Genomic DNA, 55919 nt, shown 5'->3' with positions numbered 1-55919 from the left:
CGAAGGCGGCCTGATGGCCATGATGGAAGCCATTTCGGCCTCCCCCGCCACCATCGCCGAAATCCTGCGCCTAGCCGCCGACATCCGTGAAGGCAAGGTCGTCATCTCCACCGTGGTGGACGGCTTCTCGAACCCCAACGAGGCCGACGACTACGTGGCCGAAGAAGACTTCGACGAGTTCGACGAGGAAGACGACGACGACGGCAAGGGCGGCTCCAAGGCCCTCACCAAGAAGCTCGAAGAACTCAAGCGCGACGCGCTCGAGCGTTTCGACCGCATTGCCGTCATGTTCGAGAAGGTCCACAAGATCTACGACAAGGAAGGCTACGGCACGCCGGCCTACCAGAAGGCCCAGCAGGCCCTGTCGGACGAGCTCATGACCATCCGCTTCACGGCCAAGACCATCGAGAAGCTGTGCGACCTGGTTCGCACGCAGGTGGACGACGTGCGCAAGAAGGAGCGCGAACTGCGCCGCATCATCGTGGACAAGTGCGGCTTTCCGCAGGACGAGTTCATTCGCGACTTCTCCGGCTACGACAAGAACGGCAACCGCGTGCCGTCGAACCTGCTCAACCTGAAGTGGGTCGAGAAGCAGGCTGCCTCCGGCAAGCCCTGGAGCGCCGTGCTCGCACGCAATATTCCGCCGGTGCAAGAGCTGCAGCAAAAGCTCGCCGACATCCAGTCGCGCGTGGTGGTGCCGCTCACCCAGCTGAAGGAAATCAACAAGCGCATGAACGAGGGCGAATCGTCCTCGCGCGACGCCAAGAAGGAAATGATCGAGGCCAACCTGCGCCTCGTGATCTCCATTGCCAAGAAGTACACCAACCGCGGCCTGCAGTTCCTCGACCTGATCCAGGAAGGCAACATCGGCCTGATGAAGGCGGTGGACAAGTTCGAATACCGCCGCGGCTACAAGTTCTCGACCTACGCCACGTGGTGGATCCGCCAGGCGATTACCCGGTCCATCGCGGATCAAGCTCGAACCATCCGCATTCCGGTGCACATGATCGAGACGATCAACAAGATGAACCGCATCTCGCGCCAGCATCTGCAGGAGTTCGGCTTCGAGCCGGACGCCAGCATCTTGGCCGCGAAGATGGAGATCCCGGAAGACAAGATCCGCAAGATCATGAAGATTGCGAAGGAGCCGATCTCGATGGAAACCCCCATCGGCGACGACGACGATTCGCACCTGGGCGACTTCATCGAGGACAGCAGCAACACGGCCCCCATCGAGGCCGCAATGCAGGCGGGCCTGCGCGACGTGGTCAAGGACATCCTGGACAGCCTCACGCCGCGCGAAGCCAAGGTGCTGCGCATGCGCTTCGGCATTGAAATGAGCACGGACCACACGCTGGAAGAAGTCGGCAAGCAGTTCGACGTAACCCGCGAGCGCATCCGCCAGATCGAAGCCAAGGCCCTGCGCAAGCTCAAGCATCCTTCGCGTTCGGACAAGCTGCGCAGCTTTATTGATACGCTCTAAGCCGGTCTCCCGGTATTTCTCTGACGAGGAGGCGCCCGCAAGGGCGCTTTCTTTTTTGGCCTTCGGATAAGAAAAATGGAGCAAACCTCATGAATCCCGATGCAGAAAAGCTCTGGCTGGCGCCGCGCTGGGCGCTCGCCGTGCTGCTGGCCGTGCTGGGCATGCTCGGTCCCTTTTCCATCGACACCTACATTCCGGCCTTCTCGGGCATTGCGCGCTCCATTGGCGCCACGCCGGCCGAAATGCAGCAGACACTTTCGGCCTACCTGTTCGGCTTTGCGTTCATGAACCTGTTCCACGGCGCGCTGTCGGACAGCTTCGGCCGCCGGCCCGTGGTGCTGTGGGGCCTTGCGGTGTTCACCATTGCCTCGCTGGGCTGCGCGCTGTCGCAGAACATTGCGCAGTTGGTGCTGTTCCGTGGGCTGCAGGGCCTGTCGACCGGTGCGGGCATCGTGGTTTCGCGCGCGGTCATCCGCGACATGTTCCCGCCGGCCGATGCGCAGCGGGTCATGAGCCAGGTGACCATCTACTTCGGCGTGGCGCCGGCCATTGCGCCTATCGTGGGCGGCTTTCTTTTCGTGCATGCCGGCTGGCATGCGATCTTCTGGTTCCTGGTGGCGGTCGGCGTGATCCTGTTCGTGGCCAACTACAAGCTGCTGCCCGAAACCCTGCACCAGAGCCAGCGCCAGCCGTTCCAGGTGCGCCACCTGATGCGCGGCTACTGGGACCTGTGCTCCGACCCGCGCTTTCTGCTGCTCGCCTTTGCAAGCGGTGTTCCGTTCAACGGCATGTTCCTGTACGTGCTGGCGGCGCCCGCCTTTCTGGGCGACCACCTCGCCCTGGCGCCGACGCAGTTCTTCTGGTTCTTCCTGCTGACCATCGGCGGCATCATGTCGGGCGCCTGGGCCAGCGGCCGCATGGCGGGCAAGGTGGCGCCCAAGCGGCAGATCCGCGACGGCTTTTTGATCATGCTGGTGACTTCGCTCGTCAACGTTGCGGCCAATTGGCTGTTCACCGCGCACGCTGCGTGGGCCCTGTGGCCGCTCGCGGTGTTCGCCTTCGGCTGGGCGCTGATGGTGCCGGTGGTCACGCTGCTGGTGCTCGACCTTCATCCGGAGCGGCGCGGCATGGCCTCGTCGCTGCAGGCGGTGATCGGCTCCACTGCCAACGGCATTGTTGCCGGCGTGGTGGCGCCGCTGGTCATGCATTCCACGCTGGCACTGGCGGTCACGTCGATGCTGATGCTCGGCATCGGCCTCGTCGCCTGGGTGTGGCTGCACGGGCAGTGGCCCGAAATCGGCCGCCGCGTGGCGGCGGAGGTCTGACGCCATGCTGCAGCTTTCCGCCCTGCTCACCCATGCGCGCGCCTGGCTGCCGGGCCGCAACACCGTCGACATTCGCGAGCGCATGCGCGCCGTGGCCGGCGCCGCAATCGGCCTGGTCATCACCGCACTGCTGTGCCGATGGATGGCCGAAGCAGCGGGCATCAGCATCTGGCTCATTGCGCCGATGGGCGCGAGCGCGGTGCTGGTGTTTGCCGTGCCCGCGAGTCCGCTCGCACAGCCCTGGTCGGTCATGGTCGGCAATACGCTGTCGACCGTGGTGGGCATTGCCTGCGTCCACTGGATACCCGACGCGGCCTGGGCTGCCGCGTTGGCCGTCGGCGCCGCCATCGGGCTGATGTTTGCCACGCGCAGCCTGCACCCGCCGGGCGGCGCCGCGGCGTTGCTCGCGGTGCTGACGCACACCACCGACTTTTCAGCGGCGTTGTTCCCCACGCTTGTGAACTCGCTGCTGCTGGTGCTGGCCGGCGTGGCCTACAACACGTTCACCGGCAGGCGCTATCCGCACGTGCAGGTGGTGCGGCCGCCATCGGCGGATGCGCGCTTCAGCCAGGCCGACATCGACGCGGTGCTGGCCCGCTACAACCAGGTGCTGGACATCAGCCGCGACGATCTCGAATCGCTCATCCAGCAGACCGAGCTCGAGTCGTACAAGCGGCGCCTCGGCACCCTGCACTGCGCCGACATCATGTCGCGCGAGCCGGTGTCGGTGGAGTTCGGCACGCCGCTGCAGGAGGCGTGGATGCTGATGAACCAGCGCCGCATCAAGGCATTGCCCGTTATCGACCGTACGCGCCGCGTGGTGGGCATCGTGACGCAGGCCGACTTCTTTCGCATGCTCGACCTGGAACATCACGAAGGGATTGCGGGGCGGCTGCGCGACCTGATCCGCGCCACGCGCACCGTGGTGTCGAACAAGCCCGAAGTGGTCGGCCAGATCATGACGCGCCAGGTGCGCGTGGCCAGCGCAGACCGCCCGGTGGTCGACCTGGTGCCGCTGTTCTCCGAAGGCGGCCACCCTGGCGCGTCATGATCTGGCCGACCACTTCGGGCTTGTTCGACACCACGGTGCGCGTGGCCAGCGCAGACCGCCCGGTGGTCGACCTGGTGCCGCTGTTCTCCGAAGGCGGCCACCACCATATCCCCATCATCGACCACGAAAGGCGGCTCACCGGCATGATCACGCAGTCGGACTTCGTGCGCGCGCTCTACAGCGCCGTACGGCCCGGGAACTGAAACCTTCTCAAGGAGCGTGCATGGCGTGGGTTGTGTTGTTGGTGGCGGGCCTGCTCGAAATGGGCTGGGCCATCGGTCTTAAATACACCGAGGGATTTACCCGGCTGTGGCCTTCGATCGGCACCGCCCTTTCGATGGTGCTGAGCGTGGTGCTGCTGGGCTGGGCCATGCGCTCGCTGCCCGTGGGCACGGCCTATGCCGTATGGACCGGCATCGGCGCGGTGGGCACGGTCATTTTGGGCATCGTGCTGTTCCATGAGCCCGCCAACGCGGCGCGGCTCATCTGCGTCGGCCTGATCGTCGCGGGCATTCTCGGGCTCAAGATCACGAGCCCGGCCTGAGCCCGCGCTTCATTCCAATACGACGTTCGCCTTCTTCACCAGCGCGGCATAGCGCGCGGCTTCGCTGCGGAAGTAGCTCGCGGCCTGCTCGGGCGATGTGGGCTTGATGACATTGCCCTGCTTGTCCATGGCGTCGCGCACCTCGGCGCTCGTAAAGGCCGCGGCCACTGCGTCGTGCACGCGCTGGATGTCGGCGGGCTGCATCTTGGGCGGGCCGATCACCGCGAACCAGCCTTCGACGGCGTAGTTGGGTAGCCCTTGCTCCGCAATGGTCGGCATGTCGGGCGTGGCCGGCGAGCGCTGCGCGCTGCACAGGCCTATGGCCCGCAGCGCACCGCTCTTGAGGTGCGGCTGCACCGCGGGCAATGCCACCACGCCCATCTCGACCTGGCCCGCGATCATGTCGGTGACCATCGGGCCGGTGCCCTTGTAGGGAATGTGCCGCGCCTTCACGCCGGCCTCTTCCATGAACATCTCGCCGGCCAGGTGGATGATTGTGCCGTTGCCCGACGAAGCGTAGTTGTAGGTGTCGGGCTTGGCGCGCAGCAGTGCCACCAGCTCCTTCACATTCTTGGCGGGGAGCTTCGGGTTGACCACCAGCACCAGCGGCGTCGCGCCCACGATGCTGATCGGCGTCACGTCCGCGATGGCGTCGAAGGGCATCTTCTTGTACACGGCCGGGTTGATGACGTGGTTGTTCGACACCATGCCGAGCGTGAGCCCGTCGGGCGCGGCCTTGACCACCACAGAAGTGCCGGTGATGCCGCCCGCACCGGGCAGGTTTTCTATCACCACCGGCTGGCCGAAGGCCTTGCCGAGCGCAACCGATGCCGCGCGCGCGATGGCGTCCACGCCCGAACCGGCACTGATCGGCAGGATGAAGCGAATGGGCTTGTCGGAGCCCTGCGCGAGTGCGGGGCACGCGGCCAGTACGGCGGCGGAAGCGCCAAAACCCAGTACGGCGCGGCGGGTCATCGGGGGAAGCATCGTGTGCATGGTCTTGTCTCTCTTTATGGTTTTCGAAGAAAAATCGCGCTCAGGCGATGGCCAATTCGGCCTGCATGGCCGCCACCTGCGCCTCGGCATAGCCGAGTTCGGCCAACAGCTCACGCGTGTGTTCACCGAGCATCGGCGGATCGAGCCGCACGCCCAGTCGCTCGCCGCCCAGCGTGATCGGGAACAGCGTGGTCTGCGCGGTTTCTCCTGCGCGCTCGCCGTCGGGCAGGCGGATGTCGGCGAGGCCGCCGGTGGCCTTCAGGTGCGGATCCTCGTAGAGGTCTTCTGGCCGCACGATGGGCGCAAAAGGCAGGCCGCGCGCCTCGAAGATCGCCGACAGCTCGGCGGCCGACCGGTCGGCCAGGCGGCCGCGCAAGTCCGCGAGCAGCGTCGGCCGCACGCGAACCCGGTCGTTGTTGGTGCGGAGCGCAGGGTCGGCCTTCAGGTCGTCGAAGCCGAGCGCATCGCAGAACACCCGCCATTGCGCGTCGCTCACCGCGGCCAGGAAGATCTGCTCGCCGTCCTTCACGGTGAACACGTCGTACAGCGCCCAGGCCGAGATGCGCTCGGGCATCGGCGCCGCGGCTTGGCCGGTGATGGCGTACTGCAGCATGTGCTGGCCGACCAGGAACACGTTGTTCTCGAACAGCGCGGACTGCACCTCCTGGCCCTTGCCGGTCTGTATGCGCTGCATCAGCGCGGCCATGGCGCCGATGGCGCCGAACATGCCGCCCATGATGTCGTTCACGCTGGTGCCTGCGCGCAGCGGGTCGCCGGGCCGGCCCGTCATGTAGGCCAAGCCGCCCATCATCTGCACCACCTCGTCGAGCGCGGTGCGGTGCTCGTAGGGCCCGGGTAGAAAGCCGGTGTGGTTCACATACACCAGCCGCGGGTTGAGCTTGCCGAGCGCAGCGTAGCCAAGGCCGTACTTGTCCATGGTGCCGGGCCTGAAGTTCTGCGCCACCACGTCGGCCGTGGCGCACAGGCGCAGTGCCGCCTCGAGCCCTTGCGGGTGGCGCAAGTCGAGCGCAATGCTCTTCTTGTTGCGGTTGAACATCGGGAAGAAGCCAGCGCCCGCGCCCAGCAGCTGCCGCGTGCGGTCGCCCTCGATGGGCTCGACCTTGATGACTTCCGCGCCCAGGTCGGCCAGCACCATGCCGCAGGTCGGGCCCATGACCATGTGCGTGAACTCGACCACGCGAATGCCGGTGAGCGGCAGGCGCTTTTCCTCGGGCTTCGTCGTGGTGTCGTTCATGCCGCGACTCCCGCGCCCGCCGCAAAGGTCTTCGGAAAGCCGGCGCGCCACACCGTGCCCTGCAGCGTTTCGCCTTCGAGCCAGCCGGCCACGCGCTCGCGCAGGTCGAGCAGCTTCGGCAGATCGACGCCGGTGCGCACGCCCATGCTTTCGAGCATGAACACGAGGTCTTCGGTGTCGACGTTGCCGCTGGCGCCCGGCGCATGCGGGCAGCCGCCGATGCCGGCCAGGCAGGCGTCGAAGCGGGAAATGCCGACTTCCAGCGTGGCATACACGTTGGCAAGCCCGAGGCCGCGCGTGTCGTGAAAGTGGCCGCACCAGAGGCGGTCGCCCGCAATGCGTTTCGCGCGCTCGAACAGGCTGCGAACCATGGCGGGATCGGCATAGCCGACGGTGTCCGCCAGGCTTACCCGGTCGGCGCCCGCGTCGAGCAGCGCCTGCATCAGGCGCAGCACCTCTTCAGTATCCACGTGGCCCTGGATGGTGCAGCCGAAGGCGGTGCCCACGCCGCCCTCGATCATCGTCTTGGAGCCTGCGGCGTCGCGCGCGGCGCGGATGCGTGCGACCTCGGCCACCACTTCGTCGGGCGTCTTGCGCAGGTTGGCCAGGCTGTGGGCATGGCTGGCCGACAGCGGCACCATCATGAGATCAGCTTCGCCCGCTATGGCGAGTTCCGCGCCCCGCAGGTTGGGCACCAGCACCGAAGTGAAAAGCCCCGGCAGCGTCTTCGCGTAGGCCAGCAGTTCGGCCGTGTCCGCCAGTTGCGGCAGCAGGCGAGCGGGCACGAAGGAGCCGACTTCGATCTCGCGCTGCCCGGCGGCATGCGCGTTGCGAATCCACTCGAGCTTCTGCGCCGTGGGCAGCGTTCTCGCGATGCTCTGCAGGCCGTCGCGCAGCCCCACTTCGCGGACGACCGCGCTGGGCGGCAAAAAGGCGTGAGCGGCGGGCGCTACTACCGATACATCGTTCAAAGGTATCTCCTTCGTGGTCTGGCGCCGATGTTAGGAGTTCCTATTCGAATCAGAAAATAGATTTTGGAAGCCGATTCGTTCCAAAATGGAACACCACATCTTCCAGGCCGGCAACCACATGCGAGACCTCGACCTCACCACCCTCCGCCTCTTCGTGTCCGTTTGCGAAACCCGCAGCATCGCGCGCGCCGGCGAGCAGGCCAGCATCGTCGGTTCGGCCATCAGCAAACGCCTGGCGCAGCTCGAAGATGCCGTCGGCACGCCCCTGCTGCTGCGCAAGCGCCGCGGCGTGGTGCCCACGCCGGCCGGCGAAACACTGCTGGAGCATGCGCGCGCGATGCTCGGCAGCGCGCAGCGCATCGAGCGCGACATGGCCGCATATGCAAGCGGAGCGCGGGGGCACGTGCGCATCCTCGCCTCGGCCTCGGTCATGGCCGAATCGCTGGCCGAAGACGTGGCCAACTTTCTGCAGAACCCGGCGCACCGGGACATCCGGGTCGACATGGAAGAGCGCGTGAGCCCCGAGATCGTGCGCGGCATTCGCGAGGGCAGCGCCTCGATCGGCCTGTGCTGGGACGCGGCCGACTTGGAAGGCCTGCAGCGGCGCAGCTACCGCACCGACCACCTGGCGGTGGTCGCGCACCCTTCGCACCCGGCGGCGCGCCGCGGCAAGGTGCGCTTCGAGGACGTGCTCGAGCACGAGTTCGTCGGCATGCCGGCGCTGAGCGCCGTGCAATTGATGCTCGCGCGCGAAGCCGCCGTGGCCGGCAAGCCGCTGGCCTATCGCGTGCTGGTGAGCAACTTCGACGCCGCGCTGCGCGTGGTGCGCGCGGGGTTGGCGATCAGCGTGGTGCCTACGGAAGTGGCGCAGCCCTTTGCCGACGCCTACGGCCTCAGGCTCATGCCGCTGACCGACGCCTGGGCGCGCCGCCGCTTTGCCATCTGCTTTCGCGGCGAAGAGACGCTGTCGCTGGCGGCGCAGTTGCTGGTGGCACACCTCGAGAAATGCGCGACGGACTGAACGTCAGGCATCCAATTCGTCCGAAAACAGAAACTATTCATTGGCCGAACCGGGATTTTTGTTTCTTTTATAGAAACCTACCATCGGGCCTGTCACGTTGTCACCCATCAAGAATCCTTCAACCGAAAGACCCGACATGTTCCGCAGAACCCTTCTTTCCACCGCAGCCCTTTCCGCCACGCTGTCCCTCGCCTCGCTCGCAGCCCATGCGGCCGAGCCGCTGAAGCTGGACGTGTACAACCCCGGCGCCAAGTCGATGTTCCCGGTGTCTTCCGAACTGGTCATGGGCCAGGCCGACGCCGTGCTGATCGACGCGCAGTTCCAGCGCAACGACGCCGAGGCGCTGGTGCAGAAAATCAAGGCCAGCGGCAAGAAGCTGACCACGGTCTACATCAGCCACAGCGATCCCGACTACTACTTCGGCCTCGACGTGATCCAGGCCGCCTTCCCCGACGCGAAGATCGTCGCCACGCCGCAGACCGTGGCTGCCATCCAGGCGTCGAAGGACGGCAAGCTCGCGCACTGGGGCCCGATCCTGAAGGAGAACGCGCCCAAGGCGCTGGTCGTGCCCGAACCGCTGGCCGGCGACAGCATCGAGCTCGAAGGCCGCAAGATCCAGGTGGTGGGCCTCGACGGCCCGACGCCGGCGCGCACCTTCGCGTGGATTCCCTCCATTAAGGCCGTGGTCGGCGGCGTGCCCGTGTCGGCCAACATCCACCTGTGGGTGGCCGACACGCAAACGCCCGAATCGCGCCGCGACTGGCTCAAGACGCTCGGCCGCATCGAGGCACTGCGTCCCAAGACGGTGGTGCCCGGCCACTTCGAACCCAACGCCGATGGATCGATGCCCTACTCGGTGGCTTCGGTGAAGTTCACGCGCAGCTACCTGCAGGCCTTCGAAACCGAAGCTGCCAAGGCCAAGGACTCGGCCGCGCTCGTCGCCGCCATGAAGAAGCGCTACCCCAAGCTGCAGCACGCTTCGTCGCTCGAACTGAGCGCCAAGGTGATCAAGGGAGAAATGAAGTGGCCGCAGTGAACGACAGCAACACCACGCCGGCCAGCACCACGCTGCACTACATCTTCGATCCGATGTGTGGCTGGTGCTACGCGGCCGCACCGCTGGTCGATGCGGCGCGCAGCGTGCCGGGGCTGAAGGTCGAGTTCCACGGCGGCGGCATGATGACCGGCCCCAACCGGCGCCCCATCACCGCGCAGTGGCGCGACTATGTGATGCCGCACGACCGGCGCATTGCCGAACTCACAGGCCAGCCCTTCGGCGAAGGCTACTTCGAAGGGCTGCTGCGCGACACGGGCGCGGTCATGGATTCCGAGCCGCCGACCACCGCGGTGCTCGCGGCCGAAGAGTTGCGCACGGGCGGCGGCCTGGACATGATCCATCGGCTGCAGCGCGCGCACTATGTCGAAGGCCGGCGCATTGCCGACGTGGACGTGCTCGACGCCGTGGCCGCGGAGCTTGGCTTCGATGCCGAGGCCTTTGCATCGGCCTACGCGCGCCTGTCCGGCGAGGCGACTGCGCAGCACATTGCCGCCAGCCGGCAACTGCTTCAGCGCGCCGGCGGCCAGGGCTTTCCGACCTTCGTGCTGGCACAGGCCGACGGCTCTGCGAGCCGCATCGACATCGGTCCGTGGCTCGGGCGCGCCGATGAGTGGAAGGATCAACTGGCCGCGCTTGCGGCACCTTCCGGCACTGCAGCGGGCGCTGGCGCCGGCCAGGCAGCGTGCGGCCCTGACGGCTGCGCAATCTAGGCCATCACAGCCTTCGCACTGCTACCTGCTGCACTGGAAGCTGCCCGCCTGCGACGCGTCGCCACCCGTGTAGCGAGGCCACAGCGGCCATTCGCACAGCGGGCGGGAACGAACCACCCTGAACGGCGGCTGCACTTCCTGCTCGGCCAACTGCAGGCCGCCGGGCGCGCGGCCGCGTTCGACCCAGTCGGCCAGCGCGCCGAGCATGTCGACATTGGCGGGCGCGCCGGCGCCCACGTGGTCCACGCCCGGCGCGGTGTAAAGGCGCATGAAGCGATCGACGTTGTCGCGCCCCATGCGGGCCACCACCGATTCGTAATAGCGGATGCCGGCGAACGGGCTCTGGGCATAGTCGGCCATGTGCTCGAGCATCAGCAGCTTGCCGCCGCGAGCCTGGAACGCGCCGAGATCGGGGTTGGTCGAATCCATCAGCTGCGACACCGTGGCGATGCGCCCGGCGAAATCTTCCGCGCGGTAGTTGCGCACGTCGAGCGACGGATTGCGCGCATAGAAATACTGCAGCGCCCCGCTGCCGTAGAACCATGCAATGCCGTTGCTCTGTTGCGGCGGCACGGTGGGCGCGGCGGTACCCGTCCACCACGCGTTCCAGCCGCCCGTGGCTGCAAAGGCCGGCGTGCCTTCGCCGCCGATGCCCCAGCCCGGGTACTCGGTGACGCCATGCGCGAGCGGCACGGGTGAGCGCCATGGCGAGCGCAGCGTGCGCACCGCCTGCACCTGCGCATCGTTCAGGCAGTTGTCGCCGCTGGTGCCGGCGGCGCAGCGCAGGCCGGCGGGATCGAAGCGCTGCAGGCAGGCCACCGGGTTCGACACAATGCCGTCCGCAGCGCCGTCGGTGGCGTCGCATGACGCGAGCACCGCGCTGTGCACCAGCTGCACCTGCGCGGGCCGCAGCCATCCTTCGCCCATGGTGGCGATGCCGTTGCGCGTGCCCGCATGCTGCAGCCCCGTCCAGTTGATGACCGGCACGCGGCTGAAGATGCCGTCGAAATCCTGCGGATGGCGCTGTGCCATGGTGAGCCCCTCGCGGCCGCCTTCGGAACTGCCCACGAAGTACAGCTTCTGCGGCGCCTGTCCGTAGGCGCGCTGCATCAGCGCCACCGCCACGTCGCGCACCTTCTTGTACGAGGCGTGCGCAAAATTGACCAGCGCCTCGTCGTTGAGCGCAAAGGCCTGCGGCGGTTGGCCCTGCACATTCTGGTGGCCGGAGTCGGTGCCATAGGTCACATAGCCTTGCGCGAGCGGCGTGGGCTGCTCGAACCGCGCGCCCGGCACCAGCGCGAGGCCGGTGATCAGCACGCCGTTGAAACCGCCGCCGCCGTACTGCACGCTGCGCCCGTTCCAGGCCAGCGGCAGGTTGACTTGAAACAGGATGGGCGGCGCGGCTGCATCGAGCGGCGCGATGCGTCCGAGCACCCTGCAGTGCGCAGGTGTAGGCGGCGTGATGCGCGACGCGGGGGTGCCCGCGCGTTCGGCCACGGCAAGTGCGGCGGCCGGAACAAGCGTGGCCGAGTCGATTGTTGCCGCACCGCTCGGCAGGCCGATGGCCGCGGGCGCGACCGGCGCAAGCAGCGCCGCACAAGACGCCGCAGGATTGGCGCCGAGCGTGAGGTTCTGCGGCGCTGTGGTGGTGCTGCAAGCACCCAGCAATACGGCGGACGCCAGCATGGCGCCCCCGTAAAACACTGTTTTCGGGATCGCCATGCTGTGTGTCTCCTTCTTGTTTGCCAGGACAGTTACCGGGCCACGCCCAGCAATCTTTCAAGCACCTGCGGCTGGCTGCGCAATGCCGCTGCGCTGTCGGTGTGCACGATGGTGCCGTGGTCGAGCACCACCGCGTGGTCGGAAATCGCGAGGATCGCCTGTGGGTGCTGTTCCACGATGATGGCCGCCAGCCCTTCGTCCTGCGTGATGCGGCGGATGGCGCGCAACAGTTCTTCCACGATGATCGGCGCGAGGCCTTCGAGCGGTTCGTCGAGCAGCAGCAGCCGGGGGTTCAGCACCAGCGCGCGGCCCACCGCCAGCATCTGCTGCTCGCCGCCCGAAAGCTGCGTGCCGAGGTTGGTCTTGCGCTCGGCCAAGCGCGGGAACATCTCGTAGACGCGCTGCGGGTTCCACTTTCCGGGGCGCTCCACCGCGGTGAGGTTTTCATGCACCGTGAGCGACTTGAAGATGTTGCGCTCTTGCGGCACCCAGCCGATGCCGGCCGCCGCGCGCTGATGCGGCGCCAGCTTGTGCAGGGCTTGCCCGCCGAGCGTGATGGTTCCGCCATGCTGCCGGGTGGCGCCCGCCAGCGTGTTGATGAGCGTGGTCTTTCCTGTGCCGTTGCGCCCCAGCAGCGCCAGCGTCTGGCCTTCGCCGAGCGAAAAGGCCACGTCGTGCAGCACCACGGCCTCGCCGTAGCCGGCGCTCAGGTTCTCGATGCGGAGCAGTTCAGACATGAGCCGTCTCTCCATGGCCGAGATAGACCTCTTTCACCTTTGGATCGTTGGCGATGGTTTCAGGGTCGCCCTCCGTCAGCAGCGCGCCGTTCACCAGCACCGTCATGCGGTCGGCAAAGCTGAACACCAAGTCCATGTCGTGCTCGATCAGCAGCACCGACACATCGGCCGGCAATGCGGCAACGGTTTCAAGCAACTCTTCGCGCTCGCCGGCGGGCACGCCCGCCACGGGCTCGTCGAGCAGCAGCACGCGCGGCTCGCAGGCCAGCGCAATCGCAATCTCGAGCAGGCGGCGCTTGCCGTAGGCCATGAACTTCGTCTGTTGCCGGGCCACGTCGCCAAGATGAAACTGCTCGAGCAGTTGCGCTGCCCGTTCGGTCACAGCCTTGCTGGCACCCAGCGGACGCCACCATTGCGCACCGGCACCCTGATGCTGCGACACCACGAGCGCCAGCGTTTCGAGCGGCGTCATCGAATCGAACAGCTGGTTGATCTGGAAGGTGCGCACCAGCCCGCGCGCCACGCGCTTGTGCGGGGCCAGCGTGGTGATGTCTTCGCCGAGCAGCGAGATGCGGCCCTCGGTCGGCACGAGCACGCCGGTCAGCAGGTTGATGAGCGTGGTTTTGCCGGCGCCGTTGGGGCCGATCAGCGCATGGCGCGCGCCGCGCTTGAGTTCCATGGTGACGTTGTTGGTGGCCGTGATGCCGCCGAAGCGCATCACCAGCCCCTGGGTCGAAAGCACGGTGTCGGTGGTCATGCGCCGCTCCCCTTTCTCTTGCCGAGCCATGTCCAGGGCTTGAGCACGCGGTCGCGCCCGACCAGCACCAGCAGCACCAGCAGCAATCCGATCCAGAACATCCAGTACTGCGGCGTCACGGCCGAGAGCCAGTTCTGCAGCAGCTTGAAGACGATGGCACCCGCCACGCCGCCGTAGAGCCAACCCACGCCGCCGATCACCAGCATGAGCAGCACGTCGGCCGAGCGGTCGAAGGCCAGCACGTCGAGCGAGGCAAAGCCGGTGGTCTGCGCCAGCAACGCGCCCGCGGCACCGGCAATGCCGGCCGCCACGGTGTAGATGACCACCACCCGCGACACCACCGGAATGCCGATGGCCATGGCACGCAGGCGGTTGTCGCGAATCGCCTTGAGCGTGGCGCCGAAGGGCGAATGCACGATGCGGCGCATCACCAGGAACAGCAGAAGCATCACAGCCAGCGAATACCAGGCCGCCGTGCGGCCGTACAGGTCGAACTCGAACAGCCCGAGCACCGGCCCCATCACCACGCCCTGCAGCCCGTCGGCCCCGCCGGTGAGCCAGTCGAGCTTGTTGGCAAGCTCGAGCAGCAGCAGAGCTGTGCCCAGCGTGACCATCAACCGCGTGAGGTCGCTGCCGCGCAGGATGGTGACGCTCGCGACGAGGCCGAGCACGGCCGAGAGCACAGTCGCCACCAACAAGCCCACGGTCGGATCCGGCATCACAAGCTTGGCGAACAGCGCCGCCGTATACGCGCCAAAGCCGAAGAAGGCCGCGTGGCCGAGCGACACGATGCCGGTGTAGCCGAGGATCAAATCAAGCGACATCGCGAACAGGGCGACGATGGCAATCTCGTTGACCAGCAGCGAGTGCGAAGGCATGAGAAACGGCAGCGCAAACGCCACGGCCCACACCACGAATTCGAGTGGGCGCCAGCGCGCCTTGTGCAGCAGGGCCGACTGGTAGGTCGAAGGCTCGTTCATTCAGCGGCCTCCCTTGCGCGTGAACAAGCCCTGGGGCCGCCACATCAATATCAGGATCATGAGCAGGTAGACGGTGAACGCGCCCATCTTGGGAATGAAATACTTGCCCGCCACGTCGGCAATGCCGAGCAACAGCGCAGCCGCGAGAGGCCCGGTGATCGACGAGGTGCCACCGACCGACACCACGATCAGAAAATAGATCATGTACTTGAGCGGAAACGTCGGATCGAGACCGAGGATTTCCGCGCCCAATGCACCACCGAGCCCCGCAAGGCCCGAGCCAACCGCAAAGGTCAGCAGGAACACGACATTGACGTTGATGCCCAGCCCCGACGCCACGCGCGGGTCATCCACGGCCGCGCGCAGGCGGCTGCCGAAGCGGGTCTTCGAGAGAATGAGCTGAAGCACCACGGTGAGCACGGCGCAGACGGCGATGATGAAAAGCCGGTAGTGCCCCATGCCAAGCAGCAGCGCGCCGTCGCCCACCTCGGTGCGGCCGCGCAGCCATTCGGGCAGCTGGATGTTCTGCTGCGACGAGCCGACGAAGTAATCGATGGCCGCCACGGCCATGAAGGCAAGGCCGATGGAGAACAGCACCTGGTCGAGGTGCGGCTTGCCGTACATGGGCCGGTAGAGCGTGCGCTCGAGCAGCGCGCCGGCCAGGGCCACGACGATGAACGCAAGCGGCAGGCAGGCCAGGAACGGCACGCCGAGTTTCTGCATCGCAAACACGGTGAGGTACCCGCCGGCCATGGCGAATGCACCGTGGGCCAGGTTGATGAAGTTCATCAACCCGAGCGTCACAGCCAAGCCTACTGCGAGCACGAAGAGCAGCATGCCGTAGGCGATACCGTCGAAAAGAATGGTCAACATGTCATTTTTTCCGCCACGTTTTTGCGCGGCTGGCTTTCTGGGCGCTGTTGTTCAGGGCCTGTGCACGCTCTGGGTGCACCGCTGATCAACCACCGCTCTGAATCACGCACCCGTCGATGGGGTGCCTTGCGCAGCGAAATAAAGGAGGAGGGGCGCAGCCCCGGGGGACATTCGCGGAGAAAGGTACCCCGTCGGCGGGTGCGCGCCCTGAAGGCAATTACTTCGCCTTGCCCGGATCCTTCACACCCTTGATCACATCGAACTCGACGTTGTAGAGCTGCCCGTCCTTCTTCTCGACCTTGCGCAGGTACACGTCCTGCACGATGTCGCGCGTCTGCGCATCGATGTACACCGGACCGCGCGGGCTCTCGAAGATCTGGCCCTTCATGGCTGCGAGCAGCGCGTCGCCGCCGCCCTGCCCCTTGGTCGCCTTCAGGGCTTCGTAGATCACGCGCATGCCGTCATAGCCGCCCACGGCCATGAAGTTGGGGCGCATTTTCGGGTTGGCCTTCTGGAAAGCCTCGACAAACTTCTTGTTGGCGGGCGAAGGATGCGCGGTCGAGTAGTGGTGCGAGGTGACCACGCCCAGCGCGCCATCGCCCATGTCGTTGAGCTGATCGTCATCGGTCACGTCGCCGGTGGCAATCATGCGGATGCCGGCCTTGTCCATGCCGCGCTCGATAAACTGCTTCATCACCGCCGCGCCCGCGCCCGAAGGCACAAAGACGAACAGCGCATCGGGCTTCAGGTCGCGCACCTTCTGCAGGAACGGCGCGAAGTCGGGGTTGCGCAGCGGCACGCGCAGCTTCTCGACCACCTTGCCGCCATTGAGCTGGAATCGCTCGGTGAAGAACTTCTCGGCATCGTTGCCCGGGCCGTAGTCGGCCACCAGCGTCACGACCGACTTCACGCCGTTCTTCGGCGCCCAGTCGCCCATGGCCACCGAAACCTGCGGCAGCGTGAAGCTGCTGCGCACGATGTAGGGCGAGGCTTCGGTGATGCTCGATGTGGCCGCGGCCATCACGACCTGCGGCGTCTTCGATTGCGTGGCCAGCGGCGCGGCGGCCAGCGCGGCCGGCGTGACGCCGAAGCCGGCGATCACGTTCACCTTGTCGTTGACGATGAGTTCCTGCGCAAGGCGCTTGGTCACGTCCGGCGTGGCCACGTCGTCCTTGACGATCAGCTCGATCTTCTTGCCCGCAACGGTGTCGCCGTTCTGCGCCATGTACAGCCGGGCGGCCGCTTCGATCTGCCGGCCGGTGGAGGCCTGCTGCCCGGTCATGGGCAGGATGAGGCCGATCTTGAACTTGTTGCTGTCTTGCGCGTTGGCAAGCGACATGGAAAGCGCAAGCGCCGTGAGGCCTGCGGTCTGGATGAGGTGGCGTCTTTGCATGAAGTTTTTTCCTTGAAGGACGAATGCGAAATACCGGGCTATTTTTCAACACTTTGCAACATGCGGCGGAGCAGGCAATCACCTACTCCGCCTCGGACGCGGGGCTTTGTTGCGCGATGAACAAATGAACTGCGCGATGATCGCGCAGCGGGTTTTCAGCTGTCGGGCCGGTACGAAGAGTCGAGCGTGAGGGTGCCCACGGCACGCGACACGCAGGCGCAAATGCGAGTGGCCGCCTGCTTCTCGTGTTCGCTCAGGAACACGTCGCGGTGGTCGACCTCTCCGTCGACGGCGAGCACGTCCATGGCGCACAAGCCGCACTCGCCGCGCTTGCAGTCCGAGAGGGTTTCCACGCCGGCGGCGTCCAGCGCTTCGAGCAAGGTGCAATCGGCCGGCACGGTAATCGCCAGGTCGTGCCGCGGAATGCGCACCGTAAAAGCCTGCGTCGCAAGGCGCCCGCTGCTGCCGAAGGTTTCGAAGCGCAGGTCCGCCGGGGCGCGGCCCGCGGCTTGCCAGGCGCGCTTGACGGCTTCGAGCATGGGCACCGGGCCGCAGGTGTAGAGCTGGCCGCCTTGCGGCAACTCGGCGATGGCCGCTGCAAAGTCGATGGGTGCGGCGCCTTCATGCGCCGCAACGCCATCGCCCAACGCTTGGCGCAACCGGTCGAGGTAAGCGAACTCTCCGGCATGGCGCGCGCCATAGAGCATCTTCACGGGCACACCGGTGCGCCGCGCATGGTCGCCCAGGCGCTCGGCCATCAGCACCAGAGGCGTAATGCCGATGCCGCCGGCCACCAGCAGGTAGCCCGGTGCGCTGGTGGCCAGGGGAAAGTGATTCTGCGGGGCGCTCACCTGCAGCCGGTCGCCCACGGCGAGGCGCCACATCGCGAGCGAGCCGCCCCGGCCGTCGTCGAGCCGCTTCACGGCAATGCGCCAGCACTGGCCGTCGCCCTCGCCCACCAGCGAGTAAGAGCGTGTCTGCAGCTTGCCCTGTGCCGTCATCACCTGCACCTGCAGGTGCGAACCGGGGTCGTAGGTGGCGGCAAAGCCCGGCTCCGGCCGAAGTTCGAACTCGCGCACCGTGGGCGTGACGTCGCGCAGCGCAACGACCTGCGCCTGCATCCATTGAAGATCGCTTTTCATCGGGGGACACCAACAGGAAAAAGGAAGAGAAAGCCGCTCGCTCAGCCGCGCCGGCGGATCAACTGCACGCCGGGCAGCGCACGCCGCTCGGCGCCGGGGGTGCCGTGCAGCGCCTCGCGCAGGTTGCGGCGCGCAATGCGGCTGTGCTCGCGCATCAGCGCCTCGGCGCGCGAGCCCTCGCCGGCCTCGATGGCGTCGAGCACCTGCAAGTGCTGGTCTTGCGCAATGACGAGCATGTCGCGCGCGGCGGGCGAATTGGCCTGCACGACGACAAAGCCCGAAGGCGATGCGAAGGGCAGGTTGATCACGCGGTCGAGCTGCTGCGCAATGACCGGGCTTGCCGCCATTTCGCACAGCAGCGAATGAAACTTCTCGTTGTGCGTGACGTAGCGCGAAAACGCCGCATCGTCGAGCGCGGGTTCGCGCAGCAGTTCGTCGATGCGTGCCAGGCAGGCACGCGCCTCGCGCAGCACCACCGGCGCCGCGCCGCGCTCGGCCGCAAGCCGCGCCACCAGGCCTTCGAGCGTGCCGCGCAGCTCGATGGCATCGGCCACGTCGCGTTCGGAAAACGTACGCACCGCATAGCCGCCGTTGGGCAGCGCCTCGAGCAGGCCTTCTTGCTCCAGCCGCATGAGCGCGCTGCGCACCGGCGTGCGCGAAACGCCGAGCTGCTCGGAGATGGCCACCTCTGCAATGCGCGCACCGCCCGGCAGTTCGCCGGCCAAAATCATTTCGCGCAAGCGCAGCTGCGCCTTCACGGCCTGCGAGCTGCCGCCGTCGCCGGCTTCGATAGGCGATACAGGGGAAGTGGCCGCGGCCTTCATGCGGCCTGCTTCTCGGCGGGGCGGATCGGAATCGCGGCGCGCGCGGGCTTTTCCTTGTCGATCATCCGGTCGATCAGGCGCCGCGCCCACATCGAACCGGCGTCGATGTTGAGGTTGTAGAACTGGTGGTCCGGCCGCTCGTCCATCGCCTTCTGCTGCGCCTCGAGCACGATCTCGTCCTCGCGGAAGATGCCGGCCACGCCTTCGCGCAGCTCGTGCGTGAGCCGCTGTTCGCCCAGGCAATAGTTGCGCGCAAAGGCCCAGAAGTAGAGGCAGGTCTTGTCCGTCTCGGGCGTGATGGTGTTCAGCACATAGCCGTTCACGCCCCTGCTGCGGTCGCCGGGGTTGCCGTCCTTCGGCACCGCGCCGCTGCCCGCCTCGGCCACACCGACGTCGATGTTCACGGTGCATGGCCCTTCGAAGCGGATGATCTGCCAGCGGTCCACCTTGCCGAAGTAGCTGCGTGCATGGCGGATCTGGCCGCCCCAGAACGGCGGCGGGTCGATGTTTTCCATCCAGCGCGTCACTGTGGCCGAACGGTCGCCGTGCGTGGCAACGAAGGGGGCCTCGGCCACTTCGCGGTTGCCGATGGAAGAGCCGTGCACGAAAGTCTCATGCGTCAGGTCCATGAGGTTGTCGACCACCAGGCGGTAGTCGCACGCCACGCGAATCATCTTGCCGTCGCCGGCCCAGGCCGGGTCGTCGTTCCAGTGCATGTCGGGCACCAACGCCGGATCGGCCTTGGCCGGATCGCCGGGCCAGATCCAGACGAAGCGGTGCTTCTCCACCACCGGAAAGCTGCGCACGCAGGCCGAGGGATTGAGCGTTTCCTGGCTGGGCATGTGGGTGCAGCGGCCTTGGCTGTTGTAGACCAGGCCGTGATAGCCGCACACCACCTCGTCGCCTTCGAGCTTGCCGAGCGACAGCGGCATCAGCCGGTGCCAGCAGGCATCTTCGAGCGCGGCGACCTGGCCGTCGGTGCGGCGGAACATCACCAGTTTTTCATTGCAGATGGTGCGCGGCAGCAGCGCGTGACGCACTTCGACGTCGTAAGCGGCGGCATACCAGGCGTTCAGCGGGAAAGTGGGCTTTGGCGTCTTCATGAATACTCAATGTATACAGAAAATAGAAAAATTCCACTGAAAATCAGCAAATTCAGGGTAAACACGTAGATTGATGTATACAGGCGTCCAAGTTTCCAAGGCGATACGATGCTCGATTCGTTTACAGCCACGACGGAGATATTCAATGTCCCAGCACGCCGCCCTGCCCGCCCGCTATGACCACGTCGGCAGTTTTCTGCGTCCCAAATACCTGCTCGAAGCACGCGAGCAAAACGCCAAGGGCGAGATCACGCCCGAGCAACTGCGCAAGGTCGAAGACAAGGCCATCACCGAGATCGTCAAGTTCCAGGAAGACATCGGCCTGAAGAGCATCACCGACGGCGAGTTCCGCCGCACGTATTTCCACATCGACTTTCTCGACCAGCTCGGTGGCGTGAAGACCGACATTCCGGTCACCATCCGCAAGCCCGACGGCACCGAGGAACTCGCGCCGCCCGCAATGCGCGTGATCGACAAGGTGCGCCACGTCAAGGACATCCAGCTGGCCGACTTCCAATACCTGAAGAGCCAGGTGTCCGCGGGCCGCACGCCGAAGGTGACCATTCCCTCGCCGACGATGCTGCACTTTCGCGGCGGGCGTGCCGGCATCAGCAAGGACGCGTATCCAGAGCTCGACCCCGTGTTCTACGACGACGTGGCCAAGGCCTATGGCGACGAACTGCGCTCGCTGGCCGCTGCCGGCTGCACCTACGTGCAGATGGACGACACCAACCTGGCGTACCTGTGCGATGAGCACATGCGCGAAGCCGCACGCAAGCGCGGCGACGACCCGAACGAGCTGCCGCACCGCTACGCGGCCTTCATCAACAAGGTGGTGGCGCAGAAGCCGCCGGGCATGCTGCTGGCCATGCACCTGTGCCGCGGCAACTTCAAGAGCACGCACGCCGCGGCGGGCAACTACGAGCCCGTGGCCGAGGCGCTCTTGAAGGAGATGGACCTGGACGCCTACTTCATGGAATACGACGACGCGCGTTCGGGCGACTTCAAGCCACTGCGCTACCTGCCCAAGGGCAAGACCGTGGTGCTGGGCCTCGTGACCACCAAGTTCGGCGAGATGGAAGACAAGGACGAGCTCAAGCGCCGCATCGAGGACGCCGCCAAGTACGCGCCGCTCGAACAGCTCGCACTGTCGCCGCAGTGCGGCTTCTCGAGCACGGTGCACGGCAACAACATTGCGGTGGAAGCGCAACGCAACAAGCTGCGCCTGGTGGTCGAGACGGCGCAAGAGGTGTGGGGCTCGACCTGAAACAACGCGGCCCCCTTGGCGGGGGCCCGAGCGCCTCTTCTGGTCAAATTGGCAACATGACGACCATCTACTCAGGCCCCCTCAGCATGTTCGGCGCGAAGGTGCAGATCGCCGCGCTCGAAAAAGGCATCGAATTCGAACTGGTGATGGTGCCGTTCACCAAGGACGACGCCTACGAGCCCAAGCACCCCGAGGTGCTGCGCGTGAACCCCGTCAAGCAGCAGGTGCCGGTGCTCATCGACGACCAAGTCGAGCTGTTCGACTCGACGCAGATCTTCGAATACCTCGAAGACCGCTACCCGGGCCCCGCGCACCTCGCGCTGTGGCCCCAGGGCATTGCCGACCGGGCCCGCGCGCGGCAACTGGAGCAGAAGTCCGACGAGGTCTTCTTCCCCAACGTGATCAGGCTCTTCGGCCTGCAGCACGACATGCAGAGCGCCCCGGCCGTTGCAGCCTGCGCCGCCTGCACGCGCTTCTACGACGAGATGGAAGGCCTGCTGGCCACTCGCGAATACCTCGCCGGCCCGTATTCCTTTGCCGACATCGCCTTCTACATGGCCTGCATCTTTGCCGACCGCAAGGGTGCCCGCATGACCGGGGCCACACCGCGGCTGCTGGCCTGGCGCAGCCGCATGGGCGAGCGGCCCGCGGTGCGGACGGTGGTCGAGCCGATGATGCGCTTTCTCGCCTCGGAGGGGCGCGACGTGGCCTCGTTTTTGATGCCCCGCTGATCGCTGGCGGCGGCACCCGGTCCTCAGGCATCATTGCCGCATGCCGAACACGAGCTTCGACTGGCTGCCTTCACCGTCACAGCATTTTCTTGTCGTCACCTTCGCGCTGCTGGTCTACATACTGACCACCCGCGCGCGCCGCGAACAACGCGCGCCCACCACCGCCATTGCCTGGGTCATGGGGCTGGTGCTCATGCCCTACCTGATCCTGCCGGCCTACCTGCTGTTCGGTCAGCGCAAGCTGCGCCCGGCGGGCTCGCCGCGGCCGCCGCGCTCGGTGCCGCCGGGGCACTGGGCGGCCGACCTGATCGAGAGCTTCGGCCTTGCGCCGCCCGGGCGCTGCGCAATCCGCCTGCATGCCGACGGCGAGGCCGCGCGCGAGGCGCTCTGGCAGGTGATCGACGGTGCGCGCGAGCGGATCGATGTGTGCACCTTCATCATCGGCGACGACGCCATGGGCCGCGCTGTCATCGAGCGGTTGGCGCAGCGCGCGCGCGAAGGCATCAAGGTGCGCGTACTGCTCGACGGTTTTGGCGCGCTCACGCTGCCGCGCCGCCACTTCGAAATGCTGCGGTCGGCGGGCGGCGAGATTGCGGTGTTTCGCCCCTTCTTCAGCCTGCGCCGCATCGGCCCGCGCAACCTGCGCAACCACCGCAAGTGCACCATTGCCGACGACGGCTGGCTGTGGTCGGGCGGGCGCAACCTGGCGGGCGAATACTTCACCGGCAACGAAAGGCACCCCCAGGCCTGGCACGATCTTTCGTTCGACCTGCGCGGCAGCGTGGCTGCCGCGGCGGCCCGTCAGTTCGACCATGACTGGAGCTCGGTGCGTGGCCGCAAGGCACGCGCCATCACGGCCGAAGATGTGGAGGAAGGTCCAGGCTGCGCCATGGCGCAGTTCCTGCCGAGCGGCCCGGACCAGACCGAAGACACCGCCCATGCGCTGCTGATCGATGCGTGCTTTCGGGCCGAGCACCGCGTGCTTGCCATCACGCCCTACTTCGTGCCCGGCGACGGGCTGCGCGATGCGCTGCGGCTTGCCGCGCGGCGCGGCGTGCAGGTCACCATCGCCATGCCCGCGCAGTCGAATCACCGCCTGGCGGATTTCGTGCGCGCACGCGCCATGCGCGACCTGGCCCGCGCGGGCGTGAGCTTTCGCATGCTGCCCTTCATGGCGCATGCCAAGGCAGTGGTGGTCGACAACGAACTGGCCATGTGCGGATCGATCAACCTCGACCTGCGCAGCCTGCTGCTCAACCACGAGGCGGCCGTGGTGTTCTACGGCCCGCATGAAATCGACTGGCTGGCCGAGTGGATCGAAACCACGGCTTCCGCCGGCGAACCCTATCGCGCGCGGCGGCCGGGCCTCTTGCGCGACGTGGCCGAGGGGCTGCTGCTTACCGTCGCTTTCCAGCTGTAGCAGCGGCGGGCGTTGCGGCCTTCGCTTCCTTCGCGACGGCATCGAGGCCGGCGAAAACGTATCGCATCAGGTCGTCCGCCAGGCCTTCGGCGTTCTTCAGCGCCGGCAGCACTTCGTTGCGCAAGTCCTTCGGGGCGACCGTCATCACGATGCAGGGCAGCACCACGAAAAGCATGGCCCGCTGCACCGAGGGATGATCGTCCGGCAGGCCCATGATGCCGCCGATCAGGCCGCGGATCAGCTTGGCCTTGGGAAGCACCGCCTGGCGCACCATCACCGGCAGCGCCGGTGAAGGCGACAGCGCCTCGCGCAGCACCACGCGGAATCCCCAGGGCGCCTTGGGCTGGCTGCCCATCTCCATCAGGTGCGTGAGAAAGGTGCGCAGCTTGAGCCGGGGGTCGGCCTGCACGCTGGCCAGGCTGACCAGCTCGTCCATGCTCACGAGCTGGCGGTGCGCCTCGATGAGCACGGCTTCGTACAACCCGTCCCTGCTGCCGAAGTGGTAGTTGACGGCGGCCATGTTGGTGCCGGCGCGGGTGCAGATCTCTTTGCTGGTGCTTTCGGCAAAGCCGCGCTCCGCGAACAGCTGGCCTGCCGTCTCGAGGATGTGCAGTCGGGTGGCGTTTCCGTCGGTGCGGGGGGTGCGCGCGGCAGTGGAGCGTGGAGCGGGAGAACGGGTGCTGGAAGAGCGGGAAGCCATAGCCCAAGGTTAAACGAAATGAAAAAATACTTCAAATTCAAATTTCAATTTGATAACATGCGGCTACTCCAAGTCTGGAACCCGGCAGGAACCGCTCATGAACAAGAAACCTCTCATCGCCGTTGCCCTCGTGGCGCTCGCTTCCGCGGCGGGCGGCTGGTGGTACGTCCATCGCTCGGCTCCGCCATCCGACACGCTCGTGCTGTACGGCAATGTCGATGTGCGCCAGGTCTCGCTGGCTTTCAACGCGAATGAGCGCGTGGCGGAACTCGCCGTACGCGAAGGCGACCGTGTGCGCGCCGGGCAGTTGCTCGGCAAGCTCGACACCCGCTCGCTCGCGCTGCGCGTGGCGCAGTCGCAGGCGCGCATCGGCGTGCAGGAGCAGGCCCTTCTGCGCCTGAAGACCGGCAGCCGCCCCGAAGAACTGGCGCAGGCCGGCGCCCAGGTGGCCGCCGCGCAGGCCGATGCCGACCTGGCGCAGCAGCAGCTCGCGCGCCTGCAGGCCATCGGCCAGACCACGGCCGGCCGCGCCGTGAGCCAGCAAGACCTCGACAGCGCTCAGGCCCGCCGCAAGGTGGCGCTGGCGCAGCTGGACAACGCCCGCAAGGCACAGCAGCTCGCGGTGGCCGGCCCGCGCAAGGAAGACATCGCGCAGGCGCAGGCGCAGCTCGAATCGGCCCGCGCCGACCTCGCGCTCATGAATCACCAGCTGGCAGAAGCCGAGCTCAAGTCGCCCATCGATGCCGTGGTGCGCGCCCGCCTGCTCGAACCCGGCGATATGGCCTCGCCGCAGCGCCCGGCCTTCACGCTGGCCATCACCGATCCCAAGTGGGTGCGCGCCTATGTGGCCGAACCCAACCTGGGCCGCGTGCGCCCCGGGCAGCAGGCAAGCGTGACCACAGACAGCCAACCCGACCAGCCGGTGGCTGGCAAGGTGGGCTACATCTCGTCGGTGGCCGAGTTCACGCCCAAGACGGTGCAGACCGAAGAGCTGCGAAGCAGCCTCGTGTATGAAATACGCGTGATGGTCGACGACAAGGAAGACCGGCTGCGGCTCGGCATGCCGGCGACCGTGCGGCTGCAGCTGACTTCGAACGGCAGGCCGTGATGACGAACCTCATCGCTCGTCGTCGCGCATTGCTCCCTCCCCTTCCGGGGGAGGGCTGGGGTGGGGGCAAGCAGCGTGTCCATCGGGCGCTCTGCCCTGCCCCCATCCCAACCTTCCCCCGAGAGGGGAAGGAGCAAGGCCGCATGCCAGGAGGGACGTTGAATGCTGCGCGCTGAGCCGGCCGTCAGCGGACGCTCGCTGCACAAGCGCTTCACGGTCAAGGCGTCGAAGACAGCCGTGCACGCGCTCGACGGCGTGTCGCTCGAAATTCCTGCCGGCACGCTCACCGCGCTGGTCGGGCCCGACGGCGCGGGCAAGACGACGCTGCTGCGGCTCATGGCCGGCCTGATGCGCGCCGACGAAGGCGAACTGCGCGTGCTGGGCATCGATGTATCCGCCGACCCGCAGGCGGTGCAGGACCGCATCAGCTACATGCCCCAGCGCTTCGGCCTCTACGAAGACCTGAGCGTGCAGGAGAACCTCGACCTCTACGCCGACTTGCACGGCGTGCCGCCTACGCAGCGGCGCGACCGCTATGCGCGGCTGATGGAAATGACCGACCTCGGCCGCTTTACCGACCGCCCCGCGGGCAAATTGTCAGGCGGCATGAAGCAGAAGCTCGGCCTGGCCTGCACGCTGGTGCGCTCGCCCGACCTGCTGCTGCTCGACGAGCCCACCGTGGGTGTTGACCCGCTCTCGCGGCGCGAGCTCTGGCAGATCGTTCAGCAGCTGGTCGACGAAGAAAAACTTTCCGTCATCGTGAGCACCGCTTACCTCGACGAGGCCGAGCGCTGCAGCCATGTGTTCGTGCTGCGCGAAGGCCAGCTGATTGCAGAAGGCACGCCGGCCGAGATCCGCGACCGCGCCGAGGGCCTGTGCTTCGTCGCCACGCCGCCGCCGGGCGAGGCACCGCGCCTGATGCAGGCCCGCCTGCTCGATGCGCAGCAAGACATCGTCGATGCCGTTCCGCACGGCGGCGAGGTGCGCTTCATCCGCCGGCCCGGCACCGGCGATGCGGCGCTTGCGGCGCTGCTGGCCGGCGCCCGTGCCGAACCGGTGCCGCCCCGGCTTGAAGACGGCTTCATGACGCTGCTGCGCACGCAGCAGGCACCCGCTGCAGTAGCGCAACCAGCGGTGGCCGATAGCCTTGCCCCGGCCGCGGGCGAGCCCGGCGAAGTGGTCATCGAAGTGAAAGACCTGGTGCGCCGCTTCGGCGACTTCGTGGCCGTGGCGAGCACCAGCTTCTCCGTGCGGCGCGGCGAAATCTTCGGCCTGCTCGGGCCCAACGGCGCGGGCAAGACCACCACCTTTCGCATGCTCTGCGGCCTGCTGCCCGCCAGCGGCGGCCAGTTGCGCGTGGCCGGCGTCGACTTGCGCCATGCGCGCGCGCAGGCCCGGCAGCGCATCGGCTACGTGTCGCAGAAATTCGCGCTCTACGGCAACCTTACCGTGCGCGAGAACCTTTCGTTCTTCGGCGGCGCCTACGGCCTGCGCGGACAGAAGCTGCAGGCGCGCATGGACACCGTGCTGCGCCAGTTCGACCTGGAGCGGGAACTCGACGCGCCCAGCGGACAGCTGCCCGGCGGCTACAAGCAGCGCCTTGCCATGGCGACGGGCCTGCTGCACGAACCCGAGATTCTCTTTCTGGACGAACCCACCAGCGGCGCCGACCCGCTCGCGCGCCGCGAGTTCTGGCGCCGCATCACGGCGCTGGCCGAAGGCGGCACCACCGTCGTCATCACGACCCACTTCATGGAAGAGGCGGAATACTGCGACCGCATCGTGATCCAGGACGCGGGCAAGGTGCTGGCCATCGGCACCCCGCTCGAAGTGCGGGCGCAGGCGCTCGACGGTGAGCGGGAAGAACAGCGCATCGACATGGAACAGGCCTTCATCGGAATCGTCGAGAAAGCGCGTCGGCAAGAGCGCCATATAAAAAGCGAGAAGGAAAGCGAGAAGGTGGCGGCATGAGCGGCTTCTGGACCCGGCTCATCTCGCTCACGCGCAAGGAGTTTCGCCAGTTGCTGCGCGACCGAAGCAACCTGGCCATCGGCATCCTGCTGCCGATGGTGCTGATCCTGATCTTCGGCTACGGTATGTCGCTCGACGTGAAGAACGCACCGGTGGGCGTGGTGCTCGAAGACTCGTCGCCCACGGCGCATGAAGCCATTGCCGGCCTGCAGCTCTCGCCCACCATCGCGCCCGTGCTGCTCGGCTCCATGCACGACGCCGAGGCGTTGATGCGCGAGCGCAAGATCGACGGCATCGTGCGCGTGCCGGCGGACTTTTCGCGCTCGCTGGCCGCGGGCAACGCGCGCGTGCAGCTCATCGTGCACGGCGCGGACGCCGGGCGCGCGACCATCATCCTGGCCTACGTAAGCGGCGCTCTCGCGCAAACGGCCGTGCGGCAGGCCGACCGCGGCGGGCGCACCACCGGCGCAGACGCCCCCGTCATCGGCCGGGTGACGGTGGAGCAGCGCATGTGGTTCAACACCGCGAACACCAGCACCTGGTACCTGGTACCCGGGCTCATCGTGCTCATCATGACGCTGGTCGGCGCGTTTCTCACCGCACTGGTCATGGCACGCGAATGGGAGCGCGGCACGCTCGAGGCGCTGTTCGTCACGCCCGTGCGCCCGGTAGAAATACTGCTGGCCAAGATCATTCCGTACTTTGCGGTGGGCATGCTGGGCCTGGCCCTGTGCCTGCTGGCCGCTCGCTTTCTGTTCGCGGTGCCCATGGTCGGCTCGCCGTTCGCGGTGGTGCTCAGTTCGATGCTCTACCTGATCGTGGCGGTGAGCCTTGGCCTCGTGATCTCGTCCGTCACGCGCAATCAGTTTCTCGCGAGCCAGGTGGCGCTGATCGCAACCTTCATGCCTTCGATGATGCTGTCGGGCTTTTTGTTCGACCTGCGCAATGTGCCTGCCGTGGTGCGCGCCATCGGCCATGTGCTGCCGGCCACCTACTTCATGGACCTGATCAAGACACTGTTTCTCGCCGGCGACGTCTGGCCTCTGATCTTGCGCAACTGCGCAATCCTCGCGGCCTATGCGGTCGGGCTGCTGCTGCTTGCCCGCGCCGTCACGCGCAAGAGCCTCGACTGACGGAAGGCGCCCCATGACCGATTTTCTGCTGCGCATCGCCAACCTCTGCCGCAAGGAGCTGCTTGCCATTCTCAAGGACCCGGCAAGCCGCGTGATCCTGTTCGTTCCGGCCATCATGCAAAGCCTCATCTTCGGGTACGGCGCCACGTACGACCTTTCGAACGTGCCCTATGCCCTGCTCGACCAGAGCCGCACGGGTGCGTCGACGGAGCTGATTGCGCACCTGGACAGCACCGGCGTCTTTCATCGGGTGGCCACGCTGCGCACGCAGGCCGATATCCGCGAGGTGATCGACACCGAGAAGGCGCTGATGGTGATACAGATTGCGCCCAACTTCGAGCAGTTGCTCAGCGCCGGCCAGCCCGCGGCCATCCAGCTGATCCTGGATGCCCGCAACTCGAACACGGCGGGCTCGGCGGCCGGCTACGTGGGCTCGGTGGTCGAACGCTACAACGCCGAACTGCGCACGCGCGCCGGGGCGCCAATGGCCCCGCTCACCATCGAATCGCGCGCTTGGTTCAACCCGAACCTCGAGACGCGGTGGAACCTGCTGCCCGGCCTGATCGCCGCGCTCAGCATGCTGCAGACGCTGCTGCTCACCGCGCTTTCGGTGGCACGCGAGCGCGAGCAAGGCACCTTCGACCAATTGCTGGTCACGCCGATGTCGCCGCTCGAAATCATGATCGGCAAGGCGCTGCCGCCGGTGCTGGTCGGCCTTGCACAGTCGACACTCATTCTGCTGGTGGCGCTGCTCTGGTTCGGCATTCCGATGGCGGGCTCGCTGGCCACGCTCTATACCGGGCTGGTCTTCTTCACCGTGGCCAGCGTGGGCATCGGCCTGTCGATCTCGGCGGTGTCGGCCAACATGCAGCAGGCCATGCTCTACACCTTCGTGCTGCTGATGCCGATGATGCTGCTGTCAGGCCTGACCACGCCGGTGCGCAACATGCCGCACGTACTGCAGGTCATCACCATGGCCAACCCGCTGCGCTTTGCGATCGACCTGGTGCAGCGTGTGTACCTGGAGGGCGTGGGGCTGGCAACGGTGTGGCACAACCTGATTCCGCTTTCTGTCATTGCCCTTGTCACGCTGCCGCTGGCGGCCTGGCTTTTTCGCCATCGCCTGACCTGAACCCGGGAGCCTCGTATGTCCGCACCACGAACCCTCCTCTTGTCCTTCTCCTGTTCCGCCCTCGCGCTACTTCTTGCGGGGTGTGCTGTGGGGCCCGACCACCGGCCCGCACAGGCGCAGGCGCCGGCGGATTGGTCCGCATGGCACGGCGGCTCGCCGGGGCTCCTGGGAGCTGAGCGAACTGCGGCGCACACGGCCGTTGCGTCCGGCGACTGGAAAGCCTTCAATGATCCGCTGCTCGACCGCCTGCAGGCGCTTGCGCTCACGGCCAACCACGAACTGCAGACCGCCGCCCTGCGCTTCGCACAAAGCCGCGTGCAACGCACGGCGACGGCCGCGCAGCAAGGCCCGCAACTCAATGCCAGCGCAGGCATCAGCCGGCAACGGCAAAGCGAGAGCGGTACAGCGACGCGAATGATCGATGCGCTGGGTTCGCCGGCGTCCAACCGCGACCAGCTGATCCGCACGCTCAGCGAACCCTACAACCTCTACCAGGCCGGCTTCGACGCATCCTGGGAAATCGACCTGTGGGGCCGCGTGCGCCGCAGCATCGAGGCCGCCGATGCAGACACGGGTGCATCGGCAGCGCTGTTGCGCCAGGTGCAGCTGAGCGTGCAGGCCGAGGTGGCGCGCAACTACTTCGAATTGCGCGGCGCACAGCGCGAGTTGCGCTTGGCGCGCGCCGACATCGAAGCCGCGGCCGAATCTCTCGAACTGGTGCAGGCGCGCGCCAATGGCGGCCTGGTCACCGATCTGGACCCGACGCGCCAGCGCACGCAACTGGCCGAACTGAAGGCACGCATTCCGGCGCTGCTGCAGCAGGAGGCGCAGGCGATGAACCAGATCACGCTGCTGACCGGCTCCACGCCCGGTACGCTGAACGCCGAGCTTGCCGGACCGCCAGCCGAACTCGCGCGCGAAGCGCCCGAGACACTGCAGGTACCGCCGCTGCCCGAGCTCGCCCTCGGCCTGCCGTCGGACGTGGCGCGCCGCCGGCCCGACATTGCCGCGGCGGAGGCGCAGCTGCATGCCGCCACTGCGCGCATCGGCGTGGCTGTGGCGGATCTCTATCCGCGCGTGACACTGGGCGCGGGCTTCGGTTTCGAATCGGTGGGCAGCGAACGTTTCGGCGAATGGGGCAGCCGGCAGTGGCATGTCGGCCCCTCCATCAGCCTGCCCATCTTCGACAATGGCCGGCGCCGGAGCACGGTCACCCTGCGCGAACTGCAGCAGCAGGAGGCCGCCGTGGCCTTTCAGCAGACCGTGCTCAAGGCGTGGCACGAAATCGATTCCGCGCTGAATGCCTATGCCGCAGAACGCCAGCGCCACGCCGAGCTGGCCGAGCGCGAACGCCACAGCCGCGACGCGCTCACGCTGGCGCATGCGCGCTATGCCAACGGGCTTACGGATTTCGGTGTCGAGCTCGACGCCCGCCGCACGCTGCTGCAGGCACGGCGCGACCAGGCGCAAAGCACGAGCCGTCTGGCGGTGGGGTTGGTGGCCGTCTACAAGGCCCTCGGCGGCAATGTTCCGCCGGCGTCCGCAGCCCCTGGCTAGAAGGTATTCGTGAAGCTCGCGTTGCCCAGGCCGGTGCCGATCGTCAGCACGCCCCAGTGGCAGACGTCGCGCATGAACGGCAACTCGCTCAATCCCTGCACCACCGCGTCGTTGTGCATGAGGATGAGCGTAGGGCCGGAGCCGATCATCGGCATTCGCCGCCACAGCGCACTGGGCAGGTGAAACGCGCGGCTTTCCCAGTCGCCGGGCAGGTTCTGCGTGCCGCGTTCTATCGAGCCGTCCTTGCGGATGAGGCCAGGGCACGCAATGCCGATGAAAGGCGCCAGGCTGATGTCCTTGCGCTCGCAGTAGCGAACCATGTCCTCGAGCATGAGCGCGATGCGCTCGACCATGTCGGTGCGGTTGGGCTCTTCGTCGGCGTGGCGCCACTTCTCCCTCCGCACGACCTTGGCCATCGACAGGTCGCGTGCCTTGTTCCGGCGCGTCTTCACGATGCCGCAGCGCACATTGGTGCCGCCAATGTCCACCGCCAGGATGGCGTCGTGCTTCTTCAGCATGGCGGGCGGCGTCAGGTGCACCCAGCCGATCAGGCCGCCGTCGTCGACGTCGTGCGACAGGCGGCCGAGCTGAACGTGCAGGCCCATGTCTTCGATGATTGCGGCCGTCTGCAGAATGGCGCGTTCGCCCACGTCGCTCTCGATGAAGCCGCCGCCCACCACGATGCGCTCCACCTTCTTCCATGAGGGCTGCCGCGTGAAGCGCTGGATCACGAAGGCCAGCTCTTCGGCAAATTCCTCGATGGCGCCGTGCATCAGGTCGCCGGCTGCCGAGGTCTTTTTCAGCACGCGGTCGAGCTGCTTCTTGCTGAGGTCACGCGAGTGTTCCTTGCCCAGCGGGTCGGTACCGGTCTTGCGGCGGCGCTTGCGCCAGCGCTCGAGCAGCTCCCTGAACGCTGTCTGGCTGGCCTGGTCGCCCACAAAGCCGTCCTTGTCGCGGAGCTGAAGGCTGTAGCCCTCCACCCGCAGCCCCGGGAGTTCGCGCAGGCCGTGAACGTCAGGGCCGGGCGGGAGATGGGTTTTCTTGTTCATGGCAAGCACTATGGATGAGTCTGCTTCTTCAACGCATCGGTAGCCCGCACCAAGGTTTGTAGGAGATTGGCGGGTGCCCCCGAAGCCCTTCGATCTCTATACACTGGCGCCCGATGCACCTGCCTCACCGCATCTTGCGCACCGCCCTGTTGTTGCTCACCCTTGCCGGGCTCGGCGCCGCTGCATCGGCGCAACCCGGCGAAGGCCCGCTGCGCGTCGGTTCCAAGCGCTTCACGGAGTCGTACATCCTGGCCGAGCTGCTGGCGCAGACGGCGGCGCCGCACAGCGCATCGCCGCCCGTGGTGCGGCAGGGCCTGGGCAACACCGCCATCGTCTACGAGGCGCTGCGCTCGGGTGCCATCGATGTGTACGCCGAATACACCGGCACCATTGCGCTCGAAATCCTCAAGGGTTCGCCGACCGAAACACGCGAGGCCATGAATGCGGCATTGGCGCCGCTGGGCCTTGGCGTGGCCGTTCCGCTGGGCTTCAACGACGGCTATGCGCTGGCGGTGCGCGCAGCCGACGCCGAACGGCTGGGCCTGCGCACACTGAGCGACCTGGCGCGCCACCCCGAGCTCAAGCTCGGCCTGTCGAACGAGTTCATCGGCCGCGCCGACGGGTGGAAGGGCCTTGCCGCACGCTACGGCTTCACGCAGACGCCGACCGGCCTCGACCATGGGCTGGCCTACGAAGCGGTGGCCGCGAAGCAGATCGACGCGATCGACATCTACACCACCGATGCCAAGATCGACCATCTCGGCCTGCGCGTGCTCGAAGACGACAAGAGCTACTTTCCGCGCTACGACGCCGTGCTGCTGTACCGGCTCGACCTGCCCACGCGGCTGCCCAAGGCGTGGGCCGCGCTGCAGGCGCTCGAAGGCCGCATCGACGAGCGCGCGATGATTGCGATGAACGCGCGCGCCGAACTGCAGAGCGTGCCCTTCGATGCGATTGCGCGCGACTTCCTGGCCGGTGCCGGCAACAGTGGCAACAGCGGCAAGGCCCAGCAGAAGGAAACCAGGCGCGGTTTCACCGCCAAGCTGTTCGGACCCGACCTCTGGCAGCTCACACGGCAGCACCTGGTGCTGGTGGCGGTGTCGGTGGGCGTCGCGATCCTGATTGGCGTGCCGCTCGCGATCCTGGTGTTCTCGCATGTGCGACTGCGGGCAGCAGTGCTCGGTGTCGCGAGCATTCTGCAGACGGTGCCCTCGCTCGCATTGCTTGCGGTGCTCATCTCGCTGCTCGGCGCCATCGGCGCGCTGCCCGCGTTGATTGCGCTCACGCTCTATTCGCTGCTGCCGATCATGCGCAACACGGTCACGGGCCTTGCCGAAGTGCCGAACGGCCTGCGCATGGCGGGCACCGCACTTGGCATGACGCCGCCGCAGAGCCTGCGGCTGGTGCTGCTGCCGCTTGCATTGCCTACCCTGCTGGCGGGCATTCGAACGGCCACGGCCATTGCCATCGGCACGGCGACCATTGCGGCGTTCATCGGCGCGGGCGGCTTCGGCGAGCGCATCGTGACCGGGCTTGCACTCAACGACCGCGAACTGCTTTTGGCGGGCGCGCTGCCGGCTGCGGCGCTGGCGCTGCTGAGCGAAGGGATCTTCGAACTCGTGGAAATGATGATGCGGCGCCGCCGCCAGGCGCCGCCGCTTTCGCCTCTGCCTTGAGGCATTCGCGCAGCAGTTCGGCACCTGCACCGAGTGTCTTGTCGGCGCGGTGGCAAAAGTGGCACTGCTGGCTTGCCGCGCCTTCAGGGCCGATGCGACTCACCGGCAGTTGCACCAGGGTTCCCGCGGCCAGGTCGCCCGCCACAAGCCATGAAGGCATCTTTCCCCATCCGAGGCCGGCGCGCAGCAGCGCGAGCTTGATGTACATGTCGGTCACGCGCCAGGTCGAAGGCGAGAGCACGTCGATGTCGTAGCCCTGGCTGAGCGTGCTCGGGTCTTCCACCACGATTTGCACGTGCTCTGCCGCCGCGGTATCCAGGCCCTTGGCGCCGCGTTGCCGCGCATGGACGGCCAGCGCGTGGGAAGGCGCCGCAACGGCCAGCGTATGCAGCGCCATCAGGAATTCGCGGCTGATTTTTTCGTCGGCATGGCCGAAGGCCGCAATGGCCAGGTCGCAGCGGCCCGAACTCAATGCATCGATGGTGCCGCCCATCGAGCTGTATTCCACGCGGATGGCAATGCTCGGGTAGACCGCATGCATGCCGCGCAGCGCGCTGGCCAGGAGATCCGGCGGAAAGAGCGTGTCTACCGCAATCGCCAGCCCGAGCTCGATGCCTTGCTCGAGCCCCTGCGCACGCGAGCGCAGCGCCTCGACCTTCGACAGGATCACCCGCACGTCGCCCAGCAGCGCCTTGCCCGTGGGCGTGAGCACCGGCTTGTGTCCGGAACGGTCGAAGAGCCGCACCTGCAGTTGCTCTTCAAGATTGGCAATGGCATGGCTCACCGCCGACTGCACGCGGTGCAGCCGCGCGGCACCGGCGCGAAAGCTCCCGGCATCCGCCACGGCGACGAACATCTGCATCTGGCCGAGCGTAAGGATGTCCAGCATGATCTTCTCAATCGATTGACTTGGCCGATATTATTCGCTTTCATTGATCATGCATCCGCCGCAAAGTGGCGGCATGCAGAAGCAATTCGAAATGGCCGGCGCACCGCCCGCCGCCCTCCCCCTCTCGTCTTCCTCAACGCACTGGCGCGGCGTGGCGCTGGTGGTGGCCGCCGGCGTGGTGGCTTCCCTTCAGGTCGGCAAGGTCGCCATTGCAGTGCCGCAGTTGCGCGCCGATTTCGGGCTCGACCTCTCGATGGTCGGCTGGCTGATGGCAATGTTCTCGCTGCTGGGCGTGGCCGGCGCGGTGCCGGTTGGCGCGTGGGTCGCGCGTGCCGGCGACCGGCGCCTGGTGCTTGCGGGGCTGATGGCCATTGCCGCGGGAAGCACGGCGGGTGCGCTGGCAGGCGGCGTTGCAGTGCTGCTGGCCGGCCGCATCGTCGAGGGCCTGGGTTTTGTGCTGATCACCATTGCCGGTCCGTCGGTGCTGCAACGCATGGTTTCGCCCGGCGGCAAAGACCTGGCCTTTGCAATCTGGAGTTGCTTCATGCCGACGGGCATTGCAATAGCGCTGTTCAGCGGGTCGCTTCTCGATGGATGGCGCGGCTTCTGGCTGGGCAATGCCGCGCTCGCGGCCCTGCTCGCGTTGTTGCTGCTGCTCGGCGTTCCGCGTAGCGCCGGCGGCAGTGCCGCGGCGGTTTCATGGCACAGCATGGCGCGCGATGCAGCCGACACCGCAAAGGCGGGTGCCCCTGCGTTGATCGCGGCCTCGTTCGTGATCTACAGCCTGCAGTTCTTCGCGCTCTTCAGCTTTCTGCCGGTGCTGCTGATCGAGCGCATGGGCGTGGGCATGGCCGCAGCCGGGTCGCTGAGCGCGATGGCCTGCTGCGTCAATGTGGCGGGCAATCTCGTGGCCGGCGTGCTGTTGAAGCGCGGCGTTGCGCGCTGGCTGCTGGCGGCCGTGGCCAGCGCATTGATGGGCCTCTCGGCCATCGGCATCTTCCTGCCGGTGCTCGGCGCGGTGCCGGCGTTCTTGCTGTGCCTGGCTTTTTCGGGTGCAGGCGGCCTGCTTCCTGCAACCCTGATCGGCACCTCTTCCATCGTGTCACCGAATGCGCGGCTGGTACCCATGTCGATGGGCCTGCTCATGCTGGGCAGCAATCTGGGCCAGATGATCGGCCCGTTGATCGTGGGCGGTGCGGTGGACTCGATGGGCTGGCCGGCGGCAGCCGTCATCGTCGCCGTGGCGGGCGCGATGGGTGTACTGCTCGCACTGGGCCTCCGGCGCTCGATGGCGCGCAGCGGCCACCCGCTTTGAAGGCGGGTGGCCGGGAGAACATCAAGCCAGCGTGTAGGCCGTCTTCACCGTGGTGAAAAACTCCTGCGCGTACTTGCCCTGCTCGCGCGGGCCGTAGCTCGAGCCCTTGCGGCCGCCGAACGGCACGTGGTAGTCCACGCCTGCCGTCGGCAGGTTCACCATCACCATGCCGGCCTGGCTGTGGCGCTTGAAGTGCGTGGCGTACTTCAGGCTCGTGGTTGCAATGCCGGCAGAAAGGCCGAACTCCGTGTCGTTGGCCGTGGCCAGCGCTTCTTCGTAGTTCTTCACGCGGATCACGCTCGCCACCGGGCCGAAGATCTCTTCCTTGTTGATGCGCATGGCGGCCGCCGTTTCGCTGAAGAGCGCCGGCGACATGTAGTAGCCGTCGGTCTCCAGCTTGAGCAGTTCGCCGCCCGCGGCCAGCGTGGCACCCTCGCCCTTGCCGATGGCCACGTATTCCATGTCCTGGTCGAGCTGCGACTTGGACGAGACGGGGCCGATGTCGGTGCCCTGCGCCAGTGCATCGCCCACCTTGATCTTGGCCATGCGGGCCTTCATCGCGTCGATGAACTTGGGGTAGATGCCTTCGGTGACGATCAGGCGGCTGGAGGCCGTGCAGCGCTGGCCGGTGGAATAGAACGCGCTTTGCACGCTCAGTTCCACGGCCTGGGCCAGGTCGGCGTCGTCCAGGATGACCTGCGGGTTCTTGCCGCCCATCTCCAACTGCACCTTCTTGTGGTTGGTCACGCACTGGACGGCGATGTTGCGGCCCACGCCCACCGAGCCGGTGAAGCTGATGGCATGGATGCCGGGGTGGTTGACCAGTGCATTGCCAATCACGCTGCCGCGGCCCATCACCAGGTTGAACACGCCGGCCGGAATGCCCGAGCGGCTGATGATTTCGGCCAGCGCCCAGGCACAGCCGGGCACCAGGTCGGCGGGCTTCAGCACCACGCAGTTGCCGAAGGCCAGCGCGGGTGCGATCTTCCAGGCCGGAATGGCAATGGGGAAGTTCCAGGGGGTGATGAGGCCGACGACGCCGACCGGCTCGCGGGTGATTTCCACGCCGATGTTGGGGCGCACCGAGGGCACGATCTCGCCCGAGAGGCGCAGGCATTCGCCGGCGAAGAACTTGAAGATGTGGCCGGCGCGGGTGGCTTCGCCGATGCCTTCGGCGCGGGTCTTGCCTTCTTCGCGCGCAAGCAGGGTACCGAGTTCTTCCTTGCGGGCGAGGATTTCGCTGCCGATCTTGTCGAGCGCATCGGAGCGTGCCTGGATGCCGCCGGTGGCCCAGGCCGGGAAGGCGGCGGTGGCAGCAGCCACGGCATCGTCGACGTGCGAGGCATCACCCTGCGTGTACTGGCCCAGCACGTCGGCCAGGTTGCTGGGGTTGAGGTTGGGGCTGTAGCTTGCGCCGGCACGCCATTCGCCGCCAATCAGGTTGTCGAAGTTTTGCATGAGTGTTCCTTGCTGCTCGATGAAAAGAAAGAAGCCGGGCACTGGGTGTCCGGCTGCGGAAATGGAAACGGGAGACTAAACCTTCAGCGGACCAGACATGGTTTTTTATTGTCGAAAGTCCACCCGGGGATCAGGTATTGCATGGCCTGCGCATCGTTGCGCGCACCCAGCCCGTGCTTCAGATAGAGCTGGTGGGCCTTCTCGACCTCGTCCATGTCGAGCTCGATGCCGAGCCCGCCGCGGGTCGGCACCTTCACGAAGCCGCCCTCGATCTGCAGCGGCGCCTTGGTCAGGTGCTGTCCATCCTGCCAGATCCAGTGCGTGTCGATGGCCGTGACCTTGCCCGGGGCGGCCGCCGCCACGTGCGTGAACATGGCAAGCGACACATCGAAGTGGTTGTTCGAATGCGAGCCCCAGGTCAGGCCCGAGGCCTGGCACAGCTGCGCCACGCGCACGGAGCCCTGCAGGGTCCAGAAATGCGGGTCGGCCAGCGGAATGTCGACCGACTGCAGCGAGAGGCTGTGCACCATCTCGCGCCAGTCGGTGGCCACCATGTTGGTGGCGGTCGGCAGGCCCGTGGCACGGCGGAACTCGGCCATGACCTCGCGGCCTGAAAACACGCCTTCGGCACCGCACGGGTCTTCGGCATAGGCCATGACGCCGTGCAGGTCGCGGCAAAGGCGAATGGCGTCTTGCAGCAGCCAGCCGCCGTTCGGGTCGAGCGTGACGCGCGCCTGCGGAAAGCGCTCGTGCAGCGCACGAATGGCTTCCACCTCTTCTTCGCCGCGCAGCACGCCGCCCTTGAGCTTGAAGTCGGTAAAGCCGTAGCGCGCATGCGTGGCTTCGGCCAGGCGCACGATGGCCTCGGGCGTCATCGCTTCTTCGTGGCGCAGGCGGAACCAGTCGTTGTCGGCGCCGGGGTCGCTCTCGTACGGCAGGTCTGTCTTGTTGCGGTCACCCACGTAGAACAGGTAGCCGAGCATCTGCACGGCGTCGCGCTGCTGGCCTTCGCCGAGCAGTGCGGCCACCGGCACTTCGAGATGCTGGCCCAGCAGGTCGAGCAGTGCCGCTTCGACGGCGGTGACCGCATGAATGGTCACGCGCAAGTCGAAGGTCTGCTGCCCTCGACCTTCGCTGTCGCGGTTGGCGAAGGCGCTGCGCATGCTGTTGAGCACGGCGTTGTACTTGCCGATGGGCTGGCCCACGATGAGGCCGCGTGCATCTTCGAGCGTCTGGCGGATCTTCTCGCCGCCGGGCACTTCGCCGACGCCGGTGTTGCCGGCGCTGTCGGTCAGGATCAGCAGGTTGCGCGTGAAGAACGGGCCGTGCGCACCGCTCAGGTTCATCAGCATGCTGTCGTGGCCCGCGACGGGCACCACGCGCATGCCGGTGACCACGGGCGCGCCAGAAACGGAAGAAGCGGAGGCTGGGATTGTCATTTGCGCGAAACCTGATGAATGCTTGCTGGAAGCTGGATGCTAGATGCGCACGGCTTGCCGGGCCAGCAACTTCCAGTCGTTGCCCTGCTTCTTCCAGATGCCGAGGATCTTCAACGCCACCTTGCCGGGCTTGCCCGAATCCAAGGTATCGGCCGCCAGTGTATGGCGCACGATGGCCGTATCGCCGCCGACCACCTTGATGGTCTGCTCGGTGATGGCGATGCTGACGAAGTCGGACTTGCCGGCGATCAGGTCGCCGATGAAGCTGTCCTTGGTGTCCACCCTGCCGCCCGAATGGCCGTAGCTCAGGTCGTCGGCCACCAGCGCGCCAAGGGCGGCCGGGGTCGGGTCGATCATTGCAACGCGCAGGCGCTCGGCGGCAGCGGCAACCGCCGGCTCCGCCGATGCGCCGCCGCCCGCGGGCATCATGGCGCAGCCGGTGAACACGACCGCCGAAGCGGCCACGAGAAAAAGCTTCTTGATGAACATGTGTCGTTGTCTCCGTTGTTGTTGTTGCTGAACTGGCTGTTTACTGCGGGCCGAGGGCGTCGATGAGCGCCTTCAGTTGCTCCATCTCCGCGGGCTTCAGGTCGGTGAGCGGTGCGCGCACCGGGCCTGCGTCGTGGCCGACGATCTTGGCGCCGGCCTTGACGATGCTCACTGCGTAGCCGGGCGTGCGGTTGCGCAGTTCCAGGTACGGCATGAAGAAGTTCTTCAGCAGGCGATGCTGGGTGGCCATGTCGTCGTCGCGCACGGCCTCATAGAACTGCACCGCGGTCTTGGGAATGAAGTTGAAGACGGCCGACGAATACACCGGCGTGCCCATGGCCTTGTAGGCCGCTGCATACACCTCGGCCGTGGGCAGGCCGCCCAGGTAGGCAAAACGGTCGCCCATCTTCTGGTAGATGGCAACCATGGCTTCGATGTCGCCGATGCCGTCCTTGAAGCCGACGAGGTTCGGGTTGCGCTCGGCCAGGCCGGCCAGGGTGTCCGGCTTGAGGCGGCTGGTGGCGCGGTTGTAGACGATCACGCCGAACTTCACGCTCTTGCAGACGGCCTCGACGTGCGCGGCCAGGCCTTCCTGGCCGGCTTCGGTCAAGTAGTGCGGCAGCAGCAAGATGCCGTGGGCGCCGGCCTTCTCGGCCTCTTGCGCGCACTGGATGGCAAAGCGCGTGGGGCCGCCGGCGCCCGCGATGATCGGCACCACGCCGCGGCAGGTGTCGACCGCGGTCTTGATGATGCCGGGGTACTCGTCGCCCGTCAGCGAGAAGAACTCACCCGTGCCGCCCGCCGCGAACAGCGCGCTTGCGCCGTAGGGAGCAAGCCACTCGAGACGCTTCTCGTAGCTGCTCTTGTTGAAGTCCCCGTTCGCGTCGAAGTCGGTCAACGGGAACGAGAGCAGGCCGGAGCCCATGATGGATTTGAGTTCTTGAGTTCGCGTCGAAGTCGGTCAACGGGAACGAGAGCAGGCCGGAGCCCATGATGGATTTGAGTTCTTGAGGATTCATCGAGACACCAATGAGAGTGAGTTAAAAAATGGATCGGGAGGGCCGGTCAGTCCAGCTTGATGCCGGCGTCGGCAACCACCTTGGCCCAACGTGCGCGTTCCTTGCCGAAGAACTGCTCTTCTTCGGCCGGGGCCATGGTCACGACCTCGGCGCCCTGCCCTGCAAGGCGCGAGCGGATGTCGGCCGCGCGAATGACGGTGATCAGTTCCTTGTTGAGACGCTGGACGATGGCGTCCGGCGTGCCCTTGGCAACCCGCACCCCTTGCCACGTGCCCGACTCGAAACCGGCCACGCCCTGCTCCGCAATGGTGGGCACTTCGCCGATGAGCGGCATGCGCGTCGACTTGGAAACGCCGAGCACCTTGAGCTTGCCGCTTTGAACATGCGGCAAGGTGGCAAGCATGCCGTTCATCAGTATCTGGGTCTGGCCTGCAACGGTGTCTTGCACCGCCTGCACGCCGCCCTTGTAGGGCACGTATTGCCAACGCGCGCCGCTGGCACGCTCGAGCGCCACGCCGGCAAGGTGCGGTGCGCTGCCGGTGGCGGTCACCGCAAAATTGACTTCCGACTTCTTCGACAGTGCGACCAGTTCCTTCAGGTTGTTGGCCTGGACCGACGGGTGCACCACCAGCAGGTGGGGCGAATAGGCCAGCATGGTCACGCCGCGCAGGTCCTTCGACGGATCGAACGACAGCTTGGTGTAGACAGAGGGGCTGATGGCGAGCGCGCCCACGTCGCACAACAGAAGCGTGTAGCCATCGGGCCTGGACTTGGCGACGTAGTCGGCGCCGAGGTTGCCGTTGGCACCGGGCTTGTTCTCGACGATGACCGGCTGGCCGAGTGCTTCCGACAGCGGCTGGCTGATGGAGCGGGCAATGATGTCGGACGAACCGCCGGGCGGGTAAGGCACCACAATACGAATCGGCTTCGATGGCCAGTTGTCGGCTGCATGCGCAGCGCCGCTGGCTGCAAGCACCCCGCCGCCGAGGGCACCGAGCACCAGATCACGTCTTTTCAAGCTCATTCAAGTCTCCAGCTGGTTTGTGTTGTCAGTCATCGTACAACCACAAACAACGATTGTCCAGCGTATTGCCGGAAATTTCGTTCAGGAAGCCGCCGGCGGCTGCGTGGCGCCCGTCTGCTGGGCCGCTTCTTGCGCAACACGCAGCCGCTCACGGCTGTTGGTGAGATGAATGCGCATGGCCGCGCGGGCCGATTCGGGATCGCGCCGCGCAATGGCCGCGTAGATCTCTTCGTGCTCGCGGTTCACGCGGCTCAGGTATTCGCCGCGCCGGTCGTAGTTGCGAATGGCGGTGATGCGCGTGCGCGGAATGATCGTGGTGCCCAGGTGGCTCATGATGTCCGCGAAATACGGATTGCCGGTGGCCTGGGCGATCTGCAGGTGAAAGCGGAAATCGGGCGCCACGGTGTCCCCTGCCACCGCCACGTTGCGCTCGAAATCGTCGAGTGCCTGGCGCATGGCAAGCAGATGCTCCTCGGTGCGGCGCGAGGCGGCCAACCCGGCAGATTCGGTCTCGAGGCTGATGCGGAGCTCAAGCACCGCCAGCACGTCCACGGAGTTGGCGATGTCGGTCGAGTCGAGCCGGAACATGCCCGCCGCGCGCGGCTGCAGCACAAAGGTGCCGACACCGTGATGCGTTTCAACCAGCCCGGCGGCCTGCAGCTTGGACAGCGCTTCGCGCACCACGGTGCGGCTCACGCCGAACGACTTCATGATGGCCGACTCGGTGGGCAGCTTGTCGCCGGGTCGCAGCGACTGATTGCGGATTTTCTCGCCCAGGTCTTCCACCAGCCCATGGGCAAGGCCGCGCGGGCGCGCGCGCCCCGCATAGGAGCCGCCGGCGGCGACTTCCGCCGCCGCGGTCGATATTGAGGGATTACCCGTAGCCGTTTGGACCATGGTCAAGATAATAATCCCCTATTAGTTGTACGACAACAGATAACTTATCACTCCAGCCCTCCGAAAGCGCCGCTCTATCCATCGGCCGGTTATTTGGACTGACCCGATATCCAGCTGAAGTTTCAGCCCAGCGGCCTCCGGATCCCTGACCGACAGAACCAACCCATTCCAAGCGCCAACAAACATGTCGACGTCCTCACAAGTTTCGAACAACAAGCTCCCCCGGATCCTGCTCACCGGCGCGGCCGGCGGCCTGGGCAAGGTACTGCGTGAACGCCTGCGCCCCTATGCCGGGATCCTGCGCCTTTCCGACATTGCCGCAGTCGCGCCCTCCGAGGGTGCGCATGAAGAACTGGTGCCCTGCGACCTTTCCGACAAAGCCGCGGTCCATGCACTGGTCGAAGGATGCGATGCCATCGTGCACCTTGGCGGCGTGTCGGTCGAGCGTCCGTTCGAAGAGATTCTCGAAGCCAACATCAAGGGCGTGTTCCACATCTATGAAGCCGCCCGCCGCCACGGCGTGAAGCGCGTGGTGTTCGCAAGCTCCAACCACGTGATCGGCTTCTACAAGCAGAGCGAGCACCTCGACGCCAACGTTGCCCGCCGGCCCGATGGCTACTACGGCCTTTCCAAGTCGTTCGGCGAAGACGTGGCGCAGTTCTACTTCGACCGGTACGGCATCGAAACCGTGAGCATCCGCATCGGCTCCTCGTTCCCCGAGCCGCTCAACCGGCGGATGATGAGCACCTGGCTCAGCTACCGCGACCTCACCACGCTGATCGAAAAGTCGCTCTTCACACCCGAGGTGAAGCACACCGTCGTCTACGGCATGTCGGCCAACCGCGATGTGTGGTGGGACAACAGCGCAGCCGCGCACCTGGGGTTCGTGCCGCAGGACACGTCCGAAGTGTTCCGCGACAAGGTCGAGGCTCAACCGCCCGTGGCGCCGACCGACCCCAACGCCATCTACCAGGGCGGCGCCTTCACGGCGCAAGGCCCGTTCGGCGACCAATGACAGCCGGCATGCAAGCAGAACTCGTTCTCGACGTGCAGTGCGCAACCGGCGAAAGCCCGGTCTGGCGCGCGGACGAACAGGCGCTCTACTGGGTCGACATACCGGCCAGGCACCTGCACCGCTGGCACGCCTCCACGGGCGAACACAGCCGCTGGACCGGCGACGAAATGCTCGCCTGCATCGCGCCGCGCGCGGGCCACCCGGGCGAATGGATCGCCGGCATGGAGAGCGGCCTGTTCGCGATTGCAACCCGCGCCGATGGCACGCTGGCCGCGAGCCCCATTGCCAGCGCGGCGCACGCCGAACACGGCATGCGCTTCAACGACGGCCGCTGCGACCGCCAGGGCCGCTTCTGGGCCGGCACCATGCAAATGGACATGGCAGCGGCCCATGAGGTCGGCCGCGTCTACCGCTACCACGCCGACGTGAACGCGGGCGCCGCATTGCGTCCGCAGTTCGAACACATGATTGTTCCGAACGGCCTCGCCTTCAGCCCCGACGGCAAGACGATGTATCTCTCGGATTCGCATCCGCTGGTTCAGACCATCTGGGCCTTCGACTACGACACCGACACCGGCACGCCGCACAGCCGCCGCGTGTTCGTCGACATGAAGCCGCTGCCCGGCCGGCCGGACGGCGCAGCCGTCGACGTCGACGGCTGCTACTGGATCTGCGGCAACGACGCGGGCCTGGTGCACCGCTTCACGCCTGACGGCAAGCTCGACCGCTCGCTCGAAGTGCCTGTGAAGAAGCCCGCGATGTGCGCATTTGGCGGCCCGCAACTCGACACGCTCTTCGTGACTTCGATCCGCCCCGGAGGCGACCTGTCCGACCAGCCGCTGGCGGGCGGCGTTTTTGCGCTGCGTCCTGGCGTCAAGGGCCTGCCGGAACCCGAATGCCGTTTCTGATTGCCTTTTAACCACCAACCCGAAGAGGAAGACAAATGAAATACAACCGCCACCTGATCGCGCTGGCCGCCGGTCTCTGCGCCATGGCTGCAAACGCCGTCGAGTTCCGCTCGGCCGACGTGCACAACAGCGATGACTACCCCACCGTCGCAGCCGTCAAGCACATGAGCGAACTGCTCGAGAAGCGCAGCAACGGCAAGTACAAGATCAAGGTGTTCAACAAGAGCGCACTCGGCAGCGAAAAGGAAACGCTCGACCAGGTCAAGATCGGCGCGCTCGAAATGAACCGCGTCAACATCAGCGCGCTGAATTCGATCTGCCCCAAGACGCTGGTGCCGACGATGCCTTTCCTGTTCGACTCGATCGCCCATATGCGCAAGTCGCTCGACGGTCCCATCGGCGACGAAATCCTGAAGGGCTGCGAGCACGAAGGCCTGGTGGGCCTGGCCTTCTATGACAGCGGCGCCCGCTCGATCTACGCCAAGAAGCCCGTCAAGACGCTGGCCGATGCCAAGGGCCTGAAGATCCGCGTGCAGCAATCCGACCTGTGGGTTGCCCTGGTAAGCGCCATGGGCGCCAACGCCACGCCAATGCCTGCCGGCGAGGTGTTCACCGCGCTCAAGACCGGCCTCATCGACGCCGCCGAAAACAACATTCCTTCGTACGACGGCTTCAAGCACTACGAAGCAGTGAAGTTCTATTCGCGCACCGAACACTCCATGGCGCCCGAAATGCTCGTGATGTCCAAGGCCATCTACGACAAGCTGCCCAAGGCCGACCAGGACCTGTTCCGCGCAACGGCCAAGGAATCGGTGGCCTTCCAGCGCAAGAAGTGGGACGAGCAGGAAGCCAAGTCGCTCGAAGTCGTGACCAAGGGCGGCGCCCAGATCGTTGCCGATGTGGACAAGGCCTCGTTCCGCTCGGCGATGACCCCGGTCTACACGAAGTTCATTTCCACGCCTGATCTGCAGCGCCTCGTCAAGGCCGTTCAAGACAACAAGTAACGTGCCCCGGCCCTCCCTCCTCCCGAGGGAGGGCCTCTTTCCATATTCAGGGAAATTCCCATGACACTTACCGTCCCCGCGGTAGACACGATGGCAACCGGCGTGCCCGTCGAGCTCGAAGACCTTGTCAATCCTGATGGACGTCCGCCGTCCAATCACGCCTATTCGCGCTTTTGCGCTTTTCTTTCCAAGGCGAGCCTGATGCTCGCCGTTGCGATGCTCATCACGATCATCGTTTGCGTTCAGTACCAGGTGGTCGGCCGCTATGTGTTCAACGACACGCCGACCTGGGCCGAAGGGCTCGCGCTTCAACTGGTGCTGTATGTCACCGCGCTCGGCGTTGCCGTCGGCGTGCGGGATGCCGGCCACATCGGGCTCGACTCGCTGGTGGTGCTGCTGCCCGAGTCGATCCGCCTGAAGATCGAAATACTGATTCATGCGCTGGTTGCGCTCTTCGGCGCAATCATGACGTGGAGCGGCTGGGTCTGGACCACGCTCAAGTGGAGCGACATCAAGCCCATGATGGGCATTCCGGTCGGTCTCGACTACCTGGCCCTGGTGATTGCGGGCCTCCTGATCGTGCTTTTTTCGATTGAACATATCGTCGCCCTCCTGCGCGACGAAGAAGTGGTGCCGGCGTGGAACTGACTGTCCTTTCCCTTGTTTTCCTGGCACTGCTGGTGCTGGGCGTGCCCGTCGCCTTCTCGATCGGCCTTGCCTCCGTTGCCACGGTGCTCTATGCGGGCCTGCCCGTTGCCGTGGTGTTCCAGAAGATGGTCGGCGGCATGCAGGTGTTTTCCTTCCTGGCCATTCCGTTCTTCGTGTTCGCCGGCGAGCTGATGCTCTACGGCGGCATCGCGCAGCGCATCGTTCGTTTCGCCAACAGCCTGGTCGGCCATGTGCGCGGCGGCCTGGGCATGAGCAACGTGATCGGCTGCACGCTGTTCGGCGGCGTGGCCGGCTCGCCGGTGGCCGACGTCTCGGCCATGGGCTCGGTGATGATTCCGCTCATGAAGAAGGAAGGCTACGACGCCGACTACGCGGTCAACGTCACGACGCACGCCGCCCTGGTGGGTGCGCTGATGCCCACCTCGCACAACCTGATCATCTTCACGCTCGCAACCACCGGCATTGCCTCTGTCAGCGTGTTGAGCCTGATTCTCGCGGGCCTGATTCCCGCGCTGATTCTCACGGTGTGCAACCTGGGCGCCGCCTACTACGTGGCCATCCGCCGCGGCTATCCGATCCGCGGCGCGTTCCCGGGCTGGGGCGAAGTGCTCTCGGCCTTCATTGGCGCACTGCCGGGGCTGATGATCGTTGCGATCATTCTTGTCGGCATTCTGTCGGGCGTTTTCACCGCCACCGAATCGGCCGCAACGGCTGTGTTGTGGGCACTGGGCGTTACGGTGTTCGTGTACCGGTCGCTCAGCCGCAAGGACTTTTTCAAGGCCTGCGCCAAGGCTTGCAAGACGACCGGCGTGGTGCTGCTGCTGATCGGCATTTCCTCGGCCTTCGGCTACTTCATGGCCCTGTACGAAGTGCCGCAGAAGACCGGCGAGCTCATGACCAGCGTCTCGAGCGATCCGTGGGTCATCTTCCTGATGATCAACGTGCTGCTGTTCGTGCTGGGCACGTTCCTGGACATGGCCGCCACCATTCTGATCTGCACGCCCATCTTCCTGCCCATTGCCATGCAGTTTGGCATGAGCCCCGTGCAGTTCGGCATTGTCATGCTGATCAATTGCGCGCTTGGGCTCAACACGCCGCCGGTGGGCACGACGCAGTTCATAGGCTGTGCGATCGGAGGGGTATCGGTCGGGCAGGTGATGCGGTCGATCTGGCCGTTCTATGGTGCTCTTCTGATCTGTCTGATGCTCGTGACCTACGTGCCGGCGTTCTCGATGTGGCTGCCCGACCTCATCAACTCGGTGAAGTAACAGAGCAAAGACCCGCAACGCGAATCCCGCTTTCACGATGGCCGACTCACCACTTCCCTCTTCCCCGGCGGCGCGTCCGCCGCACCGCATCCACATGCACGCGGCGGACAACGTCGCCATCGTTGCCAACGACGGCGGACTGAAGGCCGGCGCCACGTTCGCCGACGGCCTTGTGCTGGTGGACAACGTGCCGCAGGGCCACAAGGTCGCGCTGGTCGACTTGGCCGAAGGCGACGCGGTGTTGCGCTACAACGTGGTGATCGGCTATGCGCTCAAGGCCATTCCGCGCGGCAGCTGGGTGCACGAGCGGCTGCTCAAGATGCCCGCCGCGCGCGAGCTCGAGGGCTTGCCGATCGCGACCGTCAAGCCGCCCGCGCAACCACCGCTGGAGGGCTACACCTTCGAGGGCTACCGCAACCTCGATGGATCGGTAGGCACGCGCAACATCCTCGCGATCACGCAAACGGTGCAGTGCGTGGCCGGCGTCGTCGACTTTGCGGTGCAGCGCATCAAGGCCGAGCTGCTTCCGAAGTACCCCAACGTCGACGATGTGGTGGGTTTGTCGCACAGCTACGGCTGCGGCGTGGCCATCGACGCGCCCGATGCGGTCATCCCGATTCGCACGCTGCGCAACATCAGCCTCAACCCGAACTTCGGCGGCGAGGTGATGGTCATCAGCCTGGGCTGCGAAAAGCTGCAGCCCGAGCGGCTGCTGCCGCCCGGCAGCATTGCGCTGGTGGACGAGCGCAACGTGGCCGACATCGGTGAGACGGCCAATGCCAAGCTCGACGTGGTGTGCCTGCAGGACGACGCCCACGTGGGCTTCATGTCGATGATCGATTCGATCATGCGGCAGGCCGAAGAACACCTGGAGCGGCTGAATGCCCGCAGGCGCGAAACCGTGCCGGCCAGCGAACTGGTGGTGGGCGTGCAGTGCGGCGGCAGCGACGCCTTCTCGGGCGTCACGGCAAACCCGGCCGTGGGCTTTTGCACCGACCTGCTGGTGCGCGCCGGCGCCACGGTTATGTTCTCCGAAGTCACCGAGGTGCGCGACGGCATCGACCAGCTCACCTCGCGCGCAACCACGCCTGAGGTGGCCGAGGCCATGATCCGCGAGATGGCGTGGTACGACGCCTACCTGGATCGCGGCCGCGTCGACCGCAGCGCCAACACCACCCCGGGCAACAAGAAGGGCGGGCTCTCGAACATCGTCGAGAAGGCCATGGGCTCGATCGTGAAGAGCGGCAGCGCGCCGATCTCCGGCGTCGTGTCGCCGGGCGAGAAAGCCAGGCAGAAAGGCCTGCTCTACGCCGCGACACCCGCCAGCGACTTCATCTGCGGCACGCTGCAACTGGCCGCCGGCATGAACCTGCACGTGTTCACCACCGGCCGCGGCACGCCCTACGGCCTGGCCGAAGTGCCCGTGATCAAGGTGGCCACGCGCAGCGACCTCGCCCGCCGCTGGCACGACCTGATGGACGTGAACGCAGGCCGCATCGCCGACGGCGACGCCACCATCGAAGACGTGGGCTGGGAGATGTTCCGCCTGATGCTCGACGTGGCCAGCGGCAGGAAGAAAACCTGGGCCGAACAATGGAAGCTGCACAACGCGCTGGTGCTGTTCAACCCCGCCCCCGTGACCTGACTTCATTCGACGACCTCCAAAGGAAACATCCATGGAAGACCTCAAAGGCAAGACCGCGCTCATCACCGGCGCCAGCACCGGCATTGGTGCCGCAGTCGCCATTGCGTTCGCGGCCCGCGGCGTGCGCGTGGCAGTGCACTACAACAGCTCCGCCGATGCAGCGAACCAGGTCGTCGAGACCATTCGCAAGGCCGGAGGCGACGCCTTTGCGCTGCAGGGCGACGTGCTCGACACCGCCGCCATCCGCGAATGCGTGAAGCAGACGGCGGCGCGGTTCGGCCGCATCGACGTGCTGGTCAACAACGCGGGCAGCCTGGTAAAGCGCGTGCCCATTGCGGAATTCGACGATGCGCTGTTCGACGAGGTGATGCACATCAACGCACGCTCGGTGCTCGCGTTTGCGCGCGAGGTGGTGCCGCTCATGCGCACCCACGGCGGCGGCAACATCATCAACGTGACGTCGGTTGCGGCGCGCACCGGCGGCGGCCCCGGCGCCTACCTGTATGCGGGTTCCAAGGGCTTTGTGAGCACGGCCACGCACGGGCTCGCCAGGGAACTCGTCGGCGACAAGATCCGTGTGAACGCGGTCGCACCCGGCGTCATTCAGACGCCGTTCCAGGACCGCTTCTCCACGCCCGCCATGCTCGAGTCGTTCCGCGCCGGCATTCCGATGGGGCGCATCGGCACGCCGGACGAATGCGTGGGCGCTTTCCTCTATCTGGCCTCCGAGCAGCTTTCAGGCTACGTGACGGGCCAGGTCATCGAAGTCAACGGCGGGCAATACATGCCCTGACGGAAGCGCGCCTTTTCCAGCCTTTTTGGGCTTTGCCGAATCAAGATCAATAACGGAGACAACAACCAATGAGAAGAAGCAGATTCCTGCGCGGCCTGGCCGCCCTTTCGGCAACGGCGAGCCTCTCGCTCGGCTACACGGCACTGGCGACGGCCCAGAGCAACAGCAACAACTTTCCGAACCACGCCATCGAGCTGCTGGTTCCCTACCAGCCAGGCGGCGGCACCGACGGCCTGGCGCGCGCTTTTTCAGAAGCGAGCCGCAAGCACACGTCGCAGAGCATCGTGATCGTCAACCGCCCCGGCGCGGGCGGCGCGATCGGCTGGACCGAGGTGATCAACTCCCGGCCCGACGGCTACAAGCTCGCGGTGCTGACGGTGGAACTGCTCACGCTGCCGCACCTGGGCCTGGCCAAGTTCAACTACGACGACTTCCAGCCGATTGCGCAACTCAACGCAGACCCGGCCGCGATCACCGTCAAGGCCGACGCGCCATGGAACACGATCGAAGAATTCCTGGCAGCCGCAAAGAAGTCGCCCGAAAGCGTGCGAGTCGGCAATTCGGGCAACGGCTCCATCTGGCACCTGGCCGCGGCCGCGCTGGAAGACAAGACCGGCACCAAGTTTGGCCACATTCCTTTCCAGGGTGCGGCACCCGCGGTGCTGGCGCTCCTGGGCGGCCACATCGAGGCCGTGGCGGTGAGCCCGGCCGAGGTCACGACGCATGTGCAGTCCGGCAAGCTCAAGGTGCTGATGGTCATGGCCGACAAGCGCGTGAAAGGCTTCGACAACGTACCCACGGCCAAGGAGCGCGGCATCGACCTGTCGATCGGCACCTGGCGCGGCCTTGGCGCACCCAAGAACACACCGCCCGAAGTCATGGCAAAGCTGCGCGAGATCACGGCCAAGACGGCGGCCGAGCCGCTCATGCATGAGGTGATGGACAAGCAGAACCTCGGCTATGTCTACACCGACGGCGCGGTGTTCAAGGAAACGCTGGCCAAGGACAACGCGTACTTCAAGGCGTTGATCGCCAAACTCAACATCAAGCCATGAACCGCACGCCCATCTTTCGCGCGCTTCGCGGCGCGGTTGCATTGCTGTCGCTGGCTGCCGCGGGCCACGCCTCGGCGGGCACCTGGGTCTATGTCTCCAACGCCGACAGCCAGGAAGTCTCGGTGCTCGAGCTGGACCGCGCCCTCGGCGTGCTCAAGCCGGTGCAGGCGCTGAATGTCGGCGGCACTGTGATGCCCATGGTGGTAAGCCCCGACAAGCGCGTGCTGCATGCCGCGCTTCGCTCGCAGCCGTTCCGCGTGGTCAGCATGTCGATCGACCCGGCCACGGGCAAGCTGCAGAAAATCGGCGAGGCGCCGCTGGCCGACAGCATGGCCAACATCGATCTCGACGCGAGCGGCAAATGGCTCTTTGCGGCCTCTTACCAGGGCGGCAAGATCTCGGTCAACGCCATCGGCAAGGACGGCGCCGCGGGCGCCATCCAGCAGTTGGTGCAGACCGGGCCGAATGCGCACGCGATCCACGCGGACGCGAGCAACCGCTTCGTGCTTGCCACCAGCCTGGGCGGCGACAACGTGTCGAGCTGGCGCTTCGATGCGGACAAGGGGCTGCTCTCAGCCAACGATCCGCCGTTGACCATGGCCACCGCCAAGTCGGGGCCGCGTCACTTTGTGTGGGACAAGGCGCAGCGCCGCGTCTACCTGCTGAACGAACTCGACGCGAGCCTGAACGTGTACGCCTGGGACGCAGCGCGCGGCACGCTCAAGCTGGAACAAAGCACCACCACGCTGCCCGCCGGATTCACCGGCAAGCCCTGGGCGGCCGACCTGCACCTGACACCCGATGGGCGTTTTCTGTATGCATCGGAGCGCACGTCGAGCACGCTTTCGGCCTTCAGGGTGGACCCGTCCACCGGACAGCTGAAGCCGCTCGGCCAGACGCCGACCGAGAAAACGCCGCGCGGCTTTGCCATCGATTCGAGCGGCCGCTACCTGATTGCCGCCGGGCAGGAGTCGCACAACGTTGCGCTGTATGCCATCGACCCCACCACCGGCGCACTGGGCAAGCCTTCGCGCATCGGCGTGGGCAAGAACCCGAACTGGATCGAAATCGTCGATACGCCGTGACGACGAAAACGAACATCATCATCAAAGGAGATATCGCCATGCAACGCCGAACACTGATTCGCACCGCCCTCGCCTCTTCGCTTGCCGCGGGCCTGCCCGCTTTTGCGCAAGGCCCCGGCAACTGGCCCACCGGCAAGGCCATTACCTACCTGGTGCCATTTCCCGCTGGCGGCACCACCGACGTGCTGGCCCGCCTGATCGGACAGAAGCTCGGCACGGTGCTGGGCACGAGCGTGATCGTCGACAACAAGGGAGGTGCCGGCGGCAGCGTGGGCTCCGAAATCGGCGCACGCGCGGCACCCGACGGCTTCACGATGGTGGGCGGCACCATCAGCTCGCACGCAATCAACATCAGCCTGTATCCGAAGCTCGGCTACGACCCGCAGAAGTCTTTTGCGCCGGTCACGCTCATCGGCACCAACCCGCTGGTGCTGGTGGTGAACCAGGCGAGCCCCTACAAGACCCTGAAGGACGTGCTCGAAGCGAGCAAGACCAAGTCGGGCGGCCTGTCGTCGGCATCGGCCGGCACGGGCACCTCGCAGCACCTGTCGCTCGAACTGCTGGCATTCAAGTCGGGCGTCAAGTTCACGCACATTCCCTACAAGGGAAGCGGCCCGGCCATCCAGGACGTGATCGGCGGCCAGGTGGACATGATGTTCGACACCACCGTTGTGGCTGGCCCGCACGTGCAAAGCGGCAAGCTGCGCGCCATTGCCGTGACCTCGGCCAAGCGCCTGGCTTCGATGCCCGACGTGCCCACCGTTGCAGAGTCGGGCATTGCGGGGCTGCAAGACTTCGAGGTGCTGTCGTGGCAGGCGATCTTCGTGCCCGCGGGCACGCCGGCACCCGTCGTCGACCGGCTGCACACCGAGATCCGCAAGATTCTTGCAACGCCGGAGATGCAGGAAAAGCTCAAGGGATTCGGCATGGAGCCTGCCGACCTGACCACGGCAAAGATCGCGGCCTTCCAGAAGGCCGAGGTCGAGAAGTGGGCCCAGGTGATCAAGGCGGCCGGCATCAAGGCGGACTGATATTGCGCCGGGGGCGGCGTGCAACCGCCCCCCGATCCGCACGAGGTGGCTGGGCTCCATACAAGGGAAGCTTCCTACGTCCGGACGCCGGGGGCCTTTATAGAATGCCCCTCCGATTTGCATTCCAGGCCTGCCCGGCCATTCACACGTGTCCGACCGCTCAGCCGTACTGCACCAATACCTGTTTCCCAAGCAGGCACTGACAAATTTTGCCGGCTGGGTCGCAGGCAAGGAACGCGGCGCCGTCACCACGTGGATCATCCGGCGCTTCGTTGCCAAGTACGGCGTCGACATGGGCGAAGCGCTCGAGTCGGACATCAACCACTACAAAAGCTTCAATCAGTTTTTCACCCGCGCGCTCAAGCCCGGCGTGCGGCCCCTGGCCGACGCCGACCTGGTGTGCCCGGTCGACGGTGCAATCAGCCAGTTCGGCGCCATCGAGGGCGACCAGATCTTCCAGGCCAAGGGCCACAACTACACGACCACCGCGCTGGTGGGCGGCGACTCGACGCTGGCGGCCCGCTTCGCGCACGGCAGCTTTGCCACGCTTTACCTGAGCCCCAGGGACTACCACCGCATTCACATGCCGTGCGATGGCCGGCTGCTGCGCATGATCTACGTGCCCGGCGACCTGTTCTCGGTCAACCCCGCCACCGCGCGCGGCGTGCCCGGCCTGTTTGCGCGCAACGAGCGCGTGGTGTGCGTTTTCGAAACCGGACGCGGCCCCTTCGTGCTGGTGCTGGTGGGTGCCACCATCGTCGGCAGCATGGCCACCGTGTGGCACGGCGTGGTCAATCCGCCGCGCGGCGGCGAACTGCGCGAATGGAGCTACGCCGACCAGGACATCGTGCTCACGAAGGGCGACGAGATGGGCCGCTTTTTGCTCGGCTCCACCGTGGTCATGCTGTTCCCGGCGCCCGCGCTGGTGTTCAACCCCGATTGGTCGCCGGCCCGTGCCGTTCGCTTGGGCGAAGCCATGGCCGACTTTGTCAATTTGTGAGGCTTTGTCTCAGAGCCCGCATGCTGTATGCACCCGTAGCTATAAAACTAGTAGCATCGTGATCCTTGCGCTATAGTCGCCGAGCAACGAGCGGCCATAGCAAGCCAACAAGAACGCGAGCACCGGCCCTGCCGCCAGGATCGATGGCCCGCCCAGCCCCCGAGGAGATGATGTCGATGAGTACCAAGGAAAACGCAGCCATCAGCCAGCTGCTCGCACTGCTCGAGGCGCGCTATGCACTGCGCGTGCTCTGGGCGCTGCGCGACGGGCATGCGCAAACGTTCCGGCTGCTGCAGGACAGTGTCGGTGGCATCACTCCCAACACGCTCAATACGCGCATCAAGGAATTGCGCGAGGCGGGCCTCGTCAGCCACGGCGGCGACGGCTACAGCCTGACCGTCAGCGGGCAAGACCTGCTCAAGCGGCTGTCCGACCTGCAGGCCTTTGCGGGCAAGTGGCAGCTGGGCCAAGTCAAGAAGGCCGCAGCACCAGCGCCCACCGCGCCTGCTTCATCGCCGGCCCCTGCTGTGCCCGCAGCACCCGCTTCTTCCGGCTCCGCGGAACCTTCGAGCCCGGCACCGTCATCCCCTTCCTCATCTACCCCGCCCGCCGACCCTGCCAATTGAGCAGGTCGGCAGGGCCGGCCGGAGGCATCGGTAAACTTCCAGCCTTCGCTGGTTCATCCATTCACCATCCAAAATCGACGCAAGGAGCGTTCACATGCCTACCACTCCCTCCGGCCTGCAATACGAAGACACCACCGTGGGCGACGGCGCCGAAGCCAAGGCCGGCCAACACGTGCACGTGCACTACACCGGCTGGCTCTACAACGACGGCGTGCAAGGCGCCAAGTTCGATTCGAGCCGCGACCGCAACGACCCCTTCGCGTTCTCGCTGGGCGCCGGCCAGGTCATCAAGGGCTGGGACGAAGGCGTTGCCGGCATGAAGATCGGCGGCAAGCGCACGCTGATCATTCCCGCATCGCTGGGCTATGGCGCACGCGGCGCCGGCGGCGTGATTCCCCCGAACGCAACGCTGAAGTTCGACGTCGAGCTGCTCGACGCCCATTGATCGTTCCCGCCACACTTGGCACGAAGGCCCGATTGCGGGCCTTTTTCATGCCTCAGCGGCCCTTTTGGCCGCATTTTTTCGCTTGAAATGCCTCCGACCAGCCCCAAGTGGCTGGCTATCGTTTGTTTCCCGGCACACGCCGGTTCTTTGAAAAATGTCTGACCCGCAACAATCCGCACAGAATTCTCAAATGCTGCAAGGCGAGCCAAGCCCCGAAGAACTGGAGGCCGCACAGGCTGCCAACGAAGCCGAGGCGCAAGACGCCCTGGCTGCAGCACAGGGCGAGCTCGCCGCACTGCAGGCCAAGAATGCCGAACTGGCCGATCAGTACCTGCGCGCGCAGGCCGACGTGCAGAACGCGCGCCGCCGCGCCGACGACGAGATCACCAAGGCGCGCAAGTTTGCGGTCGAGGCCTTTGCGGAGAGCCTGCTCCCCGTGACGGACAGCCTCGAAGCCGGCCTCGCCATCAAGGACGCCACGCCCGAACAGATCCGCGAAGGTGCCGAAGCCACGCTGCGCCAGCTGAAGAGCGCGCTCGAGCGCAACAAGGTCATCGAGGTAGCTCCGGCCCCCGGCACCAAGTTCGATCCGCACCAGCACCAGGCCATTTCGGTGGTGCCCGCCCCCGAGCAGGAGCCGAACACCGTGGTGAGCGTGCTGCAGAAGGGCTACACCATCAACGAGCGCGTGCTGCGCCCGGCGCTGGTCACCGTCAGCGCGCCCAAGTAATCCGCTCTACCGATACACACGATTCCCACAGGAAATCCCCGCTTCATACCTTGAATCGCGCTGGGTTATCCACAAGTTCATAACAACATATTTTTCAGGCTTTCAGGAGTAAAGAACATGGCAAAGATCATCGGCATCGACCTCGGCACCACCAACTCGTGCGTGTCGATCATGGAAGGCAACACCACGCGTGTGATCGAAAACTCGGAAGGTGCGCGCACCACGCCGTCGATCGTGGCTTACCAGGAAGACGGCGAAGTGCTGGTCGGTGCCTCGGCCAAGCGCCAGGCGGTGACGAACCCCAAGAACACGCTCTATGCAATCAAGCGCCTGATCGGCCGCAAGTTCGAAGAAAAAGAAGTCCAGAAAGACATCGACCTGATGCCCTACACCATTGCCAAGGCCGACAACGGCGACGCATGGGTGG

At 66.1% G+C, this 55919-nt stretch carries 51 protein-coding genes and 3 pseudogenes (2 of these 54 running past the window's edge); 33 read left to right on the top strand and 21 right to left on the bottom strand.

Annotation, left to right across the window (positions count from 1 at the left end; all coding sequences use genetic code 11):
- From rpoD to sugE, 5 genes and pseudogenes are all read left to right on the top strand, one after another.
- On the top strand, positions 1-1483 hold the 3' portion of the coding sequence (gene rpoD, locus QHG62_RS06225; RefSeq protein ID WP_281149989.1) for an RNA polymerase sigma factor RpoD. It extends 785 nt beyond the left edge of the window; only the last 1483 of its 2268 coding nucleotides appear in the window; its start codon lies beyond the left edge, outside the window; its stop codon occupies positions 1481-1483.
- An 89-nt stretch (positions 1484-1572) separates the two neighbouring features.
- Entirely contained in the window at positions 1573-2808 is a 1236-nt protein-coding gene (locus tag QHG62_RS06220; RefSeq protein WP_281149988.1) for a multidrug effflux MFS transporter, read from the top strand.
- Between the two features lie 4 nt (positions 2809-2812).
- Positions 2813-3859, top strand: coding sequence for an HPP family protein (locus QHG62_RS06215; protein ID WP_432445584.1), 1047 nt, complete (start codon positions 2813-2815; stop codon positions 3857-3859).
- Positions 3860-3945: 86 nt separating this feature from the next.
- A pseudogene (locus QHG62_RS06210) lies at positions 3946-4062 on the top strand (CBS domain-containing protein); the annotation flags it as partial.
- Positions 4063-4082: 20 nt separating this feature from the next.
- Positions 4083-4403: a quaternary ammonium compound efflux SMR transporter SugE gene (sugE, locus tag QHG62_RS06205; RefSeq protein WP_281149987.1), complete on the top strand. Its 321-nt coding sequence runs from the start codon at positions 4083-4085 to the stop codon at positions 4401-4403.
- Between the two features lie 9 nt (positions 4404-4412).
- Here the strand turns inward: sugE and QHG62_RS06200 are convergent, their stop codons facing one another.
- The 3 genes from QHG62_RS06200 to QHG62_RS06190 are packed head-to-tail and all read right to left on the bottom strand — an operon-like array spanning position 4413 to position 7625.
- Positions 4413-5399, bottom strand: coding sequence for a Bug family tripartite tricarboxylate transporter substrate binding protein (locus QHG62_RS06200; protein WP_281149986.1), 987 nt, complete (start codon positions 5397-5399; stop codon positions 4413-4415).
- A 40-nt stretch (positions 5400-5439) separates the two neighbouring features.
- Complete coding sequence (locus QHG62_RS06195) at positions 5440-6654, bottom strand: CaiB/BaiF CoA transferase family protein (protein WP_281149985.1); 1215 nt, start codon at positions 6652-6654, stop codon at positions 5440-5442.
- The gene (locus QHG62_RS06190) at positions 6651-7625 is read right to left on the bottom strand and encodes a hydroxymethylglutaryl-CoA lyase (protein WP_281149984.1); all 975 of its coding nucleotides are present in this window, start codon (positions 7623-7625) and stop codon (positions 6651-6653) included. Before QHG62_RS06190 ends, QHG62_RS06195 begins: the two co-directional genes overlap by 4 nt.
- Before the next feature lie 118 nt (positions 7626-7743).
- Here QHG62_RS06190 and QHG62_RS06185 point away from each other — a divergent pair, with 118 nt between their 5' ends.
- From QHG62_RS06185 to QHG62_RS06175, 3 genes are all read left to right on the top strand, one after another.
- Complete coding sequence (locus QHG62_RS06185; protein WP_281151516.1) at positions 7744-8646, top strand: LysR family transcriptional regulator; 903 nt, start codon at positions 7744-7746, stop codon at positions 8644-8646.
- A 136-nt stretch (positions 8647-8782) separates the two neighbouring features.
- Positions 8783-9682: an MBL fold metallo-hydrolase gene (locus QHG62_RS06180; RefSeq protein ID WP_281149983.1), complete on the top strand. Its 900-nt coding sequence runs from the start codon at positions 8783-8785 to the stop codon at positions 9680-9682.
- Entirely contained in the window at positions 9670-10413 is a 744-nt protein-coding gene (locus QHG62_RS06175; protein WP_281149982.1) for a DsbA family protein, read from the top strand. Before QHG62_RS06180 ends, QHG62_RS06175 begins: the two co-directional genes overlap by 13 nt.
- Before the next feature lie 21 nt (positions 10414-10434).
- On the opposite strand, the gene QHG62_RS06170 is transcribed toward QHG62_RS06175, so the two are convergent.
- The 9 genes from QHG62_RS06170 to QHG62_RS06130 all read right to left on the bottom strand — a co-directional run bounded on the left by QHG62_RS06170 (position 10435) and on the right by QHG62_RS06130 (position 19944).
- Positions 10435-12135, bottom strand: a complete 1701-nt coding sequence (locus QHG62_RS06170) for a tannase/feruloyl esterase family alpha/beta hydrolase (protein ID WP_281149981.1) — start codon at positions 12133-12135, stop codon at positions 10435-10437.
- Positions 12136-12167: 32 nt separating this feature from the next.
- Positions 12168-12872, bottom strand: coding sequence for an ABC transporter ATP-binding protein (locus QHG62_RS06165; protein ID WP_281149980.1), 705 nt, complete (start codon positions 12870-12872; stop codon positions 12168-12170).
- Positions 12865-13629, bottom strand: a complete 765-nt coding sequence (locus QHG62_RS06160) for an ABC transporter ATP-binding protein (RefSeq protein WP_281149978.1) — start codon at positions 13627-13629, stop codon at positions 12865-12867. The genes QHG62_RS06165 and QHG62_RS06160 overlap by 8 nt, the downstream gene beginning before the upstream one ends.
- Complete coding sequence (locus tag QHG62_RS06155; protein ID WP_281149977.1) at positions 13626-14609, bottom strand: branched-chain amino acid ABC transporter permease; 984 nt, start codon at positions 14607-14609, stop codon at positions 13626-13628. The genes QHG62_RS06160 and QHG62_RS06155 overlap by 4 nt, the downstream gene beginning before the upstream one ends.
- Positions 14610-15482 (bottom strand): branched-chain amino acid ABC transporter permease, encoded by an 873-nt coding sequence (locus tag QHG62_RS06150; RefSeq protein WP_157613100.1) that lies wholly within the window; start codon positions 15480-15482, stop codon positions 14610-14612.
- Between the two features lie 217 nt (positions 15483-15699).
- The gene (locus QHG62_RS06145) at positions 15700-16875 is read right to left on the bottom strand and encodes an ABC transporter substrate-binding protein (RefSeq protein WP_281149976.1); all 1176 of its coding nucleotides are present in this window, start codon (positions 16873-16875) and stop codon (positions 15700-15702) included.
- A 155-nt stretch (positions 16876-17030) separates the two neighbouring features.
- Positions 17031-18017 (bottom strand): PDR/VanB family oxidoreductase, encoded by a 987-nt coding sequence (locus QHG62_RS06140; protein WP_281149975.1) that lies wholly within the window; start codon positions 18015-18017, stop codon positions 17031-17033.
- 41 nt (positions 18018-18058) lie between these two features.
- Positions 18059-18841, bottom strand: a complete 783-nt coding sequence (locus QHG62_RS06135; protein ID WP_281149974.1) for a GntR family transcriptional regulator — start codon at positions 18839-18841, stop codon at positions 18059-18061.
- A complete protein-coding gene (locus QHG62_RS06130) occupies positions 18838-19944 on the bottom strand; it encodes an aromatic ring-hydroxylating dioxygenase subunit alpha (protein ID WP_281149973.1) in 1107 nt (368 codons plus the stop codon). Before QHG62_RS06130 ends, QHG62_RS06135 begins: the two co-directional genes overlap by 4 nt.
- A gap of 145 nt (positions 19945-20089) precedes the next feature.
- Between QHG62_RS06130 and QHG62_RS06125 the strand changes: the two genes are divergently transcribed.
- From QHG62_RS06125 to QHG62_RS06115, 3 genes are read left to right on the top strand one after another with little or no spacing between them, the layout of a single operon-like run.
- The gene (locus QHG62_RS06125) at positions 20090-21211 is read left to right on the top strand and encodes a 5-methyltetrahydropteroyltriglutamate--homocysteine S-methyltransferase (RefSeq protein WP_281149972.1); all 1122 of its coding nucleotides are present in this window, start codon (positions 20090-20092) and stop codon (positions 21209-21211) included.
- Between the two features lie 56 nt (positions 21212-21267).
- On the top strand, positions 21268-21942 hold the full coding sequence (locus tag QHG62_RS06120; protein ID WP_281149971.1) for a glutathione S-transferase family protein: 675 nt from the start codon (positions 21268-21270) through the stop codon (positions 21940-21942).
- A 40-nt stretch (positions 21943-21982) separates the two neighbouring features.
- A complete protein-coding gene (locus QHG62_RS06115; protein ID WP_281149970.1) occupies positions 21983-23362 on the top strand; it encodes a phospholipase D-like domain-containing protein in 1380 nt (459 codons plus the stop codon).
- Here QHG62_RS06115 and QHG62_RS06110 read toward each other — a convergent pair.
- Complete coding sequence (locus QHG62_RS06110) at positions 23340-24062, bottom strand: TetR/AcrR family transcriptional regulator (protein WP_281149969.1); 723 nt, start codon at positions 24060-24062, stop codon at positions 23340-23342. The genes QHG62_RS06115 and QHG62_RS06110 overlap by 23 nt on opposite strands.
- Positions 24063-24159: 97 nt before the next feature.
- On the opposite strand from QHG62_RS06110, the gene QHG62_RS06105 reads away from it, so the two are divergent.
- The 5 genes from QHG62_RS06105 (at position 24160) to QHG62_RS06085 (ending at position 30963) form a co-directional block, all read left to right on the top strand.
- Complete coding sequence (locus QHG62_RS06105) at positions 24160-25170, top strand: HlyD family efflux transporter periplasmic adaptor subunit (RefSeq protein ID WP_281149967.1); 1011 nt, start codon at positions 24160-24162, stop codon at positions 25168-25170.
- Between the two features lie 162 nt (positions 25171-25332).
- Positions 25333-27141 (top strand): ATP-binding cassette domain-containing protein, encoded by a 1809-nt coding sequence (locus QHG62_RS06100; protein WP_281149966.1) that lies wholly within the window; start codon positions 25333-25335, stop codon positions 27139-27141.
- Positions 27138-28274 carry an ABC transporter permease gene (locus QHG62_RS06095; RefSeq protein WP_281149965.1) on the top strand — a complete coding sequence of 379 codons (1137 nt, stop codon included), beginning with the start codon at positions 27138-27140 and terminating at the stop codon, positions 28272-28274. The genes QHG62_RS06100 and QHG62_RS06095 overlap by 4 nt, the downstream gene beginning before the upstream one ends.
- 13 nt (positions 28275-28287) lie before the next feature.
- Positions 28288-29406: an ABC transporter permease gene (locus QHG62_RS06090; RefSeq protein WP_281149964.1), complete on the top strand. Its 1119-nt coding sequence runs from the start codon at positions 28288-28290 to the stop codon at positions 29404-29406.
- A gap of 15 nt (positions 29407-29421) precedes the next feature.
- Positions 29422-30963, top strand: a complete 1542-nt coding sequence (locus QHG62_RS06085) for an efflux transporter outer membrane subunit (protein ID WP_281149963.1) — start codon at positions 29422-29424, stop codon at positions 30961-30963.
- Here the strand turns inward: QHG62_RS06085 and QHG62_RS06080 are convergent.
- Positions 30960-32012 carry an ROK family protein gene (locus QHG62_RS06080; protein WP_281149962.1) on the bottom strand — a complete coding sequence of 351 codons (1053 nt, stop codon included), beginning with the start codon at positions 32010-32012 and terminating at the stop codon, positions 30960-30962. The two genes, QHG62_RS06085 and QHG62_RS06080, sit on opposite strands and share 4 nt — an antisense overlap.
- A gap of 113 nt (positions 32013-32125) precedes the next feature.
- Between QHG62_RS06080 and QHG62_RS06075 the strand changes: the two genes are divergently transcribed.
- Positions 32126-33688 carry a glycine betaine ABC transporter substrate-binding protein gene (locus QHG62_RS06075; protein ID WP_281149961.1) on the top strand — a complete coding sequence of 521 codons (1563 nt, stop codon included), beginning with the start codon at positions 32126-32128 and terminating at the stop codon, positions 33686-33688.
- Between the two features lie 46 nt (positions 33689-33734).
- Here the strand turns inward: QHG62_RS06075 and QHG62_RS06070 are convergent.
- Positions 33735-34544: pseudogene (locus QHG62_RS06070) on the bottom strand (LysR family transcriptional regulator); the annotation flags it as partial.
- A 106-nt stretch (positions 34545-34650) separates the two neighbouring features.
- On the opposite strand from QHG62_RS06070, the gene QHG62_RS06065 reads away from it, so the two are divergent.
- The gene (locus tag QHG62_RS06065; protein ID WP_281149960.1) at positions 34651-35892 is read left to right on the top strand and encodes an MFS transporter; all 1242 of its coding nucleotides are present in this window, start codon (positions 34651-34653) and stop codon (positions 35890-35892) included.
- A gap of 21 nt (positions 35893-35913) precedes the next feature.
- Here the strand turns inward: QHG62_RS06065 and QHG62_RS06060 are convergent, their stop codons facing one another.
- The 6 genes and pseudogenes from QHG62_RS06060 to QHG62_RS06035 all read right to left on the bottom strand — a co-directional run bounded on the left by QHG62_RS06060 (position 35914) and on the right by QHG62_RS06035 (position 42218).
- Positions 35914-37350 carry an aldehyde dehydrogenase family protein gene (locus tag QHG62_RS06060; protein WP_281149959.1) on the bottom strand — a complete coding sequence of 479 codons (1437 nt, stop codon included), beginning with the start codon at positions 37348-37350 and terminating at the stop codon, positions 35914-35916.
- Positions 37351-37433: 83 nt separating this feature from the next.
- The gene (gudD, locus tag QHG62_RS06055; RefSeq protein ID WP_281149958.1) at positions 37434-38789 is read right to left on the bottom strand and encodes a glucarate dehydratase; all 1356 of its coding nucleotides are present in this window, start codon (positions 38787-38789) and stop codon (positions 37434-37436) included.
- A 39-nt stretch (positions 38790-38828) separates the two neighbouring features.
- Entirely contained in the window at positions 38829-39278 is a 450-nt protein-coding gene (locus QHG62_RS06050; protein ID WP_281149957.1) for a nuclear transport factor 2 family protein, read from the bottom strand.
- Between the two features lie 40 nt (positions 39279-39318).
- Positions 39319-40221 (bottom strand): annotated as a pseudogene (gene kdgD / locus QHG62_RS06045) (5-dehydro-4-deoxyglucarate dehydratase); the annotation flags it as partial.
- Between the two features lie 122 nt (positions 40222-40343).
- Complete coding sequence (locus QHG62_RS06040; protein WP_281149955.1) at positions 40344-41321, bottom strand: Bug family tripartite tricarboxylate transporter substrate binding protein; 978 nt, start codon at positions 41319-41321, stop codon at positions 40344-40346.
- An 81-nt stretch (positions 41322-41402) separates the two neighbouring features.
- Complete coding sequence (locus tag QHG62_RS06035) at positions 41403-42218, bottom strand: FadR/GntR family transcriptional regulator (RefSeq protein WP_281151515.1); 816 nt, start codon at positions 42216-42218, stop codon at positions 41403-41405.
- Between the two features lie 184 nt (positions 42219-42402).
- Between QHG62_RS06035 and QHG62_RS06030 the strand changes: the two genes are divergently transcribed.
- The 15 genes from QHG62_RS06030 to dnaK form a co-directional block, all read left to right on the top strand.
- Entirely contained in the window at positions 42403-43233 is an 831-nt protein-coding gene (locus QHG62_RS06030) for an NAD-dependent epimerase/dehydratase family protein (protein WP_281149954.1), read from the top strand.
- Between the two features lie 8 nt (positions 43234-43241).
- The gene (locus tag QHG62_RS06025; protein WP_281149953.1) at positions 43242-44141 is read left to right on the top strand and encodes an SMP-30/gluconolactonase/LRE family protein; all 900 of its coding nucleotides are present in this window, start codon (positions 43242-43244) and stop codon (positions 44139-44141) included.
- 35 nt (positions 44142-44176) lie between these two features.
- Positions 44177-45145, top strand: a complete 969-nt coding sequence (locus tag QHG62_RS06020; protein WP_281149952.1) for a TRAP transporter substrate-binding protein — start codon at positions 44177-44179, stop codon at positions 45143-45145.
- 201 nt (positions 45146-45346) lie between these two features.
- Entirely contained in the window at positions 45347-45793 is a 447-nt protein-coding gene (locus QHG62_RS06015; RefSeq protein WP_281151513.1) for a TRAP transporter small permease, read from the top strand.
- Entirely contained in the window at positions 45784-47082 is a 1299-nt protein-coding gene (locus QHG62_RS06010) for a TRAP transporter large permease (protein ID WP_281149951.1), read from the top strand. Before QHG62_RS06015 ends, QHG62_RS06010 begins: the two co-directional genes overlap by 10 nt.
- 37 nt (positions 47083-47119) lie before the next feature.
- Positions 47120-48727, top strand: coding sequence for a galactarate dehydratase (gene garD / locus QHG62_RS06005; protein ID WP_281149950.1), 1608 nt, complete (start codon positions 47120-47122; stop codon positions 48725-48727).
- 31 nt (positions 48728-48758) lie between these two features.
- Entirely contained in the window at positions 48759-49520 is a 762-nt protein-coding gene (locus tag QHG62_RS06000) for an SDR family NAD(P)-dependent oxidoreductase (protein WP_281149949.1), read from the top strand.
- A 68-nt stretch (positions 49521-49588) separates the two neighbouring features.
- The gene (locus QHG62_RS05995; RefSeq protein WP_281149948.1) at positions 49589-50575 is read left to right on the top strand and encodes a Bug family tripartite tricarboxylate transporter substrate binding protein; all 987 of its coding nucleotides are present in this window, start codon (positions 49589-49591) and stop codon (positions 50573-50575) included.
- Positions 50572-51660, top strand: a complete 1089-nt coding sequence (locus tag QHG62_RS05990) for a lactonase family protein (protein WP_281149946.1) — start codon at positions 50572-50574, stop codon at positions 51658-51660. The genes QHG62_RS05995 and QHG62_RS05990 overlap by 4 nt, the downstream gene beginning before the upstream one ends.
- 38 nt (positions 51661-51698) lie before the next feature.
- Entirely contained in the window at positions 51699-52691 is a 993-nt protein-coding gene (locus QHG62_RS05985; protein ID WP_281149945.1) for a Bug family tripartite tricarboxylate transporter substrate binding protein, read from the top strand.
- A 148-nt stretch (positions 52692-52839) separates the two neighbouring features.
- The gene (gene asd / locus QHG62_RS05980) at positions 52840-53691 is read left to right on the top strand and encodes an archaetidylserine decarboxylase (protein ID WP_281149944.1); all 852 of its coding nucleotides are present in this window, start codon (positions 52840-52842) and stop codon (positions 53689-53691) included.
- 176 nt (positions 53692-53867) lie between these two features.
- Positions 53868-54317: a winged helix-turn-helix transcriptional regulator gene (locus QHG62_RS05975; RefSeq protein WP_281149943.1), complete on the top strand. Its 450-nt coding sequence runs from the start codon at positions 53868-53870 to the stop codon at positions 54315-54317.
- 94 nt (positions 54318-54411) lie between these two features.
- Complete coding sequence (locus tag QHG62_RS05970) at positions 54412-54762, top strand: FKBP-type peptidyl-prolyl cis-trans isomerase (protein WP_012746856.1); 351 nt, start codon at positions 54412-54414, stop codon at positions 54760-54762.
- A 154-nt stretch (positions 54763-54916) separates the two neighbouring features.
- Positions 54917-55492, top strand: a complete 576-nt coding sequence (grpE, locus tag QHG62_RS05965; RefSeq protein ID WP_281149942.1) for a nucleotide exchange factor GrpE — start codon at positions 54917-54919, stop codon at positions 55490-55492.
- Between the two features lie 117 nt (positions 55493-55609).
- On the top strand, positions 55610-55919 hold the beginning of the coding sequence (gene dnaK / locus QHG62_RS05960; protein ID WP_281149941.1) for a molecular chaperone DnaK. The gene runs 1628 nt beyond the window's last position; 310 of the gene's 1938 nt are visible here — the first part of the coding sequence; it begins with the start codon at positions 55610-55612; its stop codon lies off the right edge, out of view.

Source organism: Variovorax paradoxus, assembly GCF_029919115.1.
In the GTDB taxonomy this organism is placed as follows: Bacteria; Pseudomonadota; Gammaproteobacteria; order Burkholderiales; family Burkholderiaceae_C; genus Variovorax; species Variovorax paradoxus_O.
This window is presented reverse-complemented; position numbering and strand designations above follow the sequence as displayed.

What these genes read in the sequence shown, in the direction of transcription:
- QHG62_RS06220 (WP_281149988.1), top strand. Translation starts at nt 1,573, where the DNA reads ATGAATCCCGATGCAGAAAAGCTCTGGCTGGCGCCGCGCTGGGCGCTC.
- QHG62_RS06215 (WP_432445584.1), top strand. Translation starts at nt 2,813, where the DNA reads ATGCTGCAGCTTTCCGCCCTGCTCACCCATGCGCGCGCCTGGCTGCCG.
- sugE (WP_281149987.1), top strand. Translation starts at nt 4,083, where the DNA reads ATGGCGTGGGTTGTGTTGTTGGTGGCGGGCCTGCTCGAAATGGGCTGG.
- QHG62_RS06200 (WP_281149986.1), bottom strand. Translation starts at nt 5,399, where the DNA reads ATGCACACGATGCTTCCCCCGATGACCCGCCGCGCCGTACTGGGTTTT.
- QHG62_RS06195 (WP_281149985.1), bottom strand. Translation starts at nt 6,654, where the DNA reads ATGAACGACACCACGACGAAGCCCGAGGAAAAGCGCCTGCCGCTCACC.
- QHG62_RS06185 (WP_281151516.1), top strand. Translation starts at nt 7,744, where the DNA reads ATGCGAGACCTCGACCTCACCACCCTCCGCCTCTTCGTGTCCGTTTGC.
- QHG62_RS06180 (WP_281149983.1), top strand. Translation starts at nt 8,783, where the DNA reads ATGTTCCGCAGAACCCTTCTTTCCACCGCAGCCCTTTCCGCCACGCTG.
- QHG62_RS06170 (WP_281149981.1), bottom strand. Translation starts at nt 12,135, where the DNA reads ATGGCGATCCCGAAAACAGTGTTTTACGGGGGCGCCATGCTGGCGTCC.
- QHG62_RS06165 (WP_281149980.1), bottom strand. Translation starts at nt 12,872, where the DNA reads ATGTCTGAACTGCTCCGCATCGAGAACCTGAGCGCCGGCTACGGCGAG.
- QHG62_RS06160 (WP_281149978.1), bottom strand. Translation starts at nt 13,629, where the DNA reads ATGACCACCGACACCGTGCTTTCGACCCAGGGGCTGGTGATGCGCTTC.
- QHG62_RS06155 (WP_281149977.1), bottom strand. Translation starts at nt 14,609, where the DNA reads ATGAACGAGCCTTCGACCTACCAGTCGGCCCTGCTGCACAAGGCGCGC.
- QHG62_RS06150 (WP_157613100.1), bottom strand. Translation starts at nt 15,482, where the DNA reads ATGTTGACCATTCTTTTCGACGGTATCGCCTACGGCATGCTGCTCTTC.
- QHG62_RS06145 (WP_281149976.1), bottom strand. Translation starts at nt 16,875, where the DNA reads ATGCAAAGACGCCACCTCATCCAGACCGCAGGCCTCACGGCGCTTGCG.
- QHG62_RS06140 (WP_281149975.1), bottom strand. Translation starts at nt 18,017, where the DNA reads ATGAAAAGCGATCTTCAATGGATGCAGGCGCAGGTCGTTGCGCTGCGC.
- QHG62_RS06135 (WP_281149974.1), bottom strand. Translation starts at nt 18,841, where the DNA reads ATGAAGGCCGCGGCCACTTCCCCTGTATCGCCTATCGAAGCCGGCGAC.
- QHG62_RS06130 (WP_281149973.1), bottom strand. Translation starts at nt 19,944, where the DNA reads ATGAAGACGCCAAAGCCCACTTTCCCGCTGAACGCCTGGTATGCCGCC.
- QHG62_RS06125 (WP_281149972.1), top strand. Translation starts at nt 20,090, where the DNA reads ATGTCCCAGCACGCCGCCCTGCCCGCCCGCTATGACCACGTCGGCAGT.
- QHG62_RS06120 (WP_281149971.1), top strand. Translation starts at nt 21,268, where the DNA reads ATGACGACCATCTACTCAGGCCCCCTCAGCATGTTCGGCGCGAAGGTG.
- QHG62_RS06115 (WP_281149970.1), top strand. Translation starts at nt 21,983, where the DNA reads ATGCCGAACACGAGCTTCGACTGGCTGCCTTCACCGTCACAGCATTTT.
- QHG62_RS06110 (WP_281149969.1), bottom strand. Translation starts at nt 24,062, where the DNA reads ATGGCTTCCCGCTCTTCCAGCACCCGTTCTCCCGCTCCACGCTCCACT.
- QHG62_RS06105 (WP_281149967.1), top strand. Translation starts at nt 24,160, where the DNA reads ATGAACAAGAAACCTCTCATCGCCGTTGCCCTCGTGGCGCTCGCTTCC.
- QHG62_RS06100 (WP_281149966.1), top strand. Translation starts at nt 25,333, where the DNA reads ATGCTGCGCGCTGAGCCGGCCGTCAGCGGACGCTCGCTGCACAAGCGC.
- QHG62_RS06095 (WP_281149965.1), top strand. Translation starts at nt 27,138, where the DNA reads ATGAGCGGCTTCTGGACCCGGCTCATCTCGCTCACGCGCAAGGAGTTT.
- QHG62_RS06090 (WP_281149964.1), top strand. Translation starts at nt 28,288, where the DNA reads ATGACCGATTTTCTGCTGCGCATCGCCAACCTCTGCCGCAAGGAGCTG.
- QHG62_RS06085 (WP_281149963.1), top strand. Translation starts at nt 29,422, where the DNA reads ATGTCCGCACCACGAACCCTCCTCTTGTCCTTCTCCTGTTCCGCCCTC.
- QHG62_RS06080 (WP_281149962.1), bottom strand. Translation starts at nt 32,012, where the DNA reads ATGAACAAGAAAACCCATCTCCCGCCCGGCCCTGACGTTCACGGCCTG.
- QHG62_RS06075 (WP_281149961.1), top strand. Translation starts at nt 32,126, where the DNA reads ATGCACCTGCCTCACCGCATCTTGCGCACCGCCCTGTTGTTGCTCACC.
- QHG62_RS06065 (WP_281149960.1), top strand. Translation starts at nt 34,651, where the DNA reads ATGCAGAAGCAATTCGAAATGGCCGGCGCACCGCCCGCCGCCCTCCCC.
- QHG62_RS06060 (WP_281149959.1), bottom strand. Translation starts at nt 37,350, where the DNA reads ATGCAAAACTTCGACAACCTGATTGGCGGCGAATGGCGTGCCGGCGCA.
- gudD (WP_281149958.1), bottom strand. Translation starts at nt 38,789, where the DNA reads ATGACAATCCCAGCCTCCGCTTCTTCCGTTTCTGGCGCGCCCGTGGTC.
- QHG62_RS06050 (WP_281149957.1), bottom strand. Translation starts at nt 39,278, where the DNA reads ATGTTCATCAAGAAGCTTTTTCTCGTGGCCGCTTCGGCGGTCGTGTTC.
- QHG62_RS06040 (WP_281149955.1), bottom strand. Translation starts at nt 41,321, where the DNA reads ATGAGCTTGAAAAGACGTGATCTGGTGCTCGGTGCCCTCGGCGGCGGG.
- QHG62_RS06035 (WP_281151515.1), bottom strand. Translation starts at nt 42,218, where the DNA reads ATGGTCCAAACGGCTACGGGTAATCCCTCAATATCGACCGCGGCGGCG.
- QHG62_RS06030 (WP_281149954.1), top strand. Translation starts at nt 42,403, where the DNA reads ATGTCGACGTCCTCACAAGTTTCGAACAACAAGCTCCCCCGGATCCTG.
- QHG62_RS06025 (WP_281149953.1), top strand. Translation starts at nt 43,242, where the DNA reads ATGCAAGCAGAACTCGTTCTCGACGTGCAGTGCGCAACCGGCGAAAGC.
- QHG62_RS06020 (WP_281149952.1), top strand. Translation starts at nt 44,177, where the DNA reads ATGAAATACAACCGCCACCTGATCGCGCTGGCCGCCGGTCTCTGCGCC.
- QHG62_RS06015 (WP_281151513.1), top strand. Translation starts at nt 45,347, where the DNA reads ATGCTCGCCGTTGCGATGCTCATCACGATCATCGTTTGCGTTCAGTAC.
- garD (WP_281149950.1), top strand. Translation starts at nt 47,120, where the DNA reads ATGGCCGACTCACCACTTCCCTCTTCCCCGGCGGCGCGTCCGCCGCAC.
- QHG62_RS06000 (WP_281149949.1), top strand. Translation starts at nt 48,759, where the DNA reads ATGGAAGACCTCAAAGGCAAGACCGCGCTCATCACCGGCGCCAGCACC.
- QHG62_RS05995 (WP_281149948.1), top strand. Translation starts at nt 49,589, where the DNA reads ATGAGAAGAAGCAGATTCCTGCGCGGCCTGGCCGCCCTTTCGGCAACG.
- QHG62_RS05990 (WP_281149946.1), top strand. Translation starts at nt 50,572, where the DNA reads ATGAACCGCACGCCCATCTTTCGCGCGCTTCGCGGCGCGGTTGCATTG.
- QHG62_RS05985 (WP_281149945.1), top strand. Translation starts at nt 51,699, where the DNA reads ATGCAACGCCGAACACTGATTCGCACCGCCCTCGCCTCTTCGCTTGCC.
- QHG62_RS05975 (WP_281149943.1), top strand. Translation starts at nt 53,868, where the DNA reads ATGAGTACCAAGGAAAACGCAGCCATCAGCCAGCTGCTCGCACTGCTC.
- QHG62_RS05970 (WP_012746856.1), top strand. Translation starts at nt 54,412, where the DNA reads ATGCCTACCACTCCCTCCGGCCTGCAATACGAAGACACCACCGTGGGC.
- grpE (WP_281149942.1), top strand. Translation starts at nt 54,917, where the DNA reads ATGTCTGACCCGCAACAATCCGCACAGAATTCTCAAATGCTGCAAGGC.